Raw genomic sequence first — 57,396 nt, 5'->3', positions numbered from 1 at the left:
ATGCCAAGTTAGCAGTAGAGCGTAAAGGCAAAGTAGCCCGTGTCTACCGTGAAGACAAGCAAGAAACCGTAGCCTGGAATATTTTTGAGGCTTCGACCTTCTTTGCCCTTGAAGGCAAGGGGCAAATTTTCTTGAGTGATGAGCAGGTTGCACGCCTCAATCAAGAATTACAGAATGAAGGATTTGCAGAGGTCTTGGTCAATGACAAGGAGCCTAAGTTTGTCGTGGGGCAAATCGTGGAAATGGTGGCTCATCCAGATAGTGACCACCTCAACATCTGCCAAGTGGCTGTCGGATCAGACAAGACAGTTCAAATCGTAGCAGGTGCGCCAAATGCGCGTGAAGGTCTCAAGACGATTGTGGCTCTTCCAGGTGCCATGATGCCAGATGGCAGCTTGATTTTCCCAGGAGCCCTTCGTGGAGAAAAGAGCTTTGGCATGATGTGTAGTCCACGCGAATTGCACTTGCCAAATGCTCCACAAAAACGTGGGATTATCGAATTGCAAGATACAGAAGAGGTGGGAACTCCCTTTGACCCTGCCCGTCACTGGCAAGGATAAGAGAGTGGGACAGAAATCGGTAATTCGTTAGAATTCGATTTCGTCGTCCCACCTCCGCACAGTTGAGTAGGGCTATAAAAGCTGATGAAATCAGCGTAGTAGAGCCCACTCAACCACTGCGTCTTGCTCGACAATCCAAAGACAATTGAGAGGCTAGGACTTTTGTCCTAGCCTCTTTTTTATTTTCTTTCTCCAAATGGCTAAAAAACTACGAATAATATAAGTAGGAGGAAGAAATATGTACAATAAAGTAATTTTAATCGGGCGCCTTGTGGCTGACCCAGAGCTTCATAAGACCAGTACGGACAAGTCCGTTGCGCGTGCGACCCTGGCTGTCAATCGTCGTTATAAGGATCAAAATGGCGAGCGGGAGGCGGACTTTATCACCCTAGTGGTCTGGGGGAAATTAGCAGAGACCCTTGTCTCCTATGCCAATAAAGGGAGCTTGCTCTCTGTGGATGGTGAGCTTCGAACCAGACGCTATGAGAAGAATGGAACGACCCAATATGTGACAGAAGTACTCTGTCAAGGCTTCCAGCTCTTAGAAAGTCGTGCTCAACGAGCGATGCGGGCTAATGGAGCAGGAGGAGATTTAGCGGATCTCATCCTGGAAGAGGAAGAGCTTCCCTTTTAACTGAAGAGAACGGTGCAGCTGGTCAGCTGTGTCGTTTTTTCTTTTTCGAAACTTCTCACGGAAGTTGCAGGGGTAAGTCATCATATGGATTTATGAGTAAAACGCATTCATTTCTGAAAACCTTCAAGCTATTGGTAAAAAATGCTATAATACAAGGTGTTAAATACGAACGAAAAATCTTTATGTAGTAAAATAGTTCGTTCTTTTAAGAGGAGAAGAGATGGGGTTAGAAGAGGAAACTGTTCAAAAGAAACACAATCGAGCGATGATCTATACGATATTTTGGAGCCTGGTTTTTGTGGTAGTGGTCATCTATTTGAATGCTAGCCAACTAAAACCGGTAAAAGGGCAGATGCGGATTGGCGTGACTTACATGACCATGAACAATGAATTCTACCAAACACTGAATGCAGAGATTGAACGAGTGGCTGACGAAAAAGGGGATTTGCTTCTAGTTCGTAATCCAGAACTGGACGAGGAAAAACAAAGTCAACAAATTGATTATTTTCGTCAACAAAAGGTCAATGTGATTGTGATTAACCCCGTCAAAGGAGATAGCCCTAAAATCATTGCTTCCCTGAAGCGAGCTCGAGAGGCAGGGATTAAAATCATTGCAGTGGATAGTCAGCTCAGCCATTTCACGGTGGATGCCAGTGTGGTGTCGGATAATTACCAAGCCGGGGTCTTGGTCGCCCAGCGCCTGATGAAGCAGAAAAATGAGGCGAAGATCTTACTCTTAGAGCATAAGGGGACGGTATCGGCAGAGCAACGGATCCAAGGGTTCTTAGATACCATTCAGTCGGAGCCTGCCTATCAGGTTGTTGGGAGAGAAGAGACCCGTGGCCAAACAGAACTGGCCTTACCAGCTGTTTCCCAGGTCATTCAGGATGGTCTGGTATTTGATACTGTCGTGGCCTTAAATGATCGGGCAGCTATCGGAGCCCTAGCGGCCATCAAGGAAAACCAATTAGCTCAGCCGATTTCTATCTATGGAATCGACGGCTCTCCGGATATGAAAGTTTTGCTCTCGACGACGGATGATATCGAAGGGACGGTTGCCCAATCTCCTCTTAAAATGGGGAGGCAGGTGATGCAAGTGATTGAGTGCATGAGGACAGGAAAAACCTACAAGGAACAATATAAGATTCCAGTAGAGATGATTGATAAGGATAATGTTGACCGATACGATGTCAACGGGTGGCAGTAATGACCAAACTTCGTGGCATTCGTTATAGTTTGATTTTATTAAAAATCATTAATTTTATCGCCATCTTGTTTAGCAGTTCCCTCTACTTGCATGCGACCAATTACATCATTGCCAAGGGGCAAGGCTATCAATTATTGGAACAATTAAGAGAAATACCGAGTTCCCCAGCTCAGAACTTTTGGATTTCCATTCTCCTCTTTGGAGGGATTCTTCTCATTACCTTTTATCGGATGCGCCCAGGGACACAGGAGTGGTCAGTTTTTGACAAGTGGAATATTCTAGAAATTTTACTGATGTTAGGCGTCATGATGTCCCTCAGCTTCTCCTACAATGGGATCATTCTTTTGGTATTTGCTGATATCTTTTACGGTTCTAAAGAGTTTAGTAGTTCCAAGGACAGGCGCTACTGGTTTGCCTTTATCCTTTTGAGTTTCATTGTCCTCCTTGTGACCAACTATGACATCCTCTCTCTCGTCGTGCAGTTGCCGTCGCTAGATACCTATATCGCCTTCTATCCTTCATCGATTCGGATGCTCATCCTATTCGCTAAAAATGCGCTAGCTTCCTTAAATATGGTTGTCTTTATTATTTCTCTTCTCTTTTACATTTTATCGGTAGTAGCAGAGCACCATCGAATCGAAAAAGAGTTAGAAATGGTATCGCAGGTCAATACGGAATTAAATAGCTACATGGCCCTTTCGGAAAAGATTGCGGAGGACCGGGAGCGCAAGCGGATCGCACGGGAAATTCATGATACTCTGGGCCATGCCTTGACGGGTATTTCTGCAGGGATTGATGCGGTTGGGGTTCTGATTGATATTGATCCTGGTCGCGCTAAGACCCAGCTGCAATCGGTCTCTACGGTGGTACGAGATGGAATCAAGGACGTCCGGGGCTCTTTGAACAAGCTGCGGCCAGGTGCCCTGGAGGATCATACCTTGAGGGATGCAGTTTTGAAATTGGTTCACGAATACCAAGCCATTTCCCACCTACAAGTCGATCTGACCTATGACTGGGATGAGGTGGATCTAGATGTCATGGTGGAGGATACTGTCTTTCGAGTGATTCAGGAGTCTATGACCAATTCTGTCCGCCACGGTCATGCCAGCCACATGCAGATTTCCTTTTTGGTGGAAGATGCCTATGTCATGATTCTCCAAGATAATGGGGTCGGCTTTGACCAACTGCAGGTCGGCTACGGCTTGAAGCAAATGCGAGAGCGGGTCTCTATCTTGGGAGGAAGGATCGAATTTGCCAATCGAAATGGCTTTTATACACGAATTGAATTGCCTAAAGAAAAAGGAGGAAAGGTCTTATGATTAAAGTAATGATTGCGGATGACCAAGCGCTGATTCGGGAATCGCTCCAAATTATTTTGTCTGCTCATCAAGATATTCAGGTGACTTCGGCGGTAGCAGACGGCCACGAGGTGCTAGAGCGAATCCCCCAAGATCGACCAGATGTCGTACTGATGGATATTCGTATGCCCAAGATGGATGGTGTGATGGCGACAAAAGAAGTCAAGGAACGCTTCCCTGAGGTGAAAATCATCATTCTAACCACCTTCGACGATGATGATTTCATCTTTCGGGCTCTGAAATATGGAGCCTCAGGGTATTTGCTCAAAGGAGCTTCCACAGAGGAGCTCTACCAAGCCATCCAAATTGTCTACCATGGGGGAGCCATGATTAACCCCAATATTGCCAGCAAGGTTTTTCAGATTTTTTCTCAGATGGCTCAGAGCAATTACACAATCTCCGTCTCTGAAGAATATGTGAGCGACTTATCCCTGACTGAATGGCGCATCATCCAGCAGATTGGTTTCGGAGAGTCTAATAAGGAAATTGCAACCAAATTGTTCCTGTCTGAGGGAACCATTCGGAATTACCTGTCCACCATTTTGTCTAAGTTGAACCTGCGGGATCGGACCCAGTTAGCTATCTGGGCTGTTCAAAAAGGGGTGACCACTAAGGATTTTGGAACAGAAAGTGATGGCCGATGAAGAAAAAAGGTAAGATGCGAGGCGCCAAATTGTTTCTTGGGATCTTCTTACTCTTTCTGCTTGTTGGAGGGATTTGGTGGCAGCAACAGCCTAGGATTGTCCGTTTGGGGGTCTACGCGGGCTCTAGCTGGGATGTGCCCACCCAAACAGAAGAAAAAGTCTTGGACCAAGCGATTGCTCGTTTCGAAAAAACGCATCCAGGGGTAAAGATTGTCTACGAAAGCGGGATTCCGAAGAATCGATATGCGAGCTGGTTAGCCAATCAGATCCTCCATGGGCAGGAGCCCGATCTCTACATGGTGTCCAGTACAGAGCTCCCAGTGTTGGCAGCGCGTGGGGCAGTAGAAGATTTGACCCCCTTGATGGGCAAACAGGTCGATCCTTCTCATTTTTATCCCGTTGCCCTAGAAGCAGGCAAGTACAAGAATCGTCAATATGCTCTTCCTTTCGAGAGCAATCCCGTTTTGATGTGTGTCAATAAGGATTTATTGGAAAAGGAAGGGATTGCTATTCCAAAAGAGGGGTGGACTTTGGAGGAATTTTATACGATTTGTCAAAAAGTGACGCGGGATACGGATGGAGATGGTGAGCTGGATCAGTTTGGAAGTACAGATTATACCTGGCGGGAGGCCTTGGCAGCCTACGGAGGTCAGCTTTTCCGTCAGGATAGCATTAATCTTACGAGTAAAGAAATGAAGCGCTCGCTCTATTTTGTCGAAAAACTCGAAGCCCTTCATGGCAACTTCAATGTCACTTCTAAGGATTTTGATGAAGGCAAGGTCGCTTTTTATCCGATGACCTTGGCCCAGTACCGAACTTATAAACCTTATCCCTATCATGTGGCCAAGTATTCAAATTTCACTTGGACCTGTATCCCTATGCCAGGGGCTTCTGGCTCGACTCCGTCAACCTTAGTGGATACATCCCTGTTTGCTCTGTCTTCTCGGGCCAGTGCGAGCAAGGAGGCCAAGGAATTCATGGAATTTTTGACCCAGGACCAGCAGGTCCAGCAGGAACTCTTTCGGCAGTCGCAGGGGACCTCTGTCCTCCCTTCTGTCGTCAATAGTTCAAAGAGTCGGGACCTTCTTAAAGCGGATGATTTCGGGGTTGACTCTCTGACGAATCAGACCCTGGACCAGATTATGAAAAAAGCTGTCCTAAGCACTCCTGGCAACCTGCCAACTGATATCTGGGATCGGTTGGATTATTTGATCCATAATGCTCTAAAAGCAAAGGATATTGATAATCAATTGCCTCAAATTCAAAAGATTATTGAGGAAATGCTTCGGGAGAAGTTTCGTTAAGAGCAACTAGGCATCTGTCAAGTGACAGATGTCATTTTTTTATTGACAGATGTCAACTTTTCTTTGTGACAAATGACAATAGTAAAACGCTTTCAAAAGCAATACAATAAGGTCATCATAAAGGAGGCGAAAGGATGAAGTATCTGGTATTGGTCAGTCATGGTGGACTGGCAGAAGGTCTGAAAAGTTCACTAGCTATGTTTGCTGGGGATAAGATCGATCAAGTGATTGCGGTCGGATTGAAAGAAGGCAAATCGGTAGATGATTTTGCGCATGATTTTCGTCAGGCGCTTTCCCCTTTGACAGATGAGGATTCTGTCTTAGTTCTAGCGGACATTGTAGGTGGCAGTCCTTTGACAACAGCGGCAATGGTGCTAGAGGAGCAAGGAAAGCTGGGTTCAGCCTTGATCTTAGGTGGAATGAACTTGACCATGGCTCTGACAGCTGTTGTGATGAAGGACATGATGGAGGGGGCTGATCTAGCCCAGGTGATTTTATCCGAAGCTTCCACTGCCTTGCAAGAATTTGCCCTTGCCCCGGTAGAGGGTGACGATGAAGAAGATGATGATATTTAACTAAGGGAGGTTAGAAAATGGTAGTATCATTTGTACGAATTGACGACCGTATGATCCACGGTCAAACAGTAACTCGATGGGCTAAAGAAAAGCCTTGTGATGGCTTGATCGCTGTCAACGACGCGGCGGCTTCTAATAAGGTCTTGATCCAAGCCTATAAAGGGGCTTCGGATAAGAAAACCTTTGTTTGGACCAAGGAAGCTTTCAAAGAAAAATCTGCAAAAGTAACGGAATCAGAAACTCGCTATTTCTTGATTACTAAGAACCCCATCGATATGAAAGAAATTTTGGTAGACCAAGGGTTTGTCCCAGGCGATGTCAAAGAAATCATTGTCGGTCCTGCAAATGACCGTCCGGGTGCTGTGAAATTGGGGAACAACCAATCCATCACCCAGGAAGAAGCAGAAGCCATCGAAGCCATTCAGGCTGCAGGCTACAAGGTGAAATTCCAGTTGCTACCAGATGTATCCATTGGTTACTGGGATGATTTCAAATCAAAATTCGGATTCTAGAGAGGGGAGCATCCTAGCTCTTCGTCACTAAACTATACTTACAAACAAAAGGAGCGTTTGTTATGACAATTTCATGGATTCAAGCAATCTTGCTTGGTATTTTCGCCAGCTTGTCTTCAATGCCTGGTATGGGTGGTTCCAGTATCGGGAACTATACACTTGGTCGTCCCCTAGTTGGTGGCTTGATCTCAGGGTTAATCCTTGGAGATGTGACAACCGGTATCATGGTCGGGGTTGCCCTTCAGGTCGTTTATATCGCTTTGGTAACACCTGGTGGAACTGTATCTGCCGATGTACGGGCTATTTCTTATATCGGAATTCCCCTTTCTATCTTATTTGTTCATGCCAACAATATTACTGGTGAGGCAGCAATTGCAGCGGCAGCAGCCCCAATCGGTGCAGCCGTTGGGACTATCGGTACCGTTCTTTTCTACGGTACTGCAACCATGAACTTGCTTTGGCAACATATCGGCTGGAAAGCCGTTGAAGAGGGAAACTTCAAAAAACTCTACGCAGTTGACTGGGTTTACCCATGGATTTCTCACTTCCTCTTCTCCTTCCTTCCAACCATGATTATCACCAAATACGGTGAAAACATGGTGGATTTGATGAAACAATACCTTCCAATGGATGGTTACTGGATGAAAGCCCTCTTTACAGTCGGTGCCCTTCTTCCATGTGTTGGTATTGCCATCCTCTTGAAGCAAATCGTTACCGAAGTGAGAGACTTCATTCCATTCTTTGTTGGATTTACCTTGGCAAAATCTCTTGGCTTGAACTTGGTAGCGAGTGCGGTAGTTTCATTGATCTTTGCAGTGATCTACTATGAACTTGAAGTGATTAAAACAATGAAAGTCGTCCCTGCTGGAGTAAATGACTTTGACGATGATGAGGAGGATATCTAAGATGGCTGACAAAAAGAAAATTTCAAAGAAAACGCTAACCAAAGCATTCCATCATTGGTATTATGGTCACTTGACTTGTTTCTCTCAAGAACATATGCAAACCTTTGGGTATTTGACTTCGATGCTTCCAATCGTGGAAGAAATGTATGATTCCAAAGAAGAACAAAAAGAAGCTATGCAAACCTATACAGCCTTCTTCAACACGGAACCACAATTGGGATCATTGGTTGTAGGGATCACAGCTGGTTTGGAAGAAGCGCGTGCCAATGGAGAAGCAGTAGATGGCGAAACCATCAACGGGATGCGTGCTGGTTTGATGGGCCCAATCGCTGGGATTGGGGACTCCTTGGTTGTTGGGACCTTAATCCCTGTACTTCTCGGGATTGCCCTTGGTCTTTCTAAAGGCGGAAACATTGCAGGAGCTCTCTTCTATATCGTCGTTTGGAACCTCTTGGTCTACTTAGGCATGCGTTTCGCCTTCTTCAAAGGGTATCACTTAGGGGACAAGGCTGTTGAATTCCTTGTAGGACCAAAAGGACAAGCCCTTCGTAAAGCGATTAGTGTGGTCGGTGGTATGGTCATCGGTGCCGTAGCAGCGACTTGGGTCTCTGTTACAACAGCCCTCGAATTCAAAAATGCTGACGGAGAAGCCTTCCTTAAAATCCAAGAAAAGATTGATGGCGTCTATCCAGGTCTCTTGACTGCTGCCTTTATCACGCTTTGCTGGTGGCTCATGGCGAAGAAGAAAGTCTCACCAAACAAGGTCATGCTTCTCTTAGTCATCATCGCCTTAGCTGGGGTAGCTCTTGGAATCTTTGATCCAGGTCTCAAATACTAAGAGAAAACTGGAAACAGTTTATTGCAACCGGAGCATTGAGAATGAAGTACGTGACCTCCTTTACGAATACTTCATTCTCAATTTTTATTGAAGGAGGCATCTATGCACACCAGACAAGAATTAATAAAAGGGTATGAGACGGAAATTCGCTACCAACGCCATATGTTGGAAAACTTGGGTCGCTGGTTTAGTGTGCTCTTTCTCATGGCCAGTATTGGTGGACTGCTGATTTATTTTTTTCACAAGACTTCCCTCCTATTTTTGATCTTAGGTAGCTTGGTCGCCCTGATTGGAATAGCAGGGATGTTGCTAGTGGGGTATGGGATGTATCGTGGTCGAGCCAACTTACAAAAAGTCATCCAAGCTTACCAACAAAAACTAAATTTGGTTGGCTAGAAATCGAAAACACTTCGAAGAGATTGAGGTGTTTTTTTCTTGACTATTTTTGACCAAGTGATACAATAGAAACATGAGTTAGCACTCGATGTTGAAGAGTGCTAAAATACAAGAACGGAGGAATGACATGTTAAAACCATTAGGAGACCGCGTGGTCTTGAAAGTAGAAGAAAAAGAGCAAACAGTCGGTGGCTTTGTCATCGCAGGAGCAAGTCAAGCTGAAACCAAAACAGCAGAAGTCATCGCTGTAGGTGAGGGAGTTCGGACCCTCAGTGGCGAGTTGGTAGCACCAAGTGTCAAAGTCGGTGATACGGTCTTGGTGGAAAATCATGCAGGCGTTGATGTGAAAGACGGCGATGAGAAGTACACGATTGTTGGGACTGCAAGTATTCTTGCCATTGTTGAAGCCTAAAGAATCAGAAAGGAGAAAGATGTATGTCAAAAGAAATTAAATTTTCATCAGATGCTCGTGCAGCCATGGTCCGTGGGGTGGATATCCTAGCAGATACTGTGAAAGTGACCTTGGGACCAAAAGGTCGCAATGTGGTCCTTGAAAAATCATTTGGGTCACCATTGATCACCAATGATGGGGTGACCATCGCCAAAGAAATCGAATTGGAAGACCACTTCGAAAATATGGGTGCCAAATTGGTATCAGAAGTTGCTTCGAAGACCAATGATATCGCTGGAGACGGAACAACCACTGCGACTGTCTTGACCCAAGCCATCGTCCGTGAAGGGATCAAGAACGTTACAGCAGGTGCGAATCCAATCGGTATCCGTCGTGGGATTGAAGCAGCGGTTGCAACAGCTGTTGAAGCCTTGAAAAACAATGCCATTCCAGTTGCTAATAAAGAAGCTATCGCCCAGGTTGCGGCTGTCTCTTCTCGCTCTGAAAAAGTCGGTGAATACATCTCAGAAGCCATGGAAAAAGTGGGCAACGACGGAGTGATCACGATTGAAGAATCTCGTGGAATGGAAACAGAGTTGGAAGTCGTTGAAGGAATGCAGTTTGACCGTGGTTACCTCTCTCAATACATGGTCACTGATAATGAAAAAATGGTGGCAGACCTTGAAAATCCTTATATCTTGATCACCGACAAGAAGGTGTCAAACATCCAGGAAATCCTGCCATTGCTTGAAAGTATCCTTCAAAGCAACCGTCCGCTCTTGATTATTGCGGATGATGTGGATGGAGAAGCTCTCCCAACGCTTGTCTTGAACAAGATTCGTGGAACCTTCAATGTCGTAGCTGTTAAGGCTCCTGGATTTGGAGACCGTCGCAAAGCTATGCTAGAAGACATCGCGATCTTGACAGGTGGTACTGTTATCACAGAAGATCTCGGTCTTGAGTTGAAAGATGCGACCATCGAGGCGCTCGGTCAAGCAAGTAAAGTGACAGTGGACAAAGATAGCACAGTCATTGTAGAAGGTGCAGGAAATCCTGAAGCTATCGCTAACCGTGTGGCCGTGATCAAATCACAAATTGAAACCACAACGTCAGAATTTGACCGTGAAAAACTCCAAGAACGCTTGGCCAAATTGTCTGGTGGCGTTGCAGTCATCAAGGTCGGAGCTGCAACTGAAACGGAGTTGAAAGAAATGAAACTCCGCATCGAAGACGCCCTCAATGCGACACGCGCAGCGGTTGAAGAAGGAATTGTTGCCGGTGGTGGTACGGCCCTTGCCAATGTTATTTCTGCAGTTGAAACCCTTGAATTGGAAGGGGACGAAGCGACAGGACGCAACATCGTGCTTCGCGCCTTGGAAGAGCCTGTACGCCAAATCGCCCACAATGCAGGATATGAAGGGTCAATCGTCATCGATCGCTTGAAACATGCAGAAGTCGGAACAGGCTTCAATGCTGCAACAGGTGAATGGGTCAACATGATTGAAGCAGGAATTATCGACCCAGTGAAGGTGAGCCGTTCAGCCCTTCAAAATGCGGCTTCCGTAGCGAGCCTTATCTTGACGACCGAAGCAGTGGTAGCCAACAAACCAGAACCAGCTCCAGCAGCACCGGCTATGGATCCAAGCATGATGGGTGGGATGATGTAATCTGATACCAATGATTGGTGCTAAAGCACCGAATCATTGGACGGTAGCCGCTTTGTTGCGGCCTACCTAATCATCTTACTAAGAAAACAAAGAAGGCATTATCGGCCTTCTTTATTTTCTGTCGTAACCTGTGTGTTTGATTGAAACTATACCTCTAATCATTTGACGCCAACCGCTATCAGGAGGTTTGGCTAAACGTCTTACTTGCTCAAAGGGAATGGGTGAATAATTTCAATCTTCGACTTATCATTGGATGAACTGTTTACTCTAATCTCATCTTTGTGGGGGCGAGAGTACATATTTATATATATTACAAAAGTTTGTGAAATAAATTTTTCTGAAGCCGGTCTTTTCTACAGATCGGTTTCCTTTCTTGAAGAAACTAAGATCAATCCGATGAGGATCAGAGCAGTTATTTGAGGTGCGGGTTTTTGTTTACATATAGTGAAATCACGGGAAGAAAAACCTTTGAAGCAGATGGATAGATAGTTGGTATTTTGAAGTAACCTGCCTGTTCGATATTTGGAACAAAAATGCAATACAAATTCCTTTATTTTGTAACAAAGATGCGTTAAAATATAGGAAGTAGATAAATGTTCTACACTAGAGCAAGGGGGGAATACTTCCCACATACATGTCTAAAGACAAAAACTTGATCGAATAAATTAAAACTTTTTGATTCTTAATTTTTATCGACCTTTTTCATATTAAACTTTTTCATCCACCCCTTGCTAAGGCTCTTCCAGATTTTTCTGGGGGAGTTTTTTTCTATTTCATAAACATTTCACATTTCTTTTCTATAATAACTATAACAAATGATGAAAGCGCCCATTTTGCATTGCTGTGGGCTTTGAAATGGAAGGTGAGTTCATGCTCTTACAACAGGCAATTGCCTATATTACTCGAAAAAGAACGAGGAATCTGGTTCTCTTTCTGATTCTCCTCTTGATCCTCTCTTGCTTGTATTTCTGTTTTTCACTGATGCAAGTAGGAGGAAGACTGGAGGACCATATCAAGCAGTCGGCTGGGACCAGTTTTGCTCTGACCAGTAAACAGGGGAATGCTCCCTTTGCTCTGAAGGAAGCTAAAAAAGTGCAGCAACTAGCTGGGGTAGGATCCATGGTCCCCCAATATGAAAGTCCCGTTCGCATTCTTGGGAAAGAAGCGGTGACGGGACAGCAGTCGGTGGAGCGAGACGATTTGGGGCAGGAAGCCAAGCAAGCGCTAGGCGCTGTCTTCACCCAGAAGACAGACCAGCACCTGGATTTCCGCAGTGGTAGTTTCCAACTGGTGCAAGGCAAGCACTTATCCGACAAGGCTCGCGGGCAGATCTTGATCCACCAAGAGTTGGCTAAGAAGAACAAGCTAAAGGTCGGAGATTCCTTGACCTTATCCAGCTTTCAGATGGGAGAGACTCCTGCCAAAGAGCAAACCTTTAAAATCGTTGGGATCTTTTCGGGTAAGAAACAGGAAAAATTCACAGGAATGACCTCTGATCTGAGTGAGAATCAAGTCTACCTCCCTTATGAGGATGCGACTAAGCTTCTTGGTCTCAGTCAGCAAGAAGTGACCCAGGTCACCTTTGGAGTCAAAGATCCTGAGAAAATCGATGCCCTCTTGAAGCAAGTTAAAAGCTTGGATCTAGATTGGCAGTCTCTGCGCGTGGTCGAAGATCGCAAGGCCTTTGACCAGATGAGGGAATCCTCTCAGACCTTAGAAGGCCTGGTACGGATCATGATGATCGTCCTCCTAGTGACTGGAGCCGGTGCCCTATCGCTCTTACTCAGTCTCTGGACACGGGAGCGGATCCATGAAATCGGGGTGCTCTTATCCATTGGGAAGAGCAAGGGCCGGATCTTTGGACAGTTTCTCTTGGAGGTGGTGCTGGTATCCTTACTAGCGGTGATCCCAGCCTTTCTCATCGGGCGGATGGTCAGCCATCGTTTCTTAGAACAGTTTGTCGGACAGACCGGTCAACAGCAGACCCTAGACTTGCTCAACCAAATCCCTCAAGGCCTTTCCTTAGGAATCGCTTATGCTAGCCTCTTGTGCTTGATCCTTCTGTCGCTCAGTGTAACTACCAGCATGATCTGGCGCAAGACCCCAAAAGAAATATTAACAAAAATGAGTTAAGGAGAAATGACACATATGTTAGAACTCAAGAATGTAGCCTATAGTTACCAAAGCTATAGTGAAGATATCCTCTCAAATGTGAACTATCAGTTCGAAAATGGGACATTTTACAGTATTATCGGTCAGTCAGGAACTGGGAAATCTACCCTCCTCTCTCTCTTGGCTGGTCTAGACAATCCCAAGAAGGGGCAGGTTCTCTTTGATGGGGAGGACATCCAGACCAAAGGGTCTAGCTACCATCGCAAGCACCATGTCTCCCTGGTCTTTCAGAATTACAATCTGATCGATTATTTGACACCACTTGAAAATGTCCGCCTAGTCAACAAACAAGCTGGGAAAGAGATTCTCTTGGAATTGGGATTGGACGAAACGCAAATCAAACGCAATGTCCTCCAACTATCTGGAGGGCAACAGCAACGGGTGGCCATTGCGCGTGCACTCGTCTCAGAAGCACCTGTCATCTTGGCAGATGAGCCGACAGGAAACTTAGACGAACAGACAGCCGGTGATATCATTGCTATTTTGAAGAAGTTGGCCAAGGAACGCCAAAAATGTGTCATCGTCGTCACCCACAGTAAGGAAGTGGCAGAGGCCTCCGATGTGGTCTTGGAATTGAGTCGACGTAGCCTCGTTGAGAAGAGCAAGTAAGGAGGGAATGCTATGTTGCGCAATGCTTTTGCTTATATCACACGTAAATGGCCCAAGTCTCTCTTGCTCTTTGCCATCATTCTCCTCATGGGGACCTTGAGCTTGATCGGACTCTCTATGAAGGGAGCGACCCAACAAGCTTCATCGGAAAGCCTGGGATCCATCACCAATAGCTTCTCCATGCAGATCAACCGCCGGACCAATCCGGGAACCCCTCGGGGAGCTGGGAATCTCAGAGGAGAAGATATCGAAAAAATCAGCCAGGTAGAGGGGATCACTTCCTCCATCAAGCGGATCAATGCCATCGCAGATATCCTAGACCACGAAATCATTGAGACTGAAGAAACCTTACAAAACCAATCTCCAGAGCGGGCTAAACACTTCAAGAATACCTTGATGGTGACAGGGGTCAATGACTCTTCAAAAGAAGATAAGTTTGTCTCTGGGGCCTACAAACTGGTCCAAGGGGAGCACCTGACTGATAAGGACAAAAACCAAATCCTCATGCACGAAGATTTGGCGAAAAAGAATGGCCTCAAGGTAGGCGATAAGGTGCGCCTCAAGTCCAACCTATACGATGCCGACAATGAAAAAGGGGCTAATGAAACTGTCGAAGTGACCATCAAGGGTCTGTTCTCAGGGAAAAACCAAGCTCCTCTAACTTACGCCCAAGAATTGTATGAAGATACGCTGATCTCTGACTTGGATACAGCTGCCAAACTCTATGGCAATACCGTTCAAACAGCTACTTATGAGGATGCGACCTTCTTTGCAAAAGGGGATCAGGATCTGGATAAATTGATCGAAAAAATCAAAGCCTTGGATATCCCATGGAATTACTTTGACTTGGTTAAGAGCTCTTCCAACTACCCAGCCTTGCAAAAATCCATCAGCAGCATGTTCCAAGTGGCGAACTACTTGTTTATCGGTAGTCTCATCTTTGCTAGCTTGCTTCTCACCCTTCTCCTTGTCTTGTGGCTCAATGCCCGTCGCAGAGAAGTGGGTATTTTGCTGGCTCTAGGGCTTTCTAAGGTACAGATTGCAGGACAATTCGTGGCAGAATTGGTCATGATTTCCATTCCAGCCTTCCTCCTCTCCTATGGAGTCGCAGGTCTTCTTGCCAAAGCAGTAGGAGATACGGTGCTCAAAAACGTCACCAGTGGCATTGCCAAACAAATGGCTCAAGAATCCTCTGCAGCCAACCTTGGTGGAGGAGCTGAGGCGGAAAGCTTCAGTAAGACCCTGACAGATATCCATATGGACATCCAACCGAGCCAATTGCTCGTGATTGTTTTGGTCGGTGGGCTTCTCTTGATTCTTGTATCCATCCTTTCTTCTCAATGGCTCTTGCATAAGAAACCAAAGGAACTCTTGGTGGATGTCGAATAAGAGATTGTTTCCTAAAATAGAAATAGGGTATAATAGGAGGTAGAAGTTTCTTAGATAAAAAGGAAAGTGTATGAAGATACTAATCGTAGAAGATGAAGTCCTGATTCGAGAAGGGATGAGCGACTATCTCATGGAATGTGGCTATGAGGTCTTTGAAGCAGGCAATGGGCAGGAGGCCCTGGACCTCTTTCACAGGGAGACGCCGGATCTAGTCTTGTTGGATATCCAGCTTCCCATCCTTAATGGCTTGGAAGTCCTCAAGACTATTCGCAAGACCAGCTCAGTCCCTGTCCTGATGCTAACGGCCTTCCATGACGAGGACTATAAGTTGACAGCCTTTGGAGAGTTGGCAGATGGTTATCTGGAAAAACCCTTCTCCTTGTCCCTCTTGAAGGTCCGTATCGAAGCCATTTTTAAAAAGCTCCAGCCTTCCCGGGTCTTCACCTATGGAGAGGCACGGGTGGATTTTGAGAGCTACACAGCCAGCATAGCAGGCCAAGCCATTTCCATGAATGCCAAGGAGTTGGAAATCTTGGAATACTTGCTCCAGCATGAGGGCAAGGCCCGGACCCGCTCTCAGATCCTCGATGCCGTCTGGAAGGAGACGGAGGAGATTCCTTTTGACCGGGTGATCGATGTCTATATCAAGGAACTACGAAAAAAACTAGAGCTGGACTGTATCGTAACGGTACGTAATGTCGGCTATAAATTGGAGAGACCATGACCAAACGGAGTATCTTTGCAAAAATCTTTCTGATCACCTTTGCCCTTTTTAGTAGCTTAGTCATCCTTCTACATGCTTCGGTTTACTTTATTTTTCCATCGACCTATATCGAGTCCCAGCGCCAGACGATTTTGAAGAAATCACAGGCTCTGGCCAAGAGTTTCCAAGGCCAGGAAGAAGGGACCATTGAGTCGGTCATCGACCTTTATTCCAAGACCAATGATATCAAGGTCTCGATTAAGGGCAAGGAAAAACAAAATGCCCTAGAGGTCAAGGATGACCTGCTCGTGAACCCTGATAGCCAGAATAATTCGCTGGTCATTGAAGAGCGAAAGATTCAGACCAAGGAAGGGAAAGACTTAACCTTGCAATTCTTAGCGACTGTCGATTCGCAAAAGGAAGCGCGGGACATCAGTCTGGGCTTTCTTCCCTATAGTCTCCTTGCTTCCTTTGTTCTGTCGTTGATTGCCTCCTATCTCTATGCCCGCATGATTTCTGCTCCGATCCTTGAGATCAAGCAGATGACCAAGCGGATGAAGCGCTTGGATCGGACAGCTAGTCTTCCCATTCATTCGCAGGATGAGATTGGCGTTCTCAAGCAACAGATCAACGACCTCTATCACCATCTTTTAGAGGTGATCGACAATCTAGAGCAGCAGAAACAGGAAAATCTGAAGTTGGAGCAGATGAAGGTGGAATTCCTACGGGGAGCTTCGCATGAGCTCAAGACGCCTCTGGCCAGCTTGAAGATTATCCTAGAAAATATGCGGGATAAGATCGGTCGCTACAAGGACCGGGACCGCTATCTGTCGGTCTCCCTCGATATCGTCGATGAGATGAACCAGATCGTCCTAGAAATCCTGTCCCTGTCCTCTGTCCAAGAATTGGCCGGAGACAAGGAGTGGATCCAGCTGGATCAGGTCTTAGAGCAGATCCTCGACCAGTACAAGGTCTTGGCTCAATCCCGCGCGCTCACGATTGACAACCAAATCCCTGACAAAGCAGTTTATATGGACCCAGCCATTCTGAAATTGGTCCTCTCAAATGTCATTAGTAATGCCGTCAAACATTCGGATGCCGGTGGAGAGATCCAGCTCCGGCTCGAAGAAGAAGGGACGCACTTGGCGGTTGAAAATACCAGTCAGGAAATGATAGAGACCGCTGAGATGCCAATGACCGCTAGCCACCAGAAGAAGGAAGGTGGCTTGGGACTCTTCGTGGTCCAACATTTGCTAGACCATGAAGAACTGGCCTACCAATTTGACAAAACAGCTATGGGCTTGCGCTTCTGTATGGAACTGCCCAAAGATCCTCAAGAATAAAAAACTAGCGAACAAGAGAAATGCTTGTTCGCTAGTTTGTATTTTTAGATGTTTTCCTGTAATAATAGAATTTAGAGATACTTATTAATAAAACTAATTTGGAAATTCGTTTTTTGGTCATGGAATAAAATACGGTATATATTTAAGACTGAACTAGAGCTTATCTTGATTATACATAAAAATAAAGTGACTGACTTTTTGTTAGTACATATTGTTTAATCCATTTTATGTTATGATAATTTATAGATTAAAATGTGTAAAGAATGGTATATTGACTAAAATAGGGTAACGCTACTTTTCAAACCCCTGTAATACCTAAACCACCCTACACAATACATTTGTATTTGTATTGAATGCGATCCAATTCGTGACAAAATGACATCTGTTGTTTCAGATAGAAAATATCAGGAATTAGCCAAAAACTTAAGTGAAAAACTGACGATTGAAGAAGTGGAAACTTACATTGAGGAGAAATGCTACCCGATTATTATTTGATGAAAAGAGGAAAAAACTATGAAAACAATATATAAAAAAGATATCGTACAGAGCTTAACAGACCTTGGCCTGAAAAAAGGAGATGCAGTCATTGTACATACATCGTTAAAAAGTATTGGATATGTATGTGGAGGAGCACAGGCTGTGATAGAAGCTCTAATTGAAGTCGTTACTTCTGAAGGAACCATTGTGATGCCCACGCAGTCATGGAAAAATCTAGATCCGGAAACAGGTGTGCACTGGAATGCAGAGGAGTCAGACTGGGAAAAAATTAGAGAGAATTGGCCAGCATATGATAAGCAGATAACGCCAACCAATACAATGGGAGCTGTTGCAGAAATGTTTCGTCAATGGCCAGGTAGCATCAGAACAGAGCATCCAGCAAGATCAATTTGTGCATGGGGGAAACATGCTGAATATATTACAGAGGAACATACTCTTTCAAATATATTTGGGGAGGGATCACCTATCGCAAAACTCTATGAACTTGATGCAAAAGTACTGTTAATAGGGGTTGGATATGATAAAAACACCTCTATACACCTAGCGGATGTTCGTGCAGAGTATCCTGGGAAACATGACTGCATTGAACACAGTGCTGTGCTTGAAGATGGTGTTCGTATATGGAAATCATATAAGACCTTATTCGTTGATGGAGAAGATTTTGAAGACATAGGAATTGCGTTTGAGGAAATAGGTCATGCAAATATAGGGAAAATAGGTATTGCCGATACTAGATTAATGCAACAGCGTAGTTTAGTAGATTTTTCCGTTTCATGGATTGAAAAGTATCGCAAATAAATTAATTTTAATCAATGAAGATTTTGATAAGGTTAGAAAAACTTATACAATGATCTGAAACAAAAAGCAAATTGACACAAAAATACCCCAAAAGTTAGATTTTATCTATCCAACTTTTGGGGTACAGTTCAAAAATGCTTGTTTGCTAGTTTGTATTTAATCAACCTTTAGCAGTTGGCCATGTTTTAATTCATAAATGGTATCCACATAGGTCAGGATGGAGCGGTCATGGGTCACCATGATGGCGCTCTTGTTTTTGGATTTGACTTCTTTTTGGATCAATTGGGCGATTTCTTGCCCTCGATCTGGGTCTAGGCTAGCCGTTGGTTCATCGGCTAAGATGACCTGCGGATTTCCGATAAAGGCCCGAGCGATGGCTGCCCGTTGCTTTTGTCCACCGGACATCTGATTCGGGTATTGGTGGTAACAAGCTTCGATGCCAAGATCTGTCAACAAGGATTTGACTTCCTCTTGGCGTTTTTTCTTGTCCTTTTCCCCTTTTAATTTGGCCACCAGTTCTAACTGGTCACCAATTTTCATATAGGAGAGGAGCTGGTGGTCTTGGAAGATAAAGCCGAGCAATTCCAGCCGTTTTTGCGTCCACTGACTTTGGTTGAGACTGGTCAAGTCTTGGCCTGCGATGCGAATCCTCCCCTCATCCGCTGATAAAAGCAAGCCAGCGATGGCTAAGAGAGTGGATTTACCAGATCCTGAAGGGCCCAAGATCGCGACAAATTCGTTAGGTTCGACGCTTAAATTCAGCTGGTTGAGGACATGGTGCATCTGGTTGCCATCGGCGTAGGATTTTCTGATATTTTCTAATGCGATAATGGCCATCTTATTCTCCATTTCCACCAATGACTTCGATTGGATCTACTTTTTTGATTTTGACAAGGGACAAGGCACCACACAAAATAGAGGTCAGGATAAAGCTAATCGAGATGGTGAGATTGTCCTTCAGGGTCATAAAGGAAGGGACGCTATTAGGTAAAAATGGCGCCATCATAGTTGCCAAGCCAAGTCCCAGCAGTACTCCGATGAGGGAGATGATGGTGAGCTGGGATAGTTGGACATAGGTAATCTGGCTCATGGACATGCCAATGGCCTTCAAGACACCGAACTGTTTCAACTTCTGCAGGGTGAGGATATAGAAGAAGACCCCAAGAATGGCAGAAGAAGCGAGTAGTAGCACCCACGTGATCATCCGTAGCGTCAGGTTTTGAGCCTTGTAGCCAGGGATTTTATCGATCACTTGCTTCTTATCCGCCACCATTAAGTTGCTGGCTAGATCGTTAGAAGTGATGCTCTTCTTGGTCACAAGGGTTTGGGCTTGCCATTGATAGCTTGGATCTGTTTTTTGCCGCATGCCTGTGTAGGTCTCCGAGCTGATAAAACCAATCTCGCTATAGCCGTATTTGGCATTTTTTGCGAAAGCCACGACCTTGAGTTTTTGCTTAGAGGTTTTATCAATCACTTGATCACCGACTTGGATTCCCTCATCCTCTTTGAAAGAATGGTCCAAAATGACCTCGTTTTTCTGTAAGTCGGAGATCTTGAGGTCGGTATCCTCCATAATTGGATTGAGGATCTCTTTTTCATTGAGATCGGTCGCGAAGTAGGTGATGTCCAGGGTGTTGGAATCCTCTGATTTTGAGACGGTTGCCCGCTGGATGGACAAGCCAGAATAGTCTATCCCTTCTATCTTTTGGACCTCATCTAAATCTTTCGCCGTAATGGTTGAAAAGGGGATAATCCCTTCTGAATCCGTCGAAAGGATGTAGTGCATGGCCCCATAGTTATCGATTTGGGCCGATACCGAACGGCCCAGTCCATTTGTCAGTCCGGACAAAAACACCACCATAAACATGAGAATGGTAATGAGGAGTTCAATCAGGATAAACTTCTTGGGCTGGTATTTAATTTCATTCCATGCGATTTTCATATTCGTTCTCCTTTTAGCACGGAGGTGCTCAAGTAGCTTGGCACCTAAACATACTCTACTATCATACCACAAGTGGAGGGATAATATGGGGATGGTGTTTGATAGAGTGGAAGGAATCGGATTTGTTTACTGTGTTCAATTTATTTCTCAATTATTAATCGTTAATGTATACAAAAAAGCCTTTTAAATCAAGGCTTTTTCCTGTTGATTTAGATGCCCCCTGCATGGATTTGGAAAGGATTTTCATATTGAGAGTAATTAAAAATATTGAAATATAAGTGATTTTAGGGAAGTACTTTTAGGTATTTCCAATGTCATGATTTAAAAATGGGGCAAAAGTGGGGCAAAAACGAATGACTCTCATTTGGTTTGAAAACCTATAATATCTAATGATTATGCTATACTAGAAATATAGTGTTATTATCAATAAATATCAGTGCGAGACTAATCGGAGGATAAAATGGAAAAACAAATTAATGAAAAAATTATCGAAATGGATAGGGAATATCCCTTTTTATTTTGCTTTAAATCAGATTTTTGGATGGAATAGTAGATGATAAGACAAAATATCTTTGAAGATACAAAAAGACAAACGCCAAAAATGACGTTTGTCTACGTTCTGAGGTAGCCTTTAGGCTCCCTTTTTTCTTAGAAAATACCGATGAGTAATTGCATGCCAAGACTAGTCAGGATGATAGCGATCCAGCAAAGGGCTCCAAGAAGAATGGATTTTCCACTGGATTTGATCATAGCAACGAGGTTAGTTTTGAGACCAATAGCACTCATAGCCATGATGATGAGGAATTTGGAGAGCTGTTTGAGAGGTGAAAAGAAGCTATTGCTAACACCAAAAGAAGTAAGGACGGTAGTTAGCAGAGAAGCTAGGATGAAGTAGAGAATGAAAACAGGGAAGATTTTTTTAAGCTTTACTCCTTGGTTGTTGTCTTGTTGACGGCTTTGCCAATAGGAGAGGAAGAGAGTAATAGGGATAATAGCTAAGGTACGAGTCAGTTTGACAATGGTTGCAGATTCTAGAGTATTGGTATGATACAGACTATCCCAGGCGCTAGCTGTGGCTGTTACAGAGGAAGTATCGTTGACCGCAGTACCCGCAAAGAGAGCAAAACCTTCGTTGGAGAGATGGAGCCAAGAACCTAGAGTTGGAAAGATAAGAGCTGCCAAGACATTGAAGAAAAAGATAACAGAAATGGCTTGGGCTACTTCTTTTTCCTTGGCGTGAATAACAGGAGCAGTCGCTGCAATGGCAGAACCGCCACAGATAGAAGAGCCTACCCCAATCAAGGTAGCTAGCTTTGTATCCATGTTAAAAAATCGTTGGAAAAAGAAAGCAATAATTAAAGCGATAGAAATAGTCGAAAGGATGACAGGAAGGGAAGATTTTCCAACTGCGAAAACTTGAGAGATATTGAGTCCAAAACCAAGTAAGATAACAGCATACTGAAGCAATTTTTTGGAGCTATAAGTCAAACCAGCATCCAGTTGTTTATAGGAAGTGAGAAAGGGGTAGAGAATCATTCCGATAAAAATGGCGAAAACAGGTGCTCCCACAACAGGCAGAAAGCCTCCTAAAACCCAAGAGATGATAGAAATGATCAGACAGACTAACAGTCCTGCCCAATTTTTTGATAGAAATGACATAAAAACCTCCGAAAATAAATACTTCTTATTATAATCTTATCTGTCAGAAAAGTAAAATAGAAAGTAGGAATAAGGTTGTAAATTAACGGAATTTTGCGGTCAGAGAGCTTTTGTAGTTTAATAGATATATGTTCTTTGATCAATAAGGATGCAAATGTGGCATATGTTATTGAAAAAAATGAATTTGATGAGCCTGGATATGTGAAGTAATTATGTGAGATAAGAAAATAAATAAGAGAGTTGAAAATGTACTGCACCCCAAAAGTTAGACAGAAAAAATCTAACTTTTGGGATCAGTACATATCCTCGCTTTTTTTAATCTAATAGGTCCTTATTTTCAATTAAGAGTTCTAGTGGGGATCTATCTCTTGCTACAATAAAACCAGGTTCATATTGGGTATGAAATGTTCTTTTCTGAGAAGTTGGATCAATATACAACTCTTCTCCATCTTCTGTGTATAGTTGGTTGCCTCTTGTTATGAATTTATAAGAAATTTTTATATTGAAAGTAATTAAAAATATTGAAATATAAGTGATTTTAGGGAAATACTTTTAGGTATTTTCAATGTCATGATTTAAAAATGGGGCAAAAGTGGGGCAAAATCGAATGACTCATAAAGGTTTCTAATTTGGTTTGAAAAACCTATAATACCTAATGATTATGCCATACTAGATATATAGTGTTGTTATAAATAAAAATCAGTATGAAACCAAATCCTCAAATAAAAATTGAGTGTACTCAATGGTTATGGTATAATACACATAAAAATTATATCTAAAGAAAAGAGGAAACGGCATAGCATTAAATTATAAACCCTTGTGGATACAACTCGCCAAAAAGGGATTAAAGAAAACAGAAGTTATTGTTATTGCACAGATTACAACTAATGTCATGGCACAGATGGGAAAAAATAAGCCAATCACACTTAAAAATTTGGAAAAAATATGTAATGCATTGGAATGTACTCCAAATGATGTATTTAGTTTTAAGGAGGGTGGAAATGAATGACTGAAATGAAAATAATGCTTGTAGAAGATGATACTAACTTAGCTGAGCTTATAAAGATTTATTTAATATCAGAGAATTGGGAAATCAGCATTTTTCATACTGGAAAAGAGGCGTTAGAGGAATTTGAAAAAAATAAATATGACTTGATATTATTGGATATTTTACTTCCTGATATAAATGGATTTGAAATATGCAAAAAGATAAGAGAAACGTCCACTATGCCAATCATTATGCTTACTGCCTTAGAAGATTCTTTTCATAGAGTGCAAGGATTGAATATAGGTGCAGATGACTATATCGTAAAACCGTTTGAACCATCTGAATTGATTGCGAGAATTAATTCTCATTTTAGAAGAAGTTATGTATTTACAAAAAATATTGTAAATACAATTAATTGTGATAGAGAAGTTAATAATTTAAAGATTAGCATTAAAACACATAAAGTTTACTATGGTAATATAGAGATTGAACTAACACCAAAAGAATTTGATATTTTGTGGTTGCTTATGGAAGAACCTGGTAAAGTGTATAATATGGATGATATACACTATAAAATATGGGGTGAAAAGGTGTTAGAAAATGAAGTTAATCCAGTTATGGTTCATGTAAGAAGAATTAGAAGTAAGTTTGAAAAGATTGGGTTAAAATCAGTCATAGTAACCGTTTGGGGAGTGGGGTATAAAATCAATGGGTAAGCAAAAAAGTTTTTTTGTGGAAGGTATTATTTATCAAATACTATGGATATTTTTAAGTACAATCCTATTTTTCATTATTTACAAAATAATGGATAATTTTTTTGTTGACAGTGTAAATCCAGAATTGCCATTAGATAAATTTGCTTCCTTTTATTTTGAAATAGGTAAATATATAATACTTTTACTAGGGGCGCTTACTATATTGATAGGAACATTTATAATACAGAAAAAAAGGTTTTATGTATATAATCAATATTTTGAGTCTGGCCTAAATTATCTTAGAAGTGAAGATAAAGATTTAATACCATTTCATGAGTCATTATCAAAGGAACGAGATTTGTTTATAGAACTTCATAATTACCAAAAAGAACTTGAAAAGGAGTATGAACTGGTATATAAAGAAAAAACAGATCTTCTAACGTATTTAGCTCATGATATAAAAACTCCTCTTGCGAATATGATAGGTTATATAACACTATTAAAAGACGAAAAAAATCTTTCTGAAGAACAAAAAAACAAGTTTGTTGATGTTATATATGAGAACATAAAATATTTAAATCGTTTATGTGAAGATTTTTTTTCATATTTAAAATTCAATTTAAATGAAATTCCACTAAATTTAATGGATGTAGATATAAAAATTTTTTTTAGCCAGTGGGAAGAAGAAAAAAGTTTATCTATAAAAGATCATCTTTTAATTTTGGAGTTTTTAAATTTGGAAAACAGTAAGATTAAAACGGAACCACAACTTTTACTTAGAATAATGGAGAATCTGATTACAAATGCAGTTAATTATTCTGTGAAAGGAACAAGCATAAATATAAAGGTTGAGGAAATTAATGGAATGTTAAAAATAAGTGTTATAAACGATGTTTCTCCAAATTTAAATGTGAATTGGAATATGGTTACTTCAAAGTTTTATAGGGGAAATTTATCAAGACGAATAAGCAATAATGGATCGGGACTTGGACTTACAATTGTAAGTGACATTGTAAAACACTTGGGTGGAAATTTTGAAATTGGAGAGGAGAATAAAAGAGTTTGTGCTAAAGTAATACTTCCATATAGATTAAATTAAATCGCAAAGAAAACGCAAGAATTATTCAAAGATACCGTTAAGTATAAAGCAAAGAGCTATTCTATAATATAAGTAAGGATAGCTCTTTTATATTTGAATGGAATTATTAATTTGAATAATCATCTGTGATTATAAATATATAAAATAGAGGTGGAGTTTTATGAATTACAATAATCCTCATAGGTATAGGAACGGAGATTGAGTAGAGTTTTTGAAAACTTTATTCGGAAGAAAAATTTTACAAAAAGTTAAAGTATTTGAAGAAGATTATACTCAGCCAAAGTTGTTCAGTTATGATAGCGGATGGAAAAGTTTTTTAGGTGGAAAATGGAGACATGGTGTAGGTAGTCGATATGTTTGGTCTAAATACGATCACAATAATAAAACACATAAAACTACAGTACAAGGTGCTAGTGGTCAATTCTCTTATTCGGGTTGTACAAGCTCTGGAAGTAGAGCAGAAGCTTCTTGGGAAAAAGCTTTAAGTGGTAATAGGGCTTGGGCTGATGTTAAATAACAATAAATAAAAAATAGTTGAATGAGTTTGAGCGTTGCCACGTTGTTATTTTAGCATTATGGCATTACTCATACTCGCTATTTTTATAAAGTTGGAGATGATGCAGAATGAAAAAAACAGTGGGTATATTGGTAATTTTACTAATTATAGTGATTGGTATCGGAAAGTTTTTCTATTCAGACGGCATGTTTTTAAATATATTCATAAAAGAGTTTAATACTACTGTAAACATTGTAACAAAGCCAGAAATAGCTGATAAAACAATAATTGAATTGCAGAAAATAGCCAATAAAAATGATTTAAGCTTCATAAAGGAAGAATATATTCCTAAGAATAGTAGATTTGATAAACAAAAAATAAAGATTTACATTCATCTAAATGATTCTGAATGGTTCAAGAAATCTTTTAGAAATATATCTATTGCTGATAGCAAAGACAAATTGAATGATTTTGAGAATGTAAAATCAATGAGTTTGCTCACGTCAAAAGATATAAGCTTAATTCCTTTTGAAAACGTCAGCAAGGAAAAAGTTAATGGGGATTATCATGTAAGAGGTACGGAAGTAAATATTAATAAGTTTATTGAAGAAATAAATCAAAATGAAAAATTAAAAACAGAAGTCGTTGTTAATCCGGATTTTATTGTTTCTAGTCAATTCACAAAGAAACAAGCATATCTATATATGCTTACGGTTTTTATTATATTTGTAGCTACTGTCTTTTGTCTAATTATTTATAATGGGATGCTTTCAAAGGAATTATCGATATCCATTTTACTAGGATACGACAAATTAACTTTAGCTATTGCTAAGGTTTTAAATATTCTTGCAATACCAGCAATAGTGGGACTTGTACTGACGATTGGAATTATAGAATATTTAGTTGCTCCTAGTGATATTTTAGGATTTATGATATCAATGAAAACAATACTTATTTTAGTTGCTTTTATAATAGGGGGGCTAATATCAATAGAGTTTATATTGATTTATCTCAAATTAAAAGGAATTAATGTTATTGCCTTATTGAAAGGTTATAGAAGAAGTTATCATAGAAGTTCTTTTTTTATAAAAACAGGGTCGATTGTTATGGTTCTTTATTTAGCAATTGTAAGTATTTTAGGACTCGCTGATTACTTGAGTATGAAACAATACATTCCAACTTGGGAACGCTCAAAGAATTATGCAAATATTGCTTGTGCATGGTCTTGGAGTTATGCAAAAGATGATGATAAGTTCCATGAAATTGTTATTCCAAAGCTGAATAACTTATGGAATAGTTTGGACGATAGTGGAGCAATATTATTTAATGCCCCAAACGTTAGAAAAGAGGGAAAGAATGATGATGAGGAGTATCTAAATCAACAACCGTTTCAAGGCAATTATGCTTATGTAAATAAAAATTATTTACATATTGCTAATCTCTTAGATAAAGATACGAATAAAATAGAACAATATAAAATACATGAAAATGAGTGGATTGTTTTTGTTCCAGAAGATGTTAAAATTACTGAATTTGACAAAGAAAAAATTCACGAAGATCATATTTTTCAAAATATAAAAAAACAAGGTACAATTACAGAAACATATGTAAGGCTGAAAGATAATCAAAGTGTATTTTCTTTTGATAGTGGCAAAAGAATTGATGAAGCAGACTTGAAAAATTATGTTTTGGTAGCAGTAAATGGGAAAGAATTACTCCCAGATTACGGAATCAAACTATCATCTTTAGTAAATGGTCAGCTACATCCATATGTTAAAGAGCCTAGTAGAGGATACGAGAGTTTGAAGGACATAATTGAAGAAACAGAATCTGAGCCGTTTATACTCTATATCAGCTCAGTCTACGATGATATAGTTTCAAGAATAGACGAATATAAGATGGAGGCAAGTATATATGTTATTGATCTTGTCTTATCTATTGTTATTTTAGCAACGTTATTAAAAATAGATAAAGAAACATATTTTTATAATCATGGACAACGAATAGATGTTTCTAGGTTGTTGGGATATGGATTTTTTGATATACATCATAAGAAAATTATTGAAAATATCGTTGGTTATATCATAAGTATTATTACTTTATTTATGGTTATTATGGTAACAGGAGTAACAAGTTATGTTGGACAGTTTATACCTAGTGATGGTTGGAGTATGTCTAAACTTTTGATTAGTTTAATAATAGGTATTTGTGGAAGCTTTATATGTTTTGGCATAGAAATTTTACAACTAAAGAAAAGTGAAAGAAGCATTGTACTTAGGTTAAAGGAGGGGTGTTAAATGCAAAAAGAAAAGGAATTGCAAATAACCTTAAGAAATGTCTCTAAGAAATATGGAGAACACAGTATTTTGGAAAATATTAGTTTGGATATTTATAAAGGAGATTTTGTTTGTATCTTTGGGAAGAGTGGAGGAGGAAAAACAACACTTTTGAATATAATTGGGACATTAGAAAATTATGATAGTGGTAGTGTAACCTGTTTTTCAAATCGAGATCCTATAAAAGATCCTAAAGTAGGAGAGCTATTACGCAGAGAAAAAATTGCTTATTTATTTCAAAATTTTGCTTTGGTGGAAAAAATGACGGTTGAGGAAAATATGATGCTTGCTGCCAAATACAATCAAGAAAAAAATAAGAAAAATCTTATAGAAGCTGCCTTGAATAAAATGGGCATTTCAGACAAATTAAAATCGAAGGTTTATGAACTTTCAGGTGGAGAACAGCAAAGGGTAGCCCTTGCAAGAAATATGATAAAACCGTTTGAAATTATGTTGGCGGATGAACCGACAGGTTCTCTTGATTATGAGAATAAAAAAATTGTAATCGATACACTTATTAGATTAAATGATGAAGGTAAGACGATCGTAGTTGTAAGTCATGATAAGGACTTTGAAAAAGTAGCACATAAGAATTATATTATTGAAAAGTCAGCTATAAGGGAGGTGTGTTAAGATGAAAAAGAAGATTGCTTTATTAGTACCGGTTATAGCACTGTGTATTTGTGGTTTATTCTTTTACATGAACAGAAATAGTGATGATATTGATGTTGCATTTACAGTAAAAAATGAAACAAAAGAAAAAATAGATACAGTGGGTATTGCGATGGGGAAAAAATATATTTTGAATAGAACAAATGGAGAAAAATTTTATTTTCCAAAAGATCTAGTCAAAGAAAAACAAGACAAAGCTATTGTTTTTGTAGTATCTAAAGATGGAATCATAGCAAAGTCAGGGGAAATAGATTTAAAAGAAAATAAAGAAGTAAGCATAAGGGAAATTAAAGAAGGAGAAATATCATTGGATATAGCTGCTCAAAAAACAGATATAAAAATTAGTATTCCTAGATTAGATGCTTGGAAAGTTAGTACAGATGAAAAATTTATCAAGGGTTCTTATGAAGCAAATACTGATTCGCAATATACATTATATTTATTAGGAAAAGGCGGAAAATTAGGTATTTCCAGTACAGAAATGAAAGGAATACGTGTTACTGCAAGTTGGGAAAAACCGAAAGATAAAATAGATAGTTGGCTTATATTTAATGATTAAAAACACCCCAAAAGTTAGATTTTTTCTGTCTAACTTTTGGGGTGCAGTTCATATCCTCGCTATTTTTATTTAATCTAATAGGTCCTTATTTTCAATTAAGAGTTCTAGTGGGGATTTATCTCTTGCTACAATAAAACCAGGTTCATATTGGTTATGAAATGTTCTTTTCGGAGAAGTTGGATCAATATACAATTCATCTCCATCTTTTGTGTATAGTTGGTTGCCTCTTGTTAGGTAAAGTAAATCCTCTAAGTATTGTCCATCAGTTTCTAGAAAATGTTCGATGTATTTGACAGCCTTTAAGATCTCACTTACTTTATCAGAGTATTCATTCGATTCAAGAACACTCTTTTCTAATTCAATCTCCTTACTCGTTCCAAAAAGTTGAGTTGGAGTTGCATTAAAATATTCTGCTATCTTATCTAAATTTGCAAAGGTGGGATAGCTTTTTTGTTTTTCATAATCAGAGATGGACTGTTTACCGATTCCTAATTACCTCAGTCTCTTCAGTCTGTTAATTTTTTTTCGAAAATTTCTCTCATTAGTTAAATTAAATGGTTCTTTTCAATTAAGTTTTAACTTCTATCTGGTAAGTAAAAGGAAAAATAATACCCGTGGTGCTAGTTAAACTCAAAATACAAGAAAAGCCTAAAAGGACTATACTGTAAGTGACAAAACAAAACAGGAGGATAGTCCAAATGAGCCACTTACATTAGTCCTGTGAAATACAGAACTAAATCCTTCACTTAAATTACTTGTCTAACTTTTTGGGGTCAGTACAAACAGTGCTTTTTTTGTTGAAATCGCAAAGAATCTAAGCTTTCTTTTTGCAGATAACATTCGCTCTTTTATTTTCGGTATGATTGAGTCGATGCCCCGTTCTCGACCGGTTATTATTGCAACTTATCGAATGCTAGAGCACTATGCCATCACTTTTTGGAAGAATACTTGGAGCAATTCTACGCAGAATGGAATGCGAAAAAGTGATAATTAAAGAGACAAAAAAGCTGAGAATATGATTTCCCAGCTTTTTTGAATGCGATAGAAATAGCAACTAGACTATTTACGAAAGACCTCAATAATGTAGGTGAAGCCAGTAACTAAAAATGCAAAGGCAATGACATAAACGACAAAGACACCTGTAGCCACTGGATTGAACAGAATCACTAGACCTAGTAAAAATTCAAGCAAGGCTACCCACGTGATATTGCTACCAATAATAGGGAAAATCAATCCTAGACGATTGCCTTTAAAGAAAGCAATAATGGCTTCTACAATTAACCAAATTCCTACAATGGTCGGAATGACGACCGGCAGGGTCACAAAGCCATAAGCAACGAGGTAAAGAGCTAAGAGAAGACTAACAAATCCTTGGAAAAGATAAACAGGTGAGCGAAGCTCTTTTGGTGCAGAGAAATAGCCTAAAATAGCTGCTATAGAAGAAACCAGTAAACCAAATGAAATCCACCAGCTGTAAGCAACAAGATTAGCTACTGGGTTTGTAAATAGGAAAAGTCCTAAAAGGACAAAAACAACTCCTGCAAGGAATAGCAGTAAACGATTAGAAAATTTCATTTCAATACCCCCTATATAGTATAGTTTGCTAATAAAACTATTGTACTTATTTTTATAGAAAATGTCAATAAAACAAATAAACAATTTGGAAGTTTCAGTCTGACTTACAAAAAGAAAAGGAGTTTTCACTCCTTTTCACAGATTGAAGACAAAGTCCTTATAAAAGTGTCTTCTAAAGATTTTAACTTCAATCTGAAGCGAGGTTATCCTCGCTTTTTCTATTTATCAAACAATTCCTTATTTTCAATTAAGAGTTCTAGTGGAGATTTATCCCTTGCTACAATAAAACCAGGTTCATATTGGTTATGAAGTGTTCTTTTCTGAGAAGTTGGATCAATATACAACTCATCTCCATCTTCTGTGTATAGTTGGTTGCCTCTTGTTAAGTAAAGTAAATCCTCTAAGTACTGTCCATCAGTTTCTAGAAAATCTTCGATGTATTTGACAGCTTTTAAAATCTCACTTACTTTATCAGAGTATTCATTAGATTCAAGAACACTCTTTTCTAACTCAATCTCTTTACTCGTTCCAAAGAGTTGGGTTGGAGTTGCATTAAAATATTCTGCTATCTTATCCAAATTTGCAAAGGTAGGATAGCTTTTTTGTTTTTCGTAATCAGAGATGGACTGTTTACCAATTCCTAAATCTTCAGCTAGTTGAGTTTGACTTACTCCTTTTTCTATGCGTAGGCGTGCCAAATTGGGTCCAAAATTTTGAATAATAAAGGTCATGGAAAACTCCTATTCTTTTATTTTTAACTTATTTTATCACCTATAAACTTACAAATCAAGTTTTTAGTTGACTATTTAAAATATTTTTTATAAAATATATTTATAACTTATAAATAAGTTATAAATAATACAAAAAAATAGCTCGTAAGTTTAGGATTGGTGAGTGGGGAAGAAGTTGAGGACAAGACGATGACTTATGACTATTCGAAGCCTTAGAGCTAGAAATTGTGTGGACAAGGACAAGGGCGAGCCTGACGGGAAGTCAGGCGAAGTCCCGAAGACTGCCGTCCAGACAATTTCTAGCCAAGCAAAAGCTGGCTATTCTAACAGCCAGCAAAAAGGGACACTTAGGGCAACGCCCAAAGAACGACGGAACGAGCAATCGTTGATTTGACGGTGTTTCTGAAACCTAAAAAATCTAAAAGAAGGGGGGACAATTTTGTTGGTTTCTATACAAGATTTAAGAAGTATTCAAGAACGATGTGATGTAGGAGAATTAGTACAGCGGTTAGATGTCAGTATTGATAGATTAACGGTTATCTGGGATACAGACATTGGTTCCCTAAGACAAATTTTTAAAAATCTGAAACAGGCAATAAGTACAAGAGTTGATTCATTTGAAATACATGATAACGTACGAGATGATGTCTTTACTTTAGCTAAAGTTTTTAATGAGTATGATTCGATCAATATTATATTTTTTCAATTATCCACTTATGGAGGTGAACAATTGATTCGAATTGATTTCAATCCTAATACTTTAAAAGAATTTGATGGAAGGAAAGTATGGAGGCAATTAATGTACTTTGCTAGATTGAATTCATTGACAGTACGTTTGTCACGTTTTGATTTGGCATTTGACATTTTCAACAATCCTGAAATCGTTAATTTGCAACATATTAAAGGTGGTGTTACCCATAAGGCCTTCTATGGTAGAGGGGGTGAATTAGAGACGAAATATTGGGGTTCTAGCGGTAGTAATGTACAAGTTAGGTTATATGATAAGAATAAAGAAATCATTGTTCACAAGCGCGAAGAGAAGCTAGATTTGGATGTAAATCCGTTTTGGTGGAGATTAGAGTTCCAACTCAGAACCAAAGCGATTGGTGAGGAGATGGTCCAAGATGTTATGAATCGACTTGATAATTTCGGATTTTATAAGCTAGAACATATTCGAGTGGAGCAAAGAGCATTTACAATTATCTTTCTCAACAATCCTGAACTGTTGTCATTGGCTTTTCCAAATTTAAAATCAGATAGCATCAAAAAGAAAAAAACAAGAGTCCGCAAACTATTGAGAGAAGAAACGAACCAATTTGCGGAAGAATTAAAAGAAGTATTAATACAGAATCTCCCTAAATTAAATACAGAATTACAACTACTTGTAGGCGAGTTTCTGAATTTAGAAAATAAATAAGGAGGATAACTATGGACAATAATTTAATTAGTAACAAAGAATTAATTGAAATGGGCTATCGCCCTCATACAGCGAATGATATCATTCATCAGGCAAGAGAATTACTTGTCTCACGAGGCTATACATTTTATAATCGCAAACGTTTGATGGTTGTTCCAAAAAGTGTTGTAAATGAGATTCTAGGAACTGAGGTGGCGTAATATGGCAAGTGTTCGTTATCGAAAGCGAGGAGATAGTAATTTATGGACCTATGAAATTCGTAGCGAAGGGAAAACTGTTGTTCATAATAGCGGTTTTAAAACAAAAAAACTTGCAGAGTCAGAAGCTGAACCGATTCTGCAAGAACTTCGTTTAGGAAAAAGAATTTCTAGAGATATTTCTCTTGTAGATCTGTATCAAGAATGGCTTGAACTAAAAATTCTACCGAGTAGTAGGTCGGAAGAGACAAAGAAAAAATATCTTCTCCGTAAAAACACAATTGAAAGATTATTTGGAAATAAAAAAGTCACTCAAATTCGTGCGAGTGAATACCAAAGGATTATGAATAAGTATGGGCAGACGGTTGGTAGAAATTTTCTTGGTAGATTGAATACTGGGATTCATCAGAGCATCCAAATGGCAATTGCAGACAAAGTTCTAATAGATGATTTTACACAACATGTTGAGTTATTTTCATCCAAAGAACAACAGATGACAGAAGAGAAATATTTACATACAGAAAAGGACTATCTGGATTTACTTTTAGCAGTAAAGAGAAAATTTGATTACCAACGTTCAATTGTTCCTTATATCGTCTATTTTCTATTAAAAACAGGCATGAGGTTTGGAGAGTTAATAGCGTTAACTTGGAATGAAGTTGACTTTGACAGAGGACTGCTAAAAACATATAGGAGGTTTAATACCCTTTCTCATAAATTTGTCCCTCCAAAAAACAAAACGTCTATTCGGATGGTACCGATAGACGAAGAATGTATCAAGATATTACAAGTCCTAAAAATTGAACAAGAGAAAGCTAATAAAGAGCTAGGAATCAAGAATAGGTATAAAATGATTTTTCAGCATTATGTATATACACTTGGTACCAGATATTGCAAGTGTCAATAAAGCTATGAGTGTTCTTTTAAATGAATTAGATATATATCCAATTATCACGACAAAAGGAGCACGTCATACCTATGGAAGCTACCTCTGGCACAAAGGATTTGACCTTGGAGTTATTGCAAAGATTTTAGGTCATCGAGATATTTCAATGTTAGTAGAAGTATATGGACACACTTTAGAAGAGAAAATTTTTGAAGAATTTAATCAAATTAGAGATGTTTGGAAAGATTGCTCATAAAAAAATGTGGGGCAAATGATGGGGCAAATCAGTTATAGACAAGCAAAAAAGCCTTATAAATCAAGGCTTTTTCCTGTTGATTTAGATGCCCCCTGCAGGGCTCGAACCTGCGACCCATAGATTAAGAGTCTACTGCTCTACCAACTGAGCTAAGGAGGCAAAAAAAAGCTGTATTGGTGCCGAAACTTCACGGTTTGTATTGAACCCGCGCAATTAAGCAGGTGGGCAACTTGCTCTAACTGAAGCTGCTTCCGCGTGATACGGCCTGCATGCTGTTAGAAGTCCTTTGTTTCCCTAATAATACAAAAAATAGTCGGTCAACACTTAAGTGTGAAGTCGTACACCACAGCGTTTCTATATGTATATGATACCATATTTCAAAAAAATTTCAAGGGAAAATCTCAATTTTTTGGAACCGATATCACCTTTTCTTGAATTGATCAATCTTCTCTTTTGTCGTCCCTAGGGCTCGCTCGTATTTGCCATTTTTATTTGGAGTGAAATAAGAGGCCCCCTTCAGCTTGTCTGGTAGGTAGTCCTGTTGGACCCAATTGCCAGGATAATTGTGGGGATACTTGTAGTCTTGGGCATTTCCCAAGGTCTTGCTTCCGGCATAGTGACCATCCCGTAAATGGCGGGGGATAGGAAGATTGCCCGACTTCCGGAGGTCAGACAAGGCCTTGTCCATGGCGACGTAGGCTGAGTTGGACTTAGGCGAAAGTGCCAGATCAATGACGATGTTGGCGATGAGGATGCGGGCTTCGGGGAAGCCGATGCGCTCCGCTGCCTGAAGGGCTGTCACCGTATGGATCTGCGCATCTGGATTGGCCAGGCCGATATCTTCGTAGGCAATGACCGTCAAGCGACGGGCTAAGCTGGGTAGATCGCCCGCTTCGATCAAACGTGCGGCGTAGTGGAGACTAGCATCGACATCAGATCCGCGGATGGATTTTTGAAGAGCAGAGAGGACATCGTAGTGGCCGTCTCCGTCCTTGTCCATGGTGATATAGCTCCGTTGGAGGCTGTTTTCCATGATCTCGAGACTGATGTGGCGAATGCCATCCTCCCCTTCCTTAGTAGAGAGGACAGCTAAATCGAGAGAATTATAGGCAGAACGCAGGTCTCCATTGGTCGAAGTGGCTATGAAATCCAAGGCTTCCTCATCGAGGGTAACAGGGAAGTCAAAGCCCCGCTCAGGGTCGCTCAGTGCCAACTGGATCGCCTCTTTGACCTGTTCATTGGTCAAGGGTTCCAACTCAAAAATCTGTACCCGACTGCGAATGGCAGGCGTCACGGAGAAGAAAGGATTCTCAGTCGTTGCGCCGATCATGATGACCAGACCGCTTTCGAGCAAAGGCAGGAGAAAATCTTGCTTGGTTTTATCGAGGCGATGGATCTCATCCAAAAGCAGGACTAAGCCACCTGAAAACTTGGCTTCCTCTGCGATCTCTTGCAGGCGTTTTTTGCTGTCGACGGTTGCATTGAAGGTCCGAAAGGCATACTTGGTCGTGCCCGCGATGGCTGAAGCAATACTGGTCTTGCCAATCCCCGGAGGGCCATAGAGAATCATGGACGAGAGACGATTGGCCTCCACCATGCGGCGGATGATTTTCCCCTCCCCGATGAGGTGCTCTTGGCCGATAACCTGGTCGATGGTTTTGGGGCGCATGCGCAGGGCGAGATTGTCCGGCATGAGGGTCTCCTTTCTAGCTTTGTCTCCTTTAAAAGAGGCAGTTTTTATGGTAAGATTGTAGTAACTATTGTATCATATTCCGCTCTAAGAGTGGGAAATTAGAAAGAGGACACGATGTCTAAATATGGATTTTTGGATGTTTTAGAAGAGGAAATGGACAAGGTCTTTCCCTTTGACTTTGAGATCAATTGGGATAAGAAAAATCATGCGGTAGAAGTGGCTTTTCTCTTGGAAGTGCAAAACACAGGAGGAGTTGCCTTGGTCGATGAGTCGGGGGAAGAGTCTGACGAGGATATCTTCTTTGAAGAAGCCGTCATCTTCTACAATCCAGCCAAGTCGCATGTGGAAGAAGATGCCTATTTAACGGCGATTCCGTATGAGCCAAAAAAAGGCTTGTCTCGGGAATTTCTAGCTTATTTTGCGACCTTCCTAAAGGATACGGCCGAGCTAGCCTTGGATGACCTCATGGATTTCTTAGCAGACGAAGAAGCAGAGAGCTTTGAGATCGTCTGGAACCAAGAAGTTTTTGAAGAAGGAAAGGTTGGTCTAGAAGAAAGCACCTTTTACCCTTATCCGAGATATTAGAAACAAGTGGGAGAGTTAATGAAAAAAATTGGGACCTACCTGGTTTACGGCCTGTCCTTTCTTCTCTTGATGGGTGCTTTTGCCTTGGGGACGATCGCCTTTACGGATTTAGGCTTTCAACTGGTTTTTGTACCGGGCTATCTCTTCACTTTTTCTAGTATGTATCTCATTTTCATTCTTCATGAACTGGGGCATGCTTTTTGTGGCTATCTGACGGGTTATCGCCTCGTCGCTTTGGGCTTGGGAAGTTTCCTTCTGACTAAAAAGGAAGGAAAGTTTCGTCTTAGCCAGACGGCAGTTCTGAAAAATGTTGGCGCCCAGTATATTGGACTAAAAGAGGATGAAAGTGACCAACGAATGATCTTGATGCTTTCAGGTGGGATATTGGTTCATTTGACCTTACTCATCCTATCCCTCCTCTTTGGAGTTCTGACACAGAGTTGGTATTTTGCAGGAACTTGGATTTGTCTAAATCTCTCCTTTATTTTGGCCAATGTTCTCCCTCTTGGGATTACAGATGGAGCCAAAATTTTAGAATTGATGCGCCATCCTGAAAATGTAACCTATGCTTATCTAGGACTGCGCCATTCTGCTCAGACCCTGCTAGCCCCAGAAGACTATGACCTAAAAGACTTTGTTGGACCTGTTCCCGAGGAGGCCCAAGGAGGCTTTGTGGAGGGTGCCTTAGCCCTTCAGGGAGAAGTTTTGATCCTAGAAGGCGATCGAGAGGCGGCTAAAGAGCACTTTCAGGCTTTACTGGAGAGGGCAGATAACCCGATGATTCAAACGGCCGCCCAGTTGTCCCTACTGCATATCGCCTTATTGGAAGGTGATCATGAGAAAGCAGAGGAATACGCGTCCATTCGACGAGTCAAGTCTTTTTTGTCGATGAAATTGACCAATATACAGGCGGTCCAAGCCTGGTATCAATTTAAGGTCAAGAAGGATTTGACCCAGACACACAAGGCGATCAAGCTTGCCAGACAGAAGATGGATGTGAGTCGCATGCTGCGGGATGAGAAAGCCTATTACCAGCAGTGGTTAGATGAGTTGGAACAAGCCATACAGGAAGAAGAGACTCAGGTGAGCTGAGAAATAGGAAAGGGAGCTGTCCGATGCTTCAGAAATTTAAGCGGTTATTTAGTAAAAAATCCCAAAAATCTCAAGAACGTGAGTCGATCCTTTCCCGCAATCGCTTTGCGGATTTAGATTTCGAGCGAGTATTGAAGTCAGGAACTCGTTGTTGTGTTGATGAAGATGGGCACTATGTTGAGGATGGTAAAATCACATTATTTGAATTTTCTATAGACTTTGCAGAATTTGAGTTCATAGGTGATTTCAAAATTGAGGAGGAAGATCAGTTTAAGCAACTATTAGCTCGTTTGAATAGTTTTGACAATGCCATTCAGTCCCATTTGGAAAGCGAGTTGCAACAACCTATCCCTCAGTTTGCCAAGAATCTCGGCTATACTCAGAAGAGGTGGGAGAAAACCTTTTACTTCCATCCTTGGATATTAAGTTTTGATGAAAATCCTCCTAATCTTCGCTATGTTGCAGATTATGTCAATGATGAGTTTACGGTTTATTTTGCTAAAAAACATGGCAGATGGCAGGCGTACTGGGATGCAGAGTGCCAAAAGGTGATTGAAGAAAGCTAGCTAGGGGTTTTCTATAGAGTAGTAGTTATGATAAGAAAAGGTCATCATCATGGAATTATTGGATAGCAGAATAGATTTTACGGGTTGTAAGATTGCCTTGATTTGTGATGGGCAAATTTTGACCATCTTGCGCGATGACAAACCAACCATTCCTTGGCCTAATCTGTGGGAGTTGCCAGGTGGTGGTCGGGAAGGGGACGAGAGTCCTTTCGAGTGCGTGGCGCGTGAAGTCTATGAAGAATTAAATATCCAACTGTCGAAAGATGACATAATCTGGTCTCGACTCTACCCCAGTATGCTAGATGAGAACAAGAAATCTGTCTTTTTAGTTGGGAAGTTGACGCAGGAACAGTTCGAAAGTATCATCTTTGGAGACGAGGGCCAGAGCTACAAATTAGTCAGCATTGAAGAGCTTTTGACATCAGATCGGGTTGTACCTCAATTGCAAGAACGAGTACGAGATTATGTGGAGAAGGATAAATGATGAAGCGTAGTAAAAATATTAACATGTTTCTCATGGATGGCGAAGTGACAGGAAAAATCAAATGTACCTTGTCAAATTGGACCGGTGTGATTTATAAAATTCCTCGAATTCAATTGGCGGATTTAAAATCACGTGATGAAATGAAGCAAAGTGGCATTTATTTCTTATTTGGCCGTGATGAGGATAAGCAAAAGGATGTTACCTACATCGGGCAGGCGACGAATCGCAAAAATGGTGAGGGTGTCCTTTTACGTGTTCAGGAACATACTCGTGATAACCATGCGGATTATTTTAATGATGTCATTATTTTGACGACGCAGAATAATTCCTTTGGTCCCACAGAAATCAGTTACCTGGAAAATAAATTTACACAATTAGCTAAAGACGCGGGGCGCTTCATTGTAAAAAATGGGAATGAGCCAAATTCTGGAAATGTTACGGAAGAAAAGCAGTCGGAGTTGGATGAGGTTGTGGAAAACACCTTGATGATTGTAGGAACCTTAGGGTATCGAGTGTTTGTTCCTATGACCAAGAAAATAGGTCAGAATATTTCTGATGAAAATTCAACTCATCTTTATTTGAAGCGAAAAACGAAGAAATCAAATCGAATGATTGAAGCTATCTGTGAGCAGACTTCAGAAGGTTTTGTAGTTTTAGAAGGTAGTCAAGTGGAAATGATTGATTCCCCTACATTACCAACAAGTTTGAAAGAACTGCGTCATGCGCTAATGGAAGAAAACGTCATTAAAGATGGGATTTTGCAAGAAAACCAACTCTTTTCTAGTCCGTCTTATGCTGCAGGTTTTCTGCTTGGTATGCCTACGAATGGACGAACTGACTGGAAGAATCAGGATGGGAAGACCTTAAAAGAATTAGAAGAAATGATAGAGTGTTAAGGAGAATCAGATGGAAACATGGCAAGAGCTAAAAGTTACAGTGAAGCGTGAGGGTGAGGAACTAGTCTCCAATCTCTTGATCGAGTTAGGTGCCCAAGGGGTCGCAATCGAGGACAGCATGGACTATGTGGGCAATGTCGACCGTTTCGGTGAGATTTTTCCTGAGGTCGAGCAACAAGAAGAAATCGTGGTGACCGCCTACTACCCGGAAACGGTTGATGTCGCAGAGGTTGAAGCGGATTTGCAGGCTCGCTTAGCAGAATTGACAGACTTTATGGATCTAGGAGAGGTCAAGATGGGGACGTCTGCCTTGGCTGAGGAAGATTGGGCGGACAACTGGAAGAAATACTACGAACCAGCTCGCATCACTCATGATTTGACTATCGTTCCGTCATGGACGGACTATGAGGCGACGGCTGGAGAAAAGATTATCAAGCTAGATCCTGGTATGGCCTTTGGGACAGGAACTCACCCGACGACCAAGATGAGCCTCTTTGCCTTGGAGCAGGTCCTTCGTGGTGGGGAAACGGTGCTGGATGTGGGGACTGGTTCAGGTGTTCTCTCTATTGCTAGCTCACTCCTAGGTGCCAAGGAAATCTTCGCCTATGACCTGGATGATGTAGCGGTTCGCGTCGCTCAGGAAAATATTGAGCTCAATCCGGGCATGGAGAACATCCATGTAGCCCCAGGCGATTTGCTTAAGGGTGTGGAGATTGAAGCAGATGTCATCGTGGCTAACATCTTGGCGGATATCCTTATCTACCTGACGGATGATGCCTATCGTTTGGTCAAGGACGAAGGTTATCTCATCATGAGTGGCATTATCAAGGACAAGTGGGACATGGTGCGTGAGTCGGCTGAGTCAGCTGGATTTTTCCTTGAAACTCACATGATCCAAGGGGAATGGAATGCCTGCGTCTTCAAGAAGACCAAGGATGTCTCCGGTGTGATTGGAGGCTAGCATGCAGCAGTATTTTGTAAAAGGCTTGCCTGTCTCGCCTGTCACCATAGAGGACAAGGAAACCAGCAAGCACATGTTTCAGGTTATGCGCCTGAAAGAAGAGGATGAGGTTACCTTGGTCTTCGATGATGGGATCAAGCGTTTGGCACGCGTGGTCAATGTAGAAGCCCGTCAGTTGGAGCTAGTTGAGGAATTGGCTGACAATGTAGAACTGCCAGTCCAAGTGACCATCGCATCAGGTTTCCCCAAAGGAGACAAGCTCGAGTTCATCACTCAGAAAGTAACAGAACTCGGAGCTAGTCAGATCTGGGCTTTCCCTGCCGATTGGTCCGTTGCCAAATGGGACGGCAAGAAATTGGGTAAAAAGGTCGAAAAACTAGAAAAAATCGCCCTTGGAGCAGCAGAGCAAAGCAAGCGTAACTTCGTTCCAAGTATTACCCTTTTTGAGAAAAAAGCAGACCTTCTAGCGCAACTCGATCAGTTTGACCGCATCGTGGTAGCCTATGAAGAGTCTGCCAAAGAAGGTGAGGCAGCCGCTCTGATTCAGTCGCTGACAGGATTGGAAGCTGGAAGTAAACTACTCTTTATCTTTGGACCGGAAGGTGGTCTTTCACCTGCGGAAATTGAGTCTTTTGAAGCTAAAGGAGCAATACTTGCAGGACTTGGCCCTCGTATTCTTCGAGCAGAAACAGCCCCACTCTACGCTCTTAGCGCAGTGAGTGTTGTCACAGAATTAATGAAAAACGCGTGAAGGTAGACCTTCACGCGTTTCTTTTATATCTTATTTTGTTCAGAATTTATTCGTTTTATTATTTTTTATATATTACAAATTAATGAATTTTTTATAAAAAATGGAGTATTTGTATAAAAAGGGAACCTACGTTCGGGATTTCTGGCTGATAGTGCTGGAAAGCTCTTCAAATAGCATGAAAGTCAATCGGACTAGTTTTCATATAGAGCTAAAAGTGATAGAATAGAAGGCAAGAAAGTGGAGAAAACTAGATGCCGAAAGAAGAACCTTTAACAGGGGGCCAGGTTATTGCCCTTACCAAAAAATACTTGTCGGGAGAGGATGTTGCATTTGTAGAAAAAGCTCTCCTTTATGCAGTCGACTGCCATAGTGGGCAATTCCGTAAATCAGGTGAACCCTATATCATCCACCCTATTCAAGTTGCCGGTATTTTGGCAAAATTGAAGTTGGATGCTGTGACGGTTGCCTGTGGTTTTTTGCACGACGTTGTCGAGGATACAAACGCGACCCTAGATGATTTAGAACGTGAATTTGGGCACGATGTCCGAGTGATTGTTGATGGAGTGACCAAGCTCGGGAAGGTCAAATACAAGTCCCATGAAGAGCAGCTGGCAGAGAACCACCGCAAGATGCTCATGGCCATGTCTCAGGATATCCGTGTCATCTTGGTCAAGCTAGCAGACCGCTTGCACAACATGCGGACTTTGAAGCATTTACGCAAGGACAAGCAAGAACGGATTTCTCAAGAAACCATGGAAATCTATGCGCCGCTAGCCCACCGTCTCGGGATTTCCAGCGTCAAGTGGGAATTGGAAGATCTATCCTTCCGTTATCTGAATGAAGTCGAGTTCTATAAAATTTCCCATATGATGAAGGAGAAGCGTCGCGAGCGGGAAGCCTTGGTAGAAGAAGTTGTCCAAAAGATCGAGTCCTATGCGGCAGAACGCCACCTCTATGGGAAAATCTATGGTCGTCCTAAGCATATCTACTCCATCTACCGCAAGATGCAGGATAAGAAGAAACGCTTTGATGAAATCTATGATTTGATTGCCATTCGCTGTATCCTGGAATCACCGAGCGATGTCTATGCCATGCTGGGCTATATCCACGAGTTGTGGAAGCCTATGCCAGGCCGTTTCAAGGACTACATCGCCAATCGGAAGGCCAATGGTTACCAGTCCATCCATACCACTGTTTACGGACCAAAAGGTCCCATCGAGTTCCAGATCCGTACCAAGGAAATGCACGAGGTTGCTGAGTACGGGGTTGCGGCACACTGGGCTTATAAGAAAGGAATCAAGGGCCAAGTCAATAGCAAAGAATCGGCTATTGGGATGAACTGGATCAAGGAGATGATGGAACTCCAAGACCAGGCGGATGATGCCAAGGAATTTGTTGATACTGTCAAAGAAAACTATCTGGCAGAAGAGATTTATGTCTTTACCCCAGATGGAGCGGTTCGTTCTCTTCCAAAGGATTCTGGACCGATTGACTTTGCCTATGAGATTCATACCAAGATCGGGGAAAAAGCGACTGGTGCCAAAGTTAATGGCCGTATGGTTCCTTTGACTACCAAGCTGAAAACGGGTGACCAGGTTGAAATCATCACCAATCCAAATTCATTTGGACCAAGTCGTGACTGGCTCAATATCGTCAAGACCAGCAAGGCCCGCAATAAGATCCGCCAATTCTTTAAGAACCAAGACAAGGAACTCTCGATCAACCGTGGACGAGAGTTGCTCATGGCCCAATTCCATGAGCATGATATGATTGCCAACAAGTTCATGGATAAGAAGCACATGGACAAGGTCTTGCAAAAGACCAGCTACAAGACCGAAGATGCCCTGTTTGCGGCCATCGGTTTTGGAGAAGTCGGAGCCATCTCTGTCTTTAATCGTTTGACGGAGGAAGAGCGTCGAGAAGAGGAAAAGGCCAAGGCGCGTGCAGAAGCTGAAGAGCTGGTCAAAGGTGGCGAAGTCAAGGTTGAAAACAAAAAAGACACCCTCAAGGTCCGCCATGAAGGTGGCGTGGTCATCCAAGGGGCTTCTGGTCTCTTGATCCGGATTGCTAAGTGTTGCAATCCCGTCCCAGGAGATACAATTGTCGGTTACATTACCAAAGGACGTGGGGTTGCCATTCACCGTCAAGACTGTATGAACCTGCGGGCCCAAGACAACTACGAGCAACGCTTGATCGACGTCGAGTGGGAAGACAATAACTCGACCAAGGACTACATCGCCCATATCGATATCTACGGCCTCAACCGCGCAGGCCTTCTCAATGATGTCCTTCAAGTCCTCTCTAATACGGCCAAGATGATCTCAACCGTCAATGCCCAACCAACCAAAGATATGAAGTTTGCCAATATCCACATTTCTTTCGGGATTCCAAATTTGTCCATGTTGACAACGGTTGTGGATAAGATTAAGAGTGTGCCGGAGGTGTACTCTGTTAAGCGTACCAACGGCTAATCTTCTGCGAAAATCGACTTCATACTGCGTTAGTTTCAACTGGCCTAACTACAGTTATGCCTGCGTCTCACTGCCTTGTCTGATGTCGATTTTCTTTGAAGATTGAGAAGTGTGGTTAGAATTCATTTATTGCTTGGTTAGCTCGCCTCGCCGTACTTCAGTACTGTCTTCGTCTCACTGCCTTGTCTGATGTCGATTTTCTTTGAAGGTAGCAGTGAATGCTCAATAGATTGTTAAAATAGGATAATAAGATGAAATTAGTGATTCAACGGGTCAAAAGGGCCTCGGTTTCTATTGACGGTCAAGTTTATAGTCAGATTCAAGAAGGACTTCTTCTCTTGGTGGGAGTGGGGCCTGAGGATGACCAGAAGGATTTGGAGTATGCGGTGCGCAAGGTCACCCAAATGCGGATTTTCTCGGATGAAGAAGGGAAGATGAACTTATCTGTCAAGGATATTCAAGGAGAAATCCTCTCGATTTCTCAATTTACCCTCTTTGCCCAGACAAAAAAAGGCAATCGTCCAGCCTTTATCGGGGCAGCCAATCCAGAGATGGCCAGCCAGCTCTACGATGACTTCAATGATTTGTTAGAAAAGGAAGTCCCTGTCAAACGAGGGGTCTTCGCTGCAGATATGGCAATCGAACTCATCAATGATGGCCCAGTGACTATCATCCTCGATACGAAAAATCCATAGAAAGAAAAAAACATGCCCTTGATTAAGAGCATGTGGGATTGAAGAAATAGTATTCCTAGAAACTTTCCTTAGGTGAGTACGGACGTCAGCGAACTTCTACGAAGTTCCATGACTTAGTTTTGAACCTAAGGTTTCAAAACTCCCGAATGCTTGAAACATTATTGTTTCAAGCATTTTTCTCACGGCGGAAAGTTTCGGATTTACTTTAATAATTCAAAGTAACAGAAGAACTTATTTTAAAAATTATCCAGCTATCTTAAGTAAAAAGTAGTTTGGCTACATTCAAACATGCCCTTGATTAAAGGGCATGTTTTTCTATGTAAAGTTGTTGGGCAATCAGATGATTGATCTGGATGTCTTGGTCTTTGATCTGGAGCTGATAGAGGCCAGTGTAATCGTCGTAGCCTTTGAAGAGAATGTCATCTCCAATGCTCAGTTGGATCTGGTCTAAAAAATTCAGCAATTCAAAGCTATCCTGGACTCTTCGCAAACGATAGGTTCCCAGTTCGCTGACATCACTCAAACGGTCCTGGTAAGCCTCGATGAGGAGTTGTCCTTTGGGTGGAATGGTTCCTCCATGGGGGCAGGTTTTGGGAGTGTCTAACATCTGGTCAAGTTTATCGATAAAGCGGTCGGAGACAGTATGCTCGAGCACCTCAGCCTCTTCATGGACTTCTTCAGTTGTATAGCCCAGTTTTTTGAGCAAGAACACTTCAATCAATCGGTGCTTGCGAAAGAGATCGGAAACTGTTTGAAGGCCGAGCTCGGTAAGCAGATAGCCGTGGGTCTTATCCTTGATGAGGAGATTCTCCGAGATCATTCGCTTGACCATCTCAGTCACGGCTGGAGGCGAAACCTGCATCCGGGCCGCAATCTCTTTGTTACTAATTTTTTCATGTTGCGTGCCGATTTCATAGATGCACTTGAGGTAATCTTCTTTATTTGGTGTCATAGGGTCCTCTTTTCTTCGCTCCTTCTAGTATATCAAAAAAAGCGCAAAATGGCTTGGCCAGTGGATAGGAATTGTCTGGGAGGGCGAAAGATGATAGTATAGAAGCATAAACCGAAAACAATATGGAAAGGAGGGGGCAGATGAAGCGACGGGAATTAGAAAAACTGGGCTGGACGACCAGAGGTCTCAGCTACTTAGAAAAACGACTGCAGTCTTGCGAAGATGAAGCAAGAAGGCAAGACTGTTACCGCTCTGTCTTTGTCTTTGCCAGCCCTCTTTTCCAAGAGATGTGGCAGAGAGAACTGCAAGGATTGACGGCAGGTCGTGCCCAGGCCCTCTTAAAAGGGGTTATGCATCTCTGTCTCATGCCACGGGATTTATCGGGAACCTGTGAGGAGACCGCCTTCTTACTGAAGCGGTTCTGGCCAGATTGTCACCCTCATTCACCTTTTTGGTCTTCTTTTTCAAGAGTGGTCCAAGTAGCTTTTGCTCTGGATTCATTAGCCAGCAAAGCAGGAGATCAGCTCTTAAAACGCCAGATCCACCAGTTCCGCTATCTGCTCTCTGCCTACCAGACCCAGTGGATTCGGGAGCATTATGCCAAAACTGGACAGACTGATGAAGAGGCGCTACAAGCTTACTTACAGGAGACAAAAGGAATTAAGATTGATGCCTATGAGGCGGCTCGTCTTCACAATAAGGTCTATGTGGATCAAAACGGCCAGCTCGCCTTCCCATCGCGTGCTCAGGCCCAGTTGAATTTTAAGGTCTTGCTCAACTTTCATACTGAGTATATCCTGGATCAGGGTGGCCAGTTTCTCAACGAAGTGGACCCGAATCAGATTTCTGAAAATGGCATTGTCAATGGAGCCAGTTTCAACTATGGTTTAGCCAGAGGCCGGACTCATAAGGACTTGGATATCGATCCCGTCAAATCGTGGGATCCACCTTTTCGTAAGAAGGTCCTCTATCAGCAAGGTGTTCGCTATCTAGCTCCGAAGAATGATCGTGGAGAGCAGGGCTATTGGAGCCGGAAGGGAACCTTTGCACAAGGAGGCAAGAGCTACAAGCAACAGGTAGCAAAGCGTGTGCGGAGTTTCCTCAGAGGCATCCCACGCTTACGCTGGCGAGTCCTCCTTCAGAATGGACTCCATCGGTTTTTATAGTAGTCCTCTTTCGGATTGAAGAAAAAGGACTCTTAGAAATTCTCTTAAGGAAAGTCTCTGAACGAATTTTGTAGATATAAAAAAGAGGTCGTAGACCTCTTTTTTATTTAATCAAGTGCTTTGACGGCTTCGATTGCCGCGTCGTAATTGGGTTCGCTGTTGATGTTGTCTAGGTATTCGACGTAAGTGACCTTGTTGTCCGCATCTAGGACCAAGACAGCGCGTGCGAGCAAATGCCATTCATTGATCAAGAGGCCATAGGCTTTTCCGAAGGAATGGTCGAAGTAGTCTGAGAGCATGATGGCATTTTCGATCCCTTCAGCAGCACACCATTTACCTTGAGCGAAAGGAAGGTCGACGGAAACCGTCAAGACCACAGTGTCCTCCATGTCAGAGAGGGCCTGGTTGAAGTGACGTGTTTGGGTGGAACAGATACCTGTGTCAATAGATGGGATCACGCTGAGGACTTTTTTCTTCCCAGCAAAATCAGCCAAAGATTTTTTCTCTAAGTTTGGTGTAGTCAGTGAAAAGTCATGAGCAGTATCGCCAACTTGAAGTTGAGATCCGGTAAAGGTAACAGGGTTTCCTAAAAATGTTGTCATAGCAAAGACTCCTTTTTTCTTTTCATTGTACATTAATGAAGGGGGAAGAGCCACTGATTTGTTTGAGAATCTAATCAGTTTGGAATCTTATTTGTTCAAACCTTCTGCGATTTTCTCCAAATTCCATTTCATCATGCTGTAGTAGCTGTCGCCTTCTTCGCCTTCTTTGGCGATCGAGTCAGTAAAGATCTTTGCAAAGATAGGGATATTGCTATCCTTAGACACAGTTTTCATAGGACGCTCATCGACACTGGATTCGACAAAGAGGGACGGTACTTTGGTTTGACGCAATTTCTCTAGCAGCGTTTTGATTTGTTCAGGTGTCCCTTCTTCTTCAGTGTTGATTTCCCAGATATAGGCAGATGGGACGCCGTAGGCTTTGGAGAAGTACTTGAAGCAACCCTCACTGGTTACGATCATCTTCTTCTCTGCTGGGATGTTATTGAATGCTTGCTTGGCTTCTTGATCCAGCTTGCTCAGTTTTTCAGTATAGGCTGCTAGATTTTTTTCGTAGAAGTCCTTATTTTTTGGATCTTTGGCGATCAATTGTTTAGCAATGTTTTTAGCATAGATGATCCCGTTTTCGAGATTGAGCCAAGCGTGAGGGTCTTCTTTTCCAGCTTGGTTTTGGCCTTCTAGGTAGATGACCTCTACGCCATCGCTGGCAGCGAAATAGTCCTTGTTTTCTACTTTATTAGCATTTTTGACCAACTTGGTAAACCAAGCATTGCCACCCGTTTCGAGGTTGATGCCGTTGTAGAAGATGAGGTCTGCTTGTGAAGTTTTTTTGACATCTTCTGGGAGTGGTTCGTATTCATGGGGATCTTGGCCGACAGGGACAATACTGTGTAGCTCGATTTTATCTCCAGCGATATTTTTTGTCATATCTGCGAGGATGGAGTTGGTGGTGACCACTTTCAATTTATCGGATGAGGACTTGGAAGAAGAGTCTTTGCTACAAGCCAGTAAACCAAATAAGAGAGCCACAAAGAGGGCTAAGACGGAAGTTAGTTTTTTCATTTTTTTCTCCTTTATGAGATTAATCTTAGTACGAAGGGGAATGTCTGTTCTTTCTCTGCTTGGGAGCGATAAAGAAGCTAATGAGAAAGAAGACGGCAGAAGTGATGACAATACAAGATCCGACAGCGATGTTGAAGCTATAACCAATAAAAAGTCCTAGGATGGATGCAAGAGCACCTAATCCGGATGAAAGGAGCATCATGGACCAGAGGCTATTGGCATAGAGATAGGCCGTCGCAGCAGGTGTGATGAGCATGGCGACGATGAGAATGGTCCCGACACTCTGCATAGCAGTGACAGAAACCAAGGTCAAGAGCACCATGAGAAGGTAGTGATAGACCTTGACCCGAACGCCCATGGATTGAGCGAGGACAGGGTCGAAGGAAGTAAGTAGCAAGGGTCGAAAGAGCAGGCAAATCGCCAGTAAGACAGCCACACCAATACCAATGGTCATCCACATATCCTGGTCTTGCACGGCCAAGATATTCCCAAAGAGGATGTGGAAGAGGTCAGTGGAACTTTTAGCGACTCCAATCAAGATGACCCCTAAGGCGAGGAAAGAAGAAAAGGTAATCCCAATCGCAGTGTCGCTCTTGATGATGGAGTTGCTCTTGATATAGGTGATCAGGATGGAAGCTAAGAGGCCAAAGATGATGGCGCCAATAAAAAAGTTGATACCTAAGATAAAGGACAAAGCCACCCCTGGAAGGACTGCGTGCGAAATAGCGTCCCCCATGAGAGACAAGCCTCGCAGAATGATGAAACATCCGACCGCACCGGCGACGATCCCGATGGCAATAGCTGTAATGAGAGCGTTTTGGAGGAAATGAAATTGTTGTAATCCATCGATAAATTCTGCAATCATCTGATTTCACCTCCTATAAAGAGTTCATGCCCGTAGGCTGCATGCAGATTCTCTTTGGTAAAGGTTTCCTCTGTTTTCCCAAAAGCAATCAGTTTGCGATGAAGGAGGAGGACTTGGTCAAAGTAAGCTGGAACCTTGCTGAGATCGTGATGGACGATCAGGATGGTCTTGCCTTCCTTTTTCAGGGTTTGGAGTGTCTGCATGATGATGTCCTCGCTAACAGAGTCAATTCCAGCGAAGGGCTCATCCAAAAAGATGACATCTGCTTCTTGGACCAAGCAGCGGGCGATTAGGACCCGTTGGAATTGCCCTCCCGAGAGTTGGCCAATCTGGCGATCCGCGAGATCAAGGAGATTGACAAGTTTTAAGGCATCTTCCACCTTTTGGAGATCCTCTTTGCTTTTTCGCTTGAAGATAGAAAGATGGGGGTAGAGGCCCAGTGAGACACACTCTCGCACCGTGATGGGGAAGTGGAAATCAATAGCTGTCTTTTGTTCGACGTAGGCCACTCGTTGAAGAACTTGGTCGAGATCTTTTTGATCGAGTAGGACTTTTCCCGAATGAGGGAGAAGTCCTAGCATAGCCTTGATCAAGGTTGATTTTCCAGCTCCGTTGGGTCCAAGAATTCCTAGGATGGTTGGACCCTGGATGGTGAGAGAAAGATTCTCCAAGGCCAGTGTTTGCTGGTAAGCAACACTTAGATGTTCAATTTGAATCATGATTTTTCTCCTTTACCATTAATATACATAAATTAAAAAATTAAGTCAAGTTAATTTTTTTAAATAATTTAGATTAACTCACTTGTAATCATTGAAAAATAGACCTATTTTTGATAAGGTTATTACAAAAGATTGAAAGTGAGAAGATCATGGTACGTTTACAAGATGATTTTTATGATTACGTCAACGGGAAATGGGCTGAGACAGCTGTGATTCCAGATGACAAACCGTCAACCGGTGGTTTTATGGACTTGATCCAAGAGATCGAAAACTTGATGTTGGATATTACCGGAAAATGGCAACGAGGAGAAGAGCTGCCAGAAGACAGTATTCTCCAAAACTTTGTCAAATACCACAAGATGGTGGCAGATTTTGATGCGCGAGAAGCAGCTGGTGTGGCTCCAGCTATGCCCTTGATCAATGAAATCAAGGCCTTGTCTTCTTTTGAAGACTATACCAGTAAGTTGGGGACCTATGAGCTAGCTGGCAAACCAAATCTCATGCCATTTAGCGTGTCACCAGACTTTATGAATGCCCAAATGAATGTCTTGTGGGGAGAAGCACTCGGTTTGATCTTGCCTGATACGACCTACTATGAAGAAGGCAATGAAAAAGGCCCAGAGTTATTGGCTGTTTGGCGTCAAATGGTTGAAAAGCTCTTGGCAAAATTTGATTTCTCAGAGGAAGAAATCAAAGATATCCTGGATAAGGTGATTGCGGCCGATGCAGAATTGGCCAAATATGTCTTGTCAAACGAAGAAAAATCCGAGTACAACAAACTCTACCATCCTTATGAGTGGGCAGATTTCAAGGCCTTGGTTCCAGAATTGCCACTCGATACCTTCTTTACAGAAGTGATCGGGCAAACGCCAGATACTATCATTGTTCCAGAAGAGCGCTTCTGGAAGGAATTTGCGCCAAAATTCTACTCAGCAGCCAACTGGGAAACCCTTCATGCCAAGTTGAAACTCAGTGCAGCTCTTTCTTGGACGTCTTTCTTGACTGAAGAAATCCGTGTCTTATCTGGTGAGTATAGCCGTACGATTACAGGGACACCAGAAGCACGTCCGAAAGAAAAAGCCGCTCTGGCCTTGGCGGAAGGGCCTTATAGCCAAGCGCTTGGACTCTGGTATGCGGGCGAAAAATTCTCACCAGAAGCGAAAGCAGACGTAGAGCATAAAGTAGCGACCATGATTGAGGTTTACAAGGATCGCTTAGAAAAAGCGGATTGGCTCGCTCCTGAAACTCGTGAAAAAGCCATTGTCAAGCTCAATGTCATCACACCACATATCGGCTACCCTGAAAAATTACCAGAAACGTATGCCAAAAAGATCATCGACGAGAGCAAGACCTTGGTGGAAAATGCTCAAAAATTGGCTCAAATTTCCATTGCCCATACTTGGAGCAAGTGGAACCAACCAGTCGATCGGAGTGAGTGGCACATGCCAGCTAATATGGTCAATGCTTACTATGATCCGCAACAAAACCAAATCGTTTTCCCAGCAGCGATCTTACAGGCGCCTTTCTATGACCTTCACCAATCGTCATCAGCTAACTACGGCGGAATCGGTGCGGTCATTGCCCATGAAATCTCCCACGCCTTTGACACCAATGGAGCATCCTTTGACGAGCACGGTAGTTTGAAAGATTGGTGGAAGCCAGAAGATTACGAAGCCTTTACTGCTCGCACGCAAAAGGTCATCGATCAGTTCGAAGGCCAAGACTCTTACGGTGCTAAGATCAACGGGAAATTGACCGTTTCTGAAAATGTGGCAGACCTCGGAGGAATTGCCGCAGCCCTTGAAGCCGCTAAGAAAGAAGCAGACTTCTCCGCAGAAGAATTCTTTACCAACTTTGCTCGCATCTGGCGCATGAAAGCTCGACCAGAGTACATGCAACTCCTCGCAAGTGTTGACGTGCACGCACCAGGAAAACTCCGTACCAATGTCCAATTGCCAAACTTTGATGAATTCTTTGAAACCTTTGATGTCAAAGAAGGCGATGGCATGTGGCGAAAACCAGAAGACCGCGTGATCATTTGGTAATGTAAGATAGGAGAGACGATTCGGTTTACCGAAACTTCCTGCAGAAAAATAGGAAATCAATGCCGCATTCCATGAATGCCAATTGATTTATCTTTTTTCCAAAGGAAGTAGTCTTGACTTCAGTTAAGCAATTTATTGATTTTTCTTGACGATGTGGGCCATGCTCACCAGGCAATCTCTCTTTTTCTCGATGCTCGTGAAAGAATAAGAAATCCCCAAAGCCAAGTTTCAGTAAATTGAAACTAGCTTTGGGGATTTTTGAGTGGATTAGAAATAACAGTGAATGTCATGATCTAAAAAAACTTGCTGGTAGTCATATAAATCTTCTGGATGCAGGGCTTTTATTCCTTCCATTTCATAGCGACGTCCTAAAAGCTTGTATTTGTTTTCTCCAAACTGGTGAAATGGGAGCAGTTGTACTTCATCGATATCGAGAGAATTAAAAAGAGAAGCAAATTCTTCAGCATCAGTTAAAGAGTCATTGAAATTAGGAATGACTGGAATACGTAAAACGATTGTTTTGTTTTGAGCAAAGGCATAATGAATATTTTTAATAATCAGATGATTGTTGACTCCGACAACCTTCTTATGTTTAAGTGTATTGTAATGTTTAAGGTCTGTATAAATAAAATCAACATACTGAATGAGATCGACAAATTTCTCATGTTCAACAAAAGCTGTCGTTTCGATTGCAGTATGAAGTCCAACTTCTTTCGCAGCTTTTAAGATTGCTTTGGCAAATTCAAATTGAGCGAAGATTTCTCCACCAGACAGGGTAAGGCCACCACCAGATTCTTCATAGAAGTCAACGTCTTTTAAGACATCATCTATGATTTCTGTAACTGTTTTTTCTTCTCCTGTGATGGTTTCCTTTTTAGTAACAGCATCCAACATTTTTTCAGGATTTGCACGCTGGGATTCAGGATTGGAGCACCATGGACAACGCAGGGGACATCCTTTTAGAAATACAGTAGTTCGGATTCCAGGGCCATCATGGATACTAAAGTGTTGGATATTAAAGATTATGCCACGATTTTGTTCCATATTTTTGCTCTCCTATCAATCTAGTAAGTCCATTATACATTATTTAAGAAACTAATTCAATTACGAACGAAAGTTTATTTTGTTTTGAATTCACTCGAAAATTTGCTAAAATAGAGAAGAGGTAAAAACAATGCAACGTTTAGATGAAATATTGAAATTAGTATCGGAATTTGAAAAGATTGATGTTAATAGCTTGTCTGAGAAATTACAAGTCTCTAAAGTGACCATTCGAAAGGATTTGGACAAGCTAGAATCCAAAGGATTATTGCATAGAGAACACGGCTATGCTGTTTTAAATAGTGGAGATGATATCAATGTTCGATTGTCCTTTCAATATGATACCAAGAAAAGAATAGCCAGGGAAGCTGCTAAATTAATTAAGGATAACGACACGGTTTTGATTGAATCGGGCTCTACATGTGCCTTGCTAGCAGAAGAAATTTGCCAAACAAAAAAGAATGTCAAGATTGTGACAAATTCTTACTTTATTGCAGATTATATTCAGGAATATGATTCTTGTAAAATCATCCTACTTGGTGGTGAATTTCAAAAAGAATCGAGAGTGACTGTAGGTCCGCTTTTGAAAGAATTAATCCGCTCGTTTAGAGTTCCCTTTGCTTTTGTAGGGGTTGACGGATATGATGATGAACTTGGCTTTACTGGGAAAGATATGATGAGAAGTGAAGTTGTTCAAGCTATGTCCGATGTTTCTAAAGAAGTGATTGTCTTAACAGATTCAAGTAAATTTGGGAAATGTGGAACTGTCAGACGATTTGCACTTTCACAAGTTTCGAGAGTCATAACAGATAAGAATATATCTCAAGAAGCGAAAGAAAAACTTGAGGATTCGCAAACGATTTTAACTTTAGTATAAGAAGGAGACGCCAATTGAAAGATGAACGGAAAAAGTTACTTGCTAAATTAGCCTACCTATACTATGTTGAAGACAAAAGTCAATCGCAAATCGCAGCAGAAACTGGAATCTACCGTACAACTGTTAGCAGAATGCTAGCAGAGGCCAAGAAAGAGGGCGTAGTAAAAATTGAAATTGAAAACTTTGATACTCGCCTCTTCCATTTAGAAAATTATATCAAACAAAAATATGGCTTAAAAGCTATCGAGATTATACCGAATCTAGTTGATGAGCCTCGAGAAAGCCTTGAAAAGCGACTGGCGCAAGCAAGTGCGGTCATGCTTCGTAATTTGATTGAAGATGGAATGACAGTCGGATTTTCATGGGGCAAGTCTCTCAGATTAATGGTAGAACAAGTTGGAACGAAGCGCTTGGATGGTGTTCAGTTTTATCCCCTAGCTGGAGGTCCCAGTCATATTCATGCTCGCTACCATGTCAATACGCTGATCTACAGTATGGCGAGTAAATTTCATGGGGAATGTCATTTTATAAACGCGAGTGTCATTCAAGAAAATTCTGAGGTGACGGAAGGCATCTTATCTTCTAAGTATTTTGAGGATTTGAAAGCTAGTTGGCGTTGTTTGGATGTTGCGGCTGTAGGGATTGGTGGCTATGCAGATAGCAAGAATCCTCAGTGGTTTGATATGCTGACATCAAATGATTTTAGGAAATTGGAGTCAGAACATGCTGTAGGAGAAGTATGCTGTCGTTTCTTTGATCAAGAAGGTGTCCCCGTTTATCCTGAATTACAGGAAAGAACAATATCTATCACATTGGAGGAATTGAGAAAGGTACCAAACACCATCTCTTTAGCCTACGGTGATCAGAAAGCAAAAGCTATTTTATCGGTTTTGAAAGCCAACTATATCAATCATTTAGTCACAGATGAAGCGACGATCTTAAAAGTTTTAGAATTAGATGGTGATCAGCAATTTACTAAAAAATAGGACAGCAGAAATGCGGTCCTTATTTTTTTGAGCTATATAGCACAAATGTGCAAAAAACAAAAATAACAACCAAATGTTGCGATTTTTATTGACCGGCAAAAATATAAATGGTATATTGACAATAGAAAAAGCGCTTTCAGTAGATTAACAAAGGAGTGTAGTGCACATGGAAATAATTGTTGCAGACCAAATTATTATGGGATTGATTTTAAATGCGGGTGATGCTAAACAGCATATTTACCAAGCTTTATCATATGCTAAGGAGGGCGATTTTACATCTTCTGAAGGCGAAATTGCAAAAGCAGATGCAGCATTGCTAGAAGCGCATAACCTGCAAACACAATTTTTAGCCCAGGAAGCAGGTGGGACAAAGACAGATATTACAGCTCTGTTTGTGCACTCACAAGATCACTTAATGACTTCAATCACAGAGATTAACTTGATTAAAGAAATGATTGACTTACGTAAAGAACTTTCAGCGAAACAATAAGGAGGAAAAGAAGATGAAAATTGGATTGTTTTGTGCAGCAGGATTTTCAACAGGAATGTTGGTAAATAATATGAAGGTGGCGGCTAAGGAATTAGGGATTGATGCTGAAATCGATGCCTATTCTCAAGCGAAATTAGCAGATTTTGCCCCAGAAATCGATGTCGCATTGTTGGGCCCTCAAGTAGCTTATACTTTGGATAAATCAAAAGCGATTTGTGAGGCAAACCATATTCCTATTGCTGTCATCCCTATGGCAGATTATGGGATGTTGGATGGTAAGAAAGTACTAAATCTAGCTCTAGAATTGCTAGGAGAAAAATAAGGAGGCTTCCCATGTCTAATTTTAATTCTCAGAAAATTATCGCTCCAATCATGCGTTTTGTAAACATGAAAGGAATTATTGCTCTTAAAGATGGGATGTTAGCGATCCTTCCATTAACGGTAGTTGGTAGTTTGTTTCTGATTATTGGGCAATTACCATTTGAAGGTCTTAACCAGGCTATTGCTAGTGTATTTGGCGATACATGGACAGAGCCATTTATGCAGGTTTATTCAGGAACATTCGCCATCATGGGATTAATTTCTTGCTTCTCCATTGGTTATTCATATGCTAAAAACAGTGGAGTAGAGCCTTTGCCAGCAGGAGTTTTGTCCCTATCTTCATTCTTTATCTTGTTAAAATCTTCTTATGTACCAGCTAAGGGAGAACCGATTGGTGATGCCATTGCAAAAGTATGGTTTGGTGGTCAAGGGATTATTGGTGCCATTATTATTGGTCTGGTAGTTGGTGCGATTTATACTGTGTTTATCCAAAGACATATTGTTATTAAAATGCCAGAACAAGTACCTCAAGCCATTGCCAAACAATTTGAAGCGATGATTCCTGCTTTCGTGATTTTCTTACTATCAATGATTGTCTATATCGTATCAAAAGTAGTGACAAGTGGCGGTACCTTCATTGAAATGATTTATGATGTCATTCAGGTTCCTCTACAAGGTCTAACAGGATCACTTTACGGAGCGATTGGAATTGCCTTCTTTATTTCGTTCTTGTGGTGGTTTGGTGTGCATGGACAATCAGTTGTCAATGGTGTAGTAACAGCCTTGCTACTTTCTAACCTGGATGCCAATAAATCAATGTTGGCAGCTGGGAAGCTATCCGTTGAAAATGGTGCCCACATTGTAACCCAACAATTCCTAGATAGTTTCCTTATTTTGTCTGGATCAGGTATAACCTTTGGTTTGGTTATTGCTATGTTATTTGCTGCTAAGTCAAAACAATATAAGGCACTTGGGAAAGTTGCAGCTTTTCCTGCAATCTTCAATGTTAATGAACCCGTCGTATTTGGCTTCCCAATTGTAATGAACCCAGTGATGTTCCTTCCATTTATTATCGTTCCAATTTTAGCAGCGATAATTGTTTATACTTCAATTACTATTGGGTTCATGCATCCATTCTCAGGTGTGACACTTCCTTGGAGTACACCAGCCATTATTTCTGGATTTATGGTTGGAGGTTGGCAAGGTGCTTTCGTTCAAGTGCTAGTTCTTGCAACCTCGACAGTTGTATACTTCCCATTCTTTAAATTCCAAGATAATCTTGCTTATAACAATGAATTACAAGCTGAAAAATAGTGCGTTTATTAGGAATGCACAGATGTGCGACTAGAATAGAATTTATAGGTATAATCCATAATTCATTGAAATTCGTAAAATTTAATGCTACTATAGTTACGAAAGAAAACAAAATAATTTCAAAAGAAAGGTTTTGAAAAAATGAAACAAGTAGAAGTAGCAAGTACAAGCATTAAAACAGAATATTTTGGAAGCCTCACTGAACGCATGAATAAGTATCGTGAAGATGTCTTGAACAAGAAGCCTTATATCGACGCTGAACGTGCCGTTCTTGCAACTAAGGCATATGATCGTTATAAGGAACAACCAAATGTTCTTAAACGTGCCTATATGTTGAAAGAGATTCTTGAAAATATGACAATCTATATTGAGGATGAATCCATGATTGCTGGAAACCAAGCATCCTCTAATAAAGATGCTCCGATCTTCCCAGAATATACTTTAGAGTTCGTTCTGAAGGAATTGGATCTTTTTGAAAAGCGGGATGGTGACGTCTTCTATATTACGGAAGAAACGAAAGAGCAGCTCCGTAGTATCGCACCGTTCTGGGAAAATAATAACTTACGTGCAAGAGCTGGAGCTCTTCTACCTGAAGAAGTATCTGTCTATATGGAAACAGGATTCTTCGGTATGGAAGGGAAGATGAATTCAGGAGATGCTCACTTAGCGGTCAATTATCAAAAATTATTGCAATATGGCTTGAAAGGTTTTGAAGAAAGAGCTCGCCAAGCTAAAGCAGCCCTAGATCTAACGGATCCAGCTAGCATTGATAAGTACCATTTTTACGATTCTA

The 57,396-nt window shown here is 41.3% G+C and carries 59 protein-coding genes, 1 tRNA gene and 2 pseudogenes (2 of these 62 running past the window's edge); 47 read left to right on the top strand and 15 right to left on the bottom strand.

The features are described 5' to 3' along the window. The 19 genes from ytpR to I2C87_RS07145 form a co-directional block, all read left to right on the top strand. Positions 1-560, top strand: the 3' portion of a protein-coding gene (gene ytpR, locus I2C87_RS07235) for a YtpR family tRNA-binding protein (protein ID WP_154854053.1). Its footprint begins 67 nt before the window's first position; only the last 560 of its 627 coding nucleotides appear in the window; its start codon lies beyond the left edge, outside the window; it ends in the stop codon at positions 558-560. A 238-nt stretch (positions 561-798) separates the two neighbouring features. Beyond that, on the top strand, positions 799-1,194 hold the full coding sequence (locus I2C87_RS07230) for a single-stranded DNA-binding protein (RefSeq protein WP_006595118.1): 396 nt from the start codon (positions 799-801) through the stop codon (positions 1,192-1,194). A 220-nt stretch (positions 1,195-1,414) separates the two neighbouring features. Further along, on the top strand, positions 1,415-2,401 hold the full coding sequence (locus I2C87_RS07225) for a substrate-binding domain-containing protein (protein WP_195324335.1): 987 nt from the start codon (positions 1,415-1,417) through the stop codon (positions 2,399-2,401). Beyond that, entirely contained in the window at positions 2,401-3,720 is a 1,320-nt protein-coding gene (locus I2C87_RS07220; protein ID WP_195324334.1) for a sensor histidine kinase, read from the top strand. The genes I2C87_RS07225 and I2C87_RS07220 overlap by 1 nt, the downstream gene beginning before the upstream one ends. Beyond that, positions 3,717-4,403 (top strand): response regulator transcription factor, encoded by a 687-nt coding sequence (locus I2C87_RS07215; protein WP_195324333.1) that lies wholly within the window; start codon positions 3,717-3,719, stop codon positions 4,401-4,403. Before I2C87_RS07220 ends, I2C87_RS07215 begins: the two co-directional genes overlap by 4 nt. Then, complete coding sequence (locus tag I2C87_RS07210; protein ID WP_195324332.1) at positions 4,400-5,707, top strand: extracellular solute-binding protein; 1,308 nt, start codon at positions 4,400-4,402, stop codon at positions 5,705-5,707. The genes I2C87_RS07215 and I2C87_RS07210 overlap by 4 nt, the downstream gene beginning before the upstream one ends. A gap of 134 nt (positions 5,708-5,841) precedes the next feature. After that, a complete protein-coding gene (locus I2C87_RS07205; RefSeq protein ID WP_048717540.1) occupies positions 5,842-6,282 on the top strand; it encodes a PTS sugar transporter subunit IIA in 441 nt (146 codons plus the stop codon). Positions 6,283-6,299: 17 nt separating this feature from the next. Beyond that, positions 6,300-6,794 carry a PTS system mannose/fructose/N-acetylgalactosamine-transporter subunit IIB gene (locus I2C87_RS07200; protein ID WP_006595112.1) on the top strand — a complete coding sequence of 165 codons (495 nt, stop codon included), beginning with the start codon at positions 6,300-6,302 and terminating at the stop codon, positions 6,792-6,794. 62 nt (positions 6,795-6,856) lie between these two features. Beyond that, the gene (locus I2C87_RS07195) at positions 6,857-7,699 is read left to right on the top strand and encodes a PTS mannose/fructose/sorbose/N-acetylgalactosamine transporter subunit IIC (protein ID WP_048789492.1); all 843 of its coding nucleotides are present in this window, start codon (positions 6,857-6,859) and stop codon (positions 7,697-7,699) included. Continuing rightward, entirely contained in the window at positions 7,683-8,537 is an 855-nt protein-coding gene (locus I2C87_RS07190; RefSeq protein WP_042361448.1) for a PTS system mannose/fructose/sorbose family transporter subunit IID, read from the top strand. The genes I2C87_RS07195 and I2C87_RS07190 overlap by 17 nt, the downstream gene beginning before the upstream one ends. A 102-nt stretch (positions 8,538-8,639) precedes the next feature. After that, entirely contained in the window at positions 8,640-8,933 is a 294-nt protein-coding gene (locus I2C87_RS07185; RefSeq protein ID WP_048690545.1) for a hypothetical protein, read from the top strand. 127 nt (positions 8,934-9,060) lie between these two features. Next, positions 9,061-9,345, top strand: a complete 285-nt coding sequence (gene groES, locus I2C87_RS07180; protein ID WP_048690539.1) for a co-chaperone GroES — start codon at positions 9,061-9,063, stop codon at positions 9,343-9,345. A 23-nt stretch (positions 9,346-9,368) separates the two neighbouring features. Next, positions 9,369-10,991 (top strand): chaperonin GroEL, encoded by a 1,623-nt coding sequence (gene groL, locus I2C87_RS07175; protein WP_120701336.1) that lies wholly within the window; start codon positions 9,369-9,371, stop codon positions 10,989-10,991. Positions 10,992-11,861: 870 nt separating this feature from the next. Beyond that, on the top strand, positions 11,862-13,124 hold the full coding sequence (locus I2C87_RS07170; RefSeq protein WP_195324331.1) for an ABC transporter permease: 1,263 nt from the start codon (positions 11,862-11,864) through the stop codon (positions 13,122-13,124). A gap of 15 nt (positions 13,125-13,139) precedes the next feature. Beyond that, complete coding sequence (locus tag I2C87_RS07165; protein ID WP_009731296.1) at positions 13,140-13,772, top strand: ABC transporter ATP-binding protein; 633 nt, start codon at positions 13,140-13,142, stop codon at positions 13,770-13,772. Between the two features lie 12 nt (positions 13,773-13,784). Beyond that, positions 13,785-15,161, top strand: a complete 1,377-nt coding sequence (locus I2C87_RS07160; RefSeq protein ID WP_195324330.1) for an ABC transporter permease — start codon at positions 13,785-13,787, stop codon at positions 15,159-15,161. Positions 15,162-15,231: 70 nt separating this feature from the next. After that, entirely contained in the window at positions 15,232-15,885 is a 654-nt protein-coding gene (locus I2C87_RS07155) for a response regulator transcription factor (protein ID WP_195324329.1), read from the top strand. Next, positions 15,882-17,207 carry a sensor histidine kinase gene (locus tag I2C87_RS07150; protein ID WP_195324328.1) on the top strand — a complete coding sequence of 442 codons (1,326 nt, stop codon included), beginning with the start codon at positions 15,882-15,884 and terminating at the stop codon, positions 17,205-17,207. Before I2C87_RS07155 ends, I2C87_RS07150 begins: the two co-directional genes overlap by 4 nt. Before the next feature lie 513 nt (positions 17,208-17,720). Then, positions 17,721-18,503 (top strand): aminoglycoside N(3)-acetyltransferase, encoded by a 783-nt coding sequence (locus tag I2C87_RS07145; protein WP_195324327.1) that lies wholly within the window; start codon positions 17,721-17,723, stop codon positions 18,501-18,503. Positions 18,504-18,659: 156 nt separating this feature from the next. Here I2C87_RS07145 and I2C87_RS07140 read toward each other — a convergent pair whose 3' ends face one another. From I2C87_RS07140 to I2C87_RS07125, 4 genes and pseudogenes are all read right to left on the bottom strand, one after another. Beyond that, positions 18,660-19,340, bottom strand: a complete 681-nt coding sequence (locus I2C87_RS07140; protein ID WP_195324326.1) for an ABC transporter ATP-binding protein — start codon at positions 19,338-19,340, stop codon at positions 18,660-18,662. 1 nt (position 19,341) lies between these two features. Then, on the bottom strand, positions 19,342-20,445 hold the full coding sequence (locus I2C87_RS07135; RefSeq protein WP_195324325.1) for an ABC transporter permease: 1,104 nt from the start codon (positions 20,443-20,445) through the stop codon (positions 19,342-19,344). A gap of 648 nt (positions 20,446-21,093) precedes the next feature. Continuing rightward, positions 21,094-22,104 (bottom strand): YeiH family protein, encoded by a 1,011-nt coding sequence (locus tag I2C87_RS07130; protein WP_195324324.1) that lies wholly within the window; start codon positions 22,102-22,104, stop codon positions 21,094-21,096. 315 nt (positions 22,105-22,419) lie between these two features. Then, positions 22,420-22,641 (bottom strand): annotated as a pseudogene (locus tag I2C87_RS07125) (XRE family transcriptional regulator); the annotation flags it as partial. 259 nt (positions 22,642-22,900) lie between these two features. Between I2C87_RS07125 and I2C87_RS07120 the strand changes: the two are divergent. The 7 genes from I2C87_RS07120 (at position 22,901) to I2C87_RS07090 (ending at position 28,949) form a co-directional block, all read left to right on the top strand. After that, on the top strand, positions 22,901-23,113 hold the full coding sequence (locus I2C87_RS07120) for a helix-turn-helix domain-containing protein (protein WP_195324391.1): 213 nt from the start codon (positions 22,901-22,903) through the stop codon (positions 23,111-23,113). After that, positions 23,110-23,808 (top strand): response regulator transcription factor, encoded by a 699-nt coding sequence (locus I2C87_RS07115; protein ID WP_229046286.1) that lies wholly within the window; start codon positions 23,110-23,112, stop codon positions 23,806-23,808. Before I2C87_RS07120 ends, I2C87_RS07115 begins: the two co-directional genes overlap by 4 nt. Next, the gene (locus tag I2C87_RS07110; protein ID WP_195324323.1) at positions 23,801-24,886 is read left to right on the top strand and encodes a sensor histidine kinase; all 1,086 of its coding nucleotides are present in this window, start codon (positions 23,801-23,803) and stop codon (positions 24,884-24,886) included. The genes I2C87_RS07115 and I2C87_RS07110 overlap by 8 nt, the downstream gene beginning before the upstream one ends. 211 nt (positions 24,887-25,097) lie before the next feature. Beyond that, the gene (locus I2C87_RS07105) at positions 25,098-25,403 is read left to right on the top strand and encodes a lactococcin 972 family bacteriocin (RefSeq protein ID WP_229046283.1); all 306 of its coding nucleotides are present in this window, start codon (positions 25,098-25,100) and stop codon (positions 25,401-25,403) included. A 107-nt stretch (positions 25,404-25,510) separates the two neighbouring features. Beyond that, positions 25,511-27,679, top strand: coding sequence for a hypothetical protein (locus tag I2C87_RS07100; RefSeq protein WP_195324322.1), 2,169 nt, complete (start codon positions 25,511-25,513; stop codon positions 27,677-27,679). Then, positions 27,680-28,351, top strand: coding sequence for an ATP-binding cassette domain-containing protein (locus I2C87_RS07095; protein ID WP_195324321.1), 672 nt, complete (start codon positions 27,680-27,682; stop codon positions 28,349-28,351). A 1-nt stretch (position 28,352) separates the two neighbouring features. After that, a complete protein-coding gene (locus I2C87_RS07090; protein ID WP_195324320.1) occupies positions 28,353-28,949 on the top strand; it encodes a conjugal transfer protein in 597 nt (198 codons plus the stop codon). Positions 28,950-29,018: 69 nt separating this feature from the next. On the opposite strand, the gene I2C87_RS07085 is transcribed toward I2C87_RS07090, so the two are convergent. The 3 genes from I2C87_RS07085 to I2C87_RS07075 all read right to left on the bottom strand — a co-directional run bounded on the left by I2C87_RS07085 (position 29,019) and on the right by I2C87_RS07075 (position 31,255). Then, on the bottom strand, positions 29,019-29,435 hold the full coding sequence (locus I2C87_RS07085) for a helix-turn-helix domain-containing protein (protein WP_195324387.1): 417 nt from the start codon (positions 29,433-29,435) through the stop codon (positions 29,019-29,021). Between the two features lie 573 nt (positions 29,436-30,008). After that, a complete protein-coding gene (locus I2C87_RS07080) occupies positions 30,009-30,524 on the bottom strand; it encodes a DUF308 domain-containing protein (RefSeq protein WP_125335713.1) in 516 nt (171 codons plus the stop codon). Between the two features lie 218 nt (positions 30,525-30,742). Further along, positions 30,743-31,255 carry a helix-turn-helix domain-containing protein gene (locus I2C87_RS07075; protein ID WP_002919839.1) on the bottom strand — a complete coding sequence of 171 codons (513 nt, stop codon included), beginning with the start codon at positions 31,253-31,255 and terminating at the stop codon, positions 30,743-30,745. Between the two features lie 196 nt (positions 31,256-31,451). Between I2C87_RS07075 and I2C87_RS07070 the strand changes: the two genes are divergently transcribed. The 4 genes and pseudogenes from I2C87_RS07070 to I2C87_RS07055 all read left to right on the top strand — a co-directional run bounded on the left by I2C87_RS07070 (position 31,452) and on the right by I2C87_RS07055 (position 34,011). After that, positions 31,452-31,649 carry a hypothetical protein gene (locus I2C87_RS07070; protein ID WP_167470857.1) on the top strand — a complete coding sequence of 66 codons (198 nt, stop codon included), beginning with the start codon at positions 31,452-31,454 and terminating at the stop codon, positions 31,647-31,649. Positions 31,650-31,694: 45 nt separating this feature from the next. Beyond that, the gene (locus I2C87_RS07065; protein ID WP_195324319.1) at positions 31,695-32,672 is read left to right on the top strand and encodes a replication initiation protein; all 978 of its coding nucleotides are present in this window, start codon (positions 31,695-31,697) and stop codon (positions 32,670-32,672) included. A gap of 11 nt (positions 32,673-32,683) precedes the next feature. Further along, positions 32,684-32,872 (top strand): DUF3173 domain-containing protein, encoded by a 189-nt coding sequence (locus I2C87_RS07060; RefSeq protein ID WP_000369785.1) that lies wholly within the window; start codon positions 32,684-32,686, stop codon positions 32,870-32,872. A gap of 1 nt (position 32,873) precedes the next feature. Further along, positions 32,874-34,011 (top strand): annotated as a pseudogene (locus tag I2C87_RS07055) (tyrosine-type recombinase/integrase). Between the two features lie 86 nt (positions 34,012-34,097). On the opposite strand, the gene I2C87_RS07050 reads toward I2C87_RS07055, so the two are convergent. Both I2C87_RS07050 and I2C87_RS07045 read right to left on the bottom strand, forming a co-directional pair. After that, positions 34,098-34,170 (bottom strand) — tRNA-Lys (locus I2C87_RS07050). Between the two features lie 262 nt (positions 34,171-34,432). Next, on the bottom strand, positions 34,433-35,704 hold the full coding sequence (locus tag I2C87_RS07045; protein ID WP_195324318.1) for a replication-associated recombination protein A: 1,272 nt from the start codon (positions 35,702-35,704) through the stop codon (positions 34,433-34,435). Positions 35,705-35,818: 114 nt separating this feature from the next. On the opposite strand from I2C87_RS07045, the gene I2C87_RS07040 reads away from it, so the two are divergent. From I2C87_RS07040 to dtd, 9 genes are all read left to right on the top strand, one after another. Next, positions 35,819-36,289: a DUF3013 family protein gene (locus I2C87_RS07040; RefSeq protein WP_048717561.1), complete on the top strand. Its 471-nt coding sequence runs from the start codon at positions 35,819-35,821 to the stop codon at positions 36,287-36,289. Between the two features lie 18 nt (positions 36,290-36,307). Further along, positions 36,308-37,381 (top strand): site-2 protease family protein, encoded by a 1,074-nt coding sequence (locus I2C87_RS07035; protein ID WP_195324317.1) that lies wholly within the window; start codon positions 36,308-36,310, stop codon positions 37,379-37,381. A gap of 23 nt (positions 37,382-37,404) precedes the next feature. Beyond that, the gene (locus tag I2C87_RS07030; RefSeq protein ID WP_195324316.1) at positions 37,405-37,947 is read left to right on the top strand and encodes a hypothetical protein; all 543 of its coding nucleotides are present in this window, start codon (positions 37,405-37,407) and stop codon (positions 37,945-37,947) included. Positions 37,948-37,996: 49 nt separating this feature from the next. After that, positions 37,997-38,431: an NUDIX hydrolase gene (locus I2C87_RS07025; RefSeq protein ID WP_195324315.1), complete on the top strand. Its 435-nt coding sequence runs from the start codon at positions 37,997-37,999 to the stop codon at positions 38,429-38,431. Next, the gene (locus I2C87_RS07020) at positions 38,428-39,327 is read left to right on the top strand and encodes a GIY-YIG nuclease family protein (RefSeq protein ID WP_195324314.1); all 900 of its coding nucleotides are present in this window, start codon (positions 38,428-38,430) and stop codon (positions 39,325-39,327) included. The genes I2C87_RS07025 and I2C87_RS07020 overlap by 4 nt, the downstream gene beginning before the upstream one ends. Before the next feature lie 10 nt (positions 39,328-39,337). Further along, positions 39,338-40,288, top strand: a complete 951-nt coding sequence (prmA, locus tag I2C87_RS07015) for a 50S ribosomal protein L11 methyltransferase (protein WP_195324313.1) — start codon at positions 39,338-39,340, stop codon at positions 40,286-40,288. Between the two features lies 1 nt (position 40,289). Beyond that, on the top strand, positions 40,290-41,039 hold the full coding sequence (locus I2C87_RS07010) for a 16S rRNA (uracil(1498)-N(3))-methyltransferase (RefSeq protein WP_195324312.1): 750 nt from the start codon (positions 40,290-40,292) through the stop codon (positions 41,037-41,039). A 251-nt stretch (positions 41,040-41,290) separates the two neighbouring features. Further along, positions 41,291-43,510 (top strand): RelA/SpoT family protein, encoded by a 2,220-nt coding sequence (locus I2C87_RS07005; RefSeq protein WP_048691597.1) that lies wholly within the window; start codon positions 41,291-41,293, stop codon positions 43,508-43,510. 251 nt (positions 43,511-43,761) lie between these two features. After that, positions 43,762-44,205: a D-aminoacyl-tRNA deacylase gene (gene dtd, locus I2C87_RS07000; RefSeq protein WP_048691599.1), complete on the top strand. Its 444-nt coding sequence runs from the start codon at positions 43,762-43,764 to the stop codon at positions 44,203-44,205. 298 nt (positions 44,206-44,503) lie between these two features. Here dtd and I2C87_RS06995 read toward each other — a convergent pair whose 3' ends face one another. Beyond that, positions 44,504-45,157 (bottom strand): metal-dependent transcriptional regulator, encoded by a 654-nt coding sequence (locus tag I2C87_RS06995; protein ID WP_125374791.1) that lies wholly within the window; start codon positions 45,155-45,157, stop codon positions 44,504-44,506. A gap of 140 nt (positions 45,158-45,297) precedes the next feature. Between I2C87_RS06995 and I2C87_RS06990 the strand changes: the two genes are divergently transcribed. Continuing rightward, positions 45,298-46,323 (top strand): DUF3114 domain-containing protein, encoded by a 1,026-nt coding sequence (locus tag I2C87_RS06990; RefSeq protein WP_195324311.1) that lies wholly within the window; start codon positions 45,298-45,300, stop codon positions 46,321-46,323. 107 nt (positions 46,324-46,430) lie between these two features. Here I2C87_RS06990 and tpx read toward each other — a convergent pair whose 3' ends face one another. The 4 genes from tpx to I2C87_RS06970 all read right to left on the bottom strand — a co-directional run bounded on the left by tpx (position 46,431) and on the right by I2C87_RS06970 (position 49,529). Then, a complete protein-coding gene (tpx, locus tag I2C87_RS06985; RefSeq protein WP_040802778.1) occupies positions 46,431-46,925 on the bottom strand; it encodes a thiol peroxidase in 495 nt (164 codons plus the stop codon). Positions 46,926-47,012: 87 nt separating this feature from the next. After that, positions 47,013-47,945 (bottom strand): metal ABC transporter substrate-binding protein, encoded by a 933-nt coding sequence (locus tag I2C87_RS06980; protein ID WP_048788740.1) that lies wholly within the window; start codon positions 47,943-47,945, stop codon positions 47,013-47,015. A 25-nt stretch (positions 47,946-47,970) separates the two neighbouring features. Continuing rightward, the gene (locus I2C87_RS06975) at positions 47,971-48,810 is read right to left on the bottom strand and encodes a metal ABC transporter permease (protein ID WP_009732123.1); all 840 of its coding nucleotides are present in this window, start codon (positions 48,808-48,810) and stop codon (positions 47,971-47,973) included. Next, a complete protein-coding gene (locus tag I2C87_RS06970; RefSeq protein WP_048788741.1) occupies positions 48,807-49,529 on the bottom strand; it encodes a metal ABC transporter ATP-binding protein in 723 nt (240 codons plus the stop codon). The genes I2C87_RS06975 and I2C87_RS06970 overlap by 4 nt, the downstream gene beginning before the upstream one ends. Positions 49,530-49,678: 149 nt before the next feature. On the opposite strand from I2C87_RS06970, the gene I2C87_RS06965 reads away from it, so the two are divergent. Next, positions 49,679-51,574 (top strand): M13 family metallopeptidase, encoded by a 1,896-nt coding sequence (locus tag I2C87_RS06965; RefSeq protein ID WP_195324310.1) that lies wholly within the window; start codon positions 49,679-49,681, stop codon positions 51,572-51,574. Between the two features lie 267 nt (positions 51,575-51,841). Here I2C87_RS06965 and I2C87_RS06960 read toward each other — a convergent pair whose 3' ends face one another. Then, positions 51,842-52,618: a glycyl-radical enzyme activating protein gene (locus I2C87_RS06960; RefSeq protein ID WP_195324309.1), complete on the bottom strand. Its 777-nt coding sequence runs from the start codon at positions 52,616-52,618 to the stop codon at positions 51,842-51,844. 130 nt (positions 52,619-52,748) lie between these two features. Between I2C87_RS06960 and I2C87_RS06955 the strand changes: the two genes are divergently transcribed. The 6 genes from I2C87_RS06955 to I2C87_RS06930 all read left to right on the top strand — a co-directional run. Beyond that, positions 52,749-53,492 carry a DeoR/GlpR family DNA-binding transcription regulator gene (locus tag I2C87_RS06955; RefSeq protein WP_048717589.1) on the top strand — a complete coding sequence of 248 codons (744 nt, stop codon included), beginning with the start codon at positions 52,749-52,751 and terminating at the stop codon, positions 53,490-53,492. Positions 53,493-53,506: 14 nt separating this feature from the next. Continuing rightward, complete coding sequence (locus I2C87_RS06950; protein WP_006595063.1) at positions 53,507-54,478, top strand: sugar-binding transcriptional regulator; 972 nt, start codon at positions 53,507-53,509, stop codon at positions 54,476-54,478. A 166-nt stretch (positions 54,479-54,644) separates the two neighbouring features. Beyond that, positions 54,645-54,968 (top strand): PTS lactose/cellobiose transporter subunit IIA, encoded by a 324-nt coding sequence (locus I2C87_RS06945; protein ID WP_048691622.1) that lies wholly within the window; start codon positions 54,645-54,647, stop codon positions 54,966-54,968. 13 nt (positions 54,969-54,981) lie between these two features. Then, positions 54,982-55,290: a PTS sugar transporter subunit IIB gene (locus I2C87_RS06940; protein WP_013904534.1), complete on the top strand. Its 309-nt coding sequence runs from the start codon at positions 54,982-54,984 to the stop codon at positions 55,288-55,290. An 11-nt stretch (positions 55,291-55,301) separates the two neighbouring features. Continuing rightward, complete coding sequence (locus I2C87_RS06935; RefSeq protein ID WP_195324308.1) at positions 55,302-56,603, top strand: PTS sugar transporter subunit IIC; 1,302 nt, start codon at positions 55,302-55,304, stop codon at positions 56,601-56,603. 141 nt (positions 56,604-56,744) lie between these two features. Next, a protein-coding gene (locus I2C87_RS06930; protein ID WP_195324307.1) for a glycyl radical protein crosses the window boundary here: on the top strand, positions 56,745-57,396 show its beginning. The gene runs 1,787 nt beyond the window's last position; only the first 652 of its 2,439 coding nucleotides appear in the window; the start codon lies at positions 56,745-56,747; the stop codon falls past the right edge of the window.

The organism is Streptococcus sp. 1001283B150225_161107_H12 (genome assembly GCF_015552665.1).
Lineage (GTDB): Bacteria > Bacillota > Bacilli > Lactobacillales > Streptococcaceae > Streptococcus.
The sequence above is the reverse complement of the archived record's forward strand: the minus strand, read 5'-3'. Positions and strand labels throughout refer to the sequence as shown.

Coding starts and splice junctions, on each gene's coding strand:
- I2C87_RS07230 (WP_006595118.1), top strand. CDS start 799: ATGTACAATAAAGTAATTTTAATCGGGCGCCTTGTGGCTGACCCAGAG.
- I2C87_RS06935 (WP_195324308.1), top strand. CDS start 55,302: ATGTCTAATTTTAATTCTCAGAAAATTATCGCTCCAATCATGCGTTTT.
- I2C87_RS06990 (WP_195324311.1), top strand. CDS start 45,298: ATGAAGCGACGGGAATTAGAAAAACTGGGCTGGACGACCAGAGGTCTC.
- I2C87_RS07135 (WP_195324325.1), bottom strand. CDS start 20,445: ATGAAAATCGCATGGAATGAAATTAAATACCAGCCCAAGAAGTTTATC.
- I2C87_RS07110 (WP_195324323.1), top strand. CDS start 23,801: ATGGGTAAGCAAAAAAGTTTTTTTGTGGAAGGTATTATTTATCAAATA.
- I2C87_RS07145 (WP_195324327.1), top strand. CDS start 17,721: ATGAAAACAATATATAAAAAAGATATCGTACAGAGCTTAACAGACCTT.
- I2C87_RS07100 (WP_195324322.1), top strand. CDS start 25,511: ATGAAAAAAACAGTGGGTATATTGGTAATTTTACTAATTATAGTGATT.
- groES (WP_048690539.1), top strand. CDS start 9,061: ATGTTAAAACCATTAGGAGACCGCGTGGTCTTGAAAGTAGAAGAAAAA.
- I2C87_RS06945 (WP_048691622.1), top strand. CDS start 54,645: ATGGAAATAATTGTTGCAGACCAAATTATTATGGGATTGATTTTAAAT.
- I2C87_RS07095 (WP_195324321.1), top strand. CDS start 27,680: ATGCAAAAAGAAAAGGAATTGCAAATAACCTTAAGAAATGTCTCTAAG.
- I2C87_RS07140 (WP_195324326.1), bottom strand. CDS start 19,340: ATGGCCATTATCGCATTAGAAAATATCAGAAAATCCTACGCCGATGGC.
- I2C87_RS07090 (WP_195324320.1), top strand. CDS start 28,353: ATGAAAAAGAAGATTGCTTTATTAGTACCGGTTATAGCACTGTGTATT.
- I2C87_RS07200 (WP_006595112.1), top strand. CDS start 6,300: ATGGTAGTATCATTTGTACGAATTGACGACCGTATGATCCACGGTCAA.
- I2C87_RS06960 (WP_195324309.1), bottom strand. CDS start 52,618: ATGGAACAAAATCGTGGCATAATCTTTAATATCCAACACTTTAGTATC.
- I2C87_RS07155 (WP_195324329.1), top strand. CDS start 15,232: ATGAAGATACTAATCGTAGAAGATGAAGTCCTGATTCGAGAAGGGATG.
- I2C87_RS07020 (WP_195324314.1), top strand. CDS start 38,428: ATGATGAAGCGTAGTAAAAATATTAACATGTTTCTCATGGATGGCGAA.
- I2C87_RS06940 (WP_013904534.1), top strand. CDS start 54,982: ATGAAAATTGGATTGTTTTGTGCAGCAGGATTTTCAACAGGAATGTTG.
- I2C87_RS07215 (WP_195324333.1), top strand. CDS start 3,717: ATGATTAAAGTAATGATTGCGGATGACCAAGCGCTGATTCGGGAATCG.
- I2C87_RS06995 (WP_125374791.1), bottom strand. CDS start 45,157: ATGACACCAAATAAAGAAGATTACCTCAAGTGCATCTATGAAATCGGC.
- I2C87_RS07060 (WP_000369785.1), top strand. CDS start 32,684: ATGGACAATAATTTAATTAGTAACAAAGAATTAATTGAAATGGGCTAT.
- I2C87_RS07070 (WP_167470857.1), top strand. CDS start 31,452: ATGACTATTCGAAGCCTTAGAGCTAGAAATTGTGTGGACAAGGACAAG.
- groL (WP_120701336.1), top strand. CDS start 9,369: ATGTCAAAAGAAATTAAATTTTCATCAGATGCTCGTGCAGCCATGGTC.
- I2C87_RS06965 (WP_195324310.1), top strand. CDS start 49,679: ATGGTACGTTTACAAGATGATTTTTATGATTACGTCAACGGGAAATGG.
- I2C87_RS07130 (WP_195324324.1), bottom strand. CDS start 22,104: ATGTCATTTCTATCAAAAAATTGGGCAGGACTGTTAGTCTGTCTGATC.
- I2C87_RS07150 (WP_195324328.1), top strand. CDS start 15,882: ATGACCAAACGGAGTATCTTTGCAAAAATCTTTCTGATCACCTTTGCC.
- I2C87_RS07030 (WP_195324316.1), top strand. CDS start 37,405: ATGCTTCAGAAATTTAAGCGGTTATTTAGTAAAAAATCCCAAAAATCT.
- tpx (WP_040802778.1), bottom strand. CDS start 46,925: ATGACAACATTTTTAGGAAACCCTGTTACCTTTACCGGATCTCAACTT.
- prmA (WP_195324313.1), top strand. CDS start 39,338: ATGGAAACATGGCAAGAGCTAAAAGTTACAGTGAAGCGTGAGGGTGAG.
- I2C87_RS07035 (WP_195324317.1), top strand. CDS start 36,308: ATGAAAAAAATTGGGACCTACCTGGTTTACGGCCTGTCCTTTCTTCTC.
- I2C87_RS07045 (WP_195324318.1), bottom strand. CDS start 35,704: ATGCCGGACAATCTCGCCCTGCGCATGCGCCCCAAAACCATCGACCAG.
- I2C87_RS06975 (WP_009732123.1), bottom strand. CDS start 48,810: ATGATTGCAGAATTTATCGATGGATTACAACAATTTCATTTCCTCCAA.
- I2C87_RS07165 (WP_009731296.1), top strand. CDS start 13,140: ATGTTAGAACTCAAGAATGTAGCCTATAGTTACCAAAGCTATAGTGAA.
- I2C87_RS07195 (WP_048789492.1), top strand. CDS start 6,857: ATGACAATTTCATGGATTCAAGCAATCTTGCTTGGTATTTTCGCCAGC.
- I2C87_RS07210 (WP_195324332.1), top strand. CDS start 4,400: ATGAAGAAAAAAGGTAAGATGCGAGGCGCCAAATTGTTTCTTGGGATC.
- I2C87_RS06980 (WP_048788740.1), bottom strand. CDS start 47,945: ATGAAAAAACTAACTTCCGTCTTAGCCCTCTTTGTGGCTCTCTTATTT.
- I2C87_RS07160 (WP_195324330.1), top strand. CDS start 13,785: ATGTTGCGCAATGCTTTTGCTTATATCACACGTAAATGGCCCAAGTCT.
- I2C87_RS07220 (WP_195324334.1), top strand. CDS start 2,401: ATGACCAAACTTCGTGGCATTCGTTATAGTTTGATTTTATTAAAAATC.
- dtd (WP_048691599.1), top strand. CDS start 43,762: ATGAAATTAGTGATTCAACGGGTCAAAAGGGCCTCGGTTTCTATTGAC.
- I2C87_RS07185 (WP_048690545.1), top strand. CDS start 8,640: ATGCACACCAGACAAGAATTAATAAAAGGGTATGAGACGGAAATTCGC.
- I2C87_RS07115 (WP_229046286.1), top strand. CDS start 23,110: ATGACTGAAATGAAAATAATGCTTGTAGAAGATGATACTAACTTAGCT.
- I2C87_RS07080 (WP_125335713.1), bottom strand. CDS start 30,524: ATGAAATTTTCTAATCGTTTACTGCTATTCCTTGCAGGAGTTGTTTTT.
- I2C87_RS07010 (WP_195324312.1), top strand. CDS start 40,290: ATGCAGCAGTATTTTGTAAAAGGCTTGCCTGTCTCGCCTGTCACCATA.
- I2C87_RS07005 (WP_048691597.1), top strand. CDS start 41,291: ATGCCGAAAGAAGAACCTTTAACAGGGGGCCAGGTTATTGCCCTTACC.
- I2C87_RS07170 (WP_195324331.1), top strand. CDS start 11,862: ATGCTCTTACAACAGGCAATTGCCTATATTACTCGAAAAAGAACGAGG.
- I2C87_RS07205 (WP_048717540.1), top strand. CDS start 5,842: ATGAAGTATCTGGTATTGGTCAGTCATGGTGGACTGGCAGAAGGTCTG.
- I2C87_RS06955 (WP_048717589.1), top strand. CDS start 52,749: ATGCAACGTTTAGATGAAATATTGAAATTAGTATCGGAATTTGAAAAG.
- I2C87_RS06970 (WP_048788741.1), bottom strand. CDS start 49,529: ATGATTCAAATTGAACATCTAAGTGTTGCTTACCAGCAAACACTGGCC.
- I2C87_RS07025 (WP_195324315.1), top strand. CDS start 37,997: ATGGAATTATTGGATAGCAGAATAGATTTTACGGGTTGTAAGATTGCC.
- I2C87_RS07190 (WP_042361448.1), top strand. CDS start 7,683: ATGAGGAGGATATCTAAGATGGCTGACAAAAAGAAAATTTCAAAGAAA.
- I2C87_RS07040 (WP_048717561.1), top strand. CDS start 35,819: ATGTCTAAATATGGATTTTTGGATGTTTTAGAAGAGGAAATGGACAAG.
- I2C87_RS07075 (WP_002919839.1), bottom strand. CDS start 31,255: ATGACCTTTATTATTCAAAATTTTGGACCCAATTTGGCACGCCTACGC.
- I2C87_RS07225 (WP_195324335.1), top strand. CDS start 1,415: ATGGGGTTAGAAGAGGAAACTGTTCAAAAGAAACACAATCGAGCGATG.